The organism is Streptomyces purpurascens (assembly GCF_045040895.1).
GTDB classification, from domain to species: domain Bacteria; phylum Actinomycetota; class Actinomycetes; order Streptomycetales; family Streptomycetaceae; genus Streptomyces; species Streptomyces purpurascens.
Genome location: NZ_CP108341.1, coordinates 2,555,000 through 2,611,251 on the forward strand (window position 1 = coordinate 2,555,000; position 56,252 = coordinate 2,611,251).

Here is a 56,252-nt window from a genome sequence, read left to right on the forward strand (position 1 = left end):
ACGAAGCCGGCCCGGCCCCGGACCGGGCAGCAGGCGCGGCAGCCGCCGGGGTGCCGGACAGCGACCTGCCCCGCGATGAGGAGGACCTGGTCCACTCGGGCGGCGGGCGGCCCCGGACGCCCGCGATCATCGCCTCCGTCGCCGCCGCCGTGCTGCTGATCGGCGGGGGCGGGGCCTGGCTCGCCACCAACGTGGCCGACGGGTCGGGCGGTGGACAGACGTCCGGCGCGCCCGGCGGTGACGACACTCCCCCGCCGCTCGCGCTCGACGGGTACTCGGAATCCACGGCGGGCGGCCAGAACGGCATCGCACCCGGTGAGCCCAACCCCTACGGCGCCACCTACCGGCTCGGCGGCACGCTGCCGGACGGACCCGGCGAAGCCCCGGTGTACCGGGCGCGGGGCGAGGTCACCAAGGAGGACGTGGCCCGGCTGGCGAAGGCCCTCGGGGTCGAGGGGTCGCCGGTGGCACAGGGCGAGGCCTGGAAGGTCGGGGCCGGTCAGGACGGTTCCGGGCCGAGCCTCCAGGTGAACAAGCAGGCGCCGGGAGCCTGGACGTTCAACCGCTATGCCCCGGGCACCGACAACTGCAAGGGCACCGACACCTGCACGGCTCCGCAGTCCGGCGGCACCCCGGTGAGCGAGGCGGCGGCGGAGAAGGCCGCGGCGCCGGTGCTGAAGGCGCTGGGTCAGGACGACGCGAAGCTCGACGCGAGCCAGATCATGGGCGCCCAGCGGGTGGTGAACGCCGCTCCCGAGGTCGGCGGACTGCCGACGCACGGCTGGACCACCGGAGTGACCGTCGGCTCCGACGGCGAGGTCGTCGGCGGCAGCGGTCAGCTGAAGGCGCCGGCCAAGGGGGACACCTACCCCGTGGTCAGTGCCAAGAAGGCGCTGGAGCTGATGGAGACCCGGCCGAAGAGCGACCACCGGATGGGCATCGGCGGCTGCGCGAGCCCGGTGCCGCTGAAGGACCGGCTGGAGCAGCCCTGCGGATCGTCGGCGAGCGGCGCTCCCGAGCAGGACGCGGTCACGGTGGAGAACGCGGTGTTCGGACTGGCCTCGCACTTCGTGGACGGGCGCCAGGCGCTGGTGCCGTCCTGGCTGTTCGAGGTGACGGCGCCGGGTGCGAAGGACCCGTTCACGGTGACGTACCCGGCGGTCGACCCGAAGTACCTGACGTCCTCCACGCCGAGCGAGCCGAGTGACAAGCCGACGTCGGCGCCCGGGCCGCGCAACGTAGAGGTGGACGGCTACCGGGCCGAGGGTGACGAGCTGACCGTGACCTTCACGGGCGGGGTGTGCGCCGACTACGACGTGAAGGCGAGCGAGAAGGGCGGCGAGGTGACGGTCGAGGTGACCTCGACCGCGTGGCCGGACAAGGTCTGCATCATGATCGCGAAGCAGTTCCAGGAGACCGTGCGGCTCGACGAGCCGCTGGGCGACCGTGCGGTCGTGGGCTCGGACGGCAAGGGGGTCCCGCTGGCCAAGGAGGGCGCACGGCTGCCGGCTCCCCCGACGCGGGAGCGGTAGTACCCGGGCAGGTACCCAGCGCGAAGGCGGCGGCCCCGTCGGAGGGGGCCGCCGCCTTCGTCATGTCCGCTGCCGCCGGTGGCGGCCCGGCAGGCTCAGCTGAAGGAGTCGCCGCAGGCGCAGGAGCCGGTCGCGTTCGGGTTGTCGATCGTGAAGCCCTGCTTCTCGATGGTGTCCACGAAGTCGATCGTGGCACCGCCCAGGTACGGGGCGCTCATGCGGTCGGTGACGACCTTCACACCGCCGAAGTCCTTCTCCACGTCGCCGTCGAGGGAACGCTCGTCGAAGAAGAGCTGGTAGCGCAGACCGGAGCAGCCGCCGGGCTGGACGGCGACGCGCAGCGCGAGGTCCTCGCGGCCTTCCTGGTCGAGCAGGGTCTTGACCTTGTCCGCGGCGGCGTCGGTCAGGATGATGCCGTCGCTGACGGTGGTGGTCTCGTCCGATACGGACATCTACATCTCTCCCGGGTTGTACGGAGACTGCTTGCCGACGGGTCCAACCGGCGGGGCCGCGGATTCATTCCGGGCCGGGCGCTCGATTTACGGCTCGGTTTCATGCTCGCACACACGCCGGGAACCGGAAAACGGCTCTTTCCCGGTCTTCCCGGGAATGAACGGCGACTCACCGGGATTCACGTCACACAGACGCTATGGCCATCGTCAACGTGACGTGAAGCGGTTATGATAGATAGCGTCAAATCGACGAAAAGTCGCGGAACAGAAAGGGTGCGTGTCGTGACCACCGCCCAGCCCCAGGAGCTCGACGTACAGCCGACGCCCCTCGCCCTGCTGCTCCTCGGCCGTGAGGCCGACCCCAGGAGCGAGCGCGGCGTGGAGTGCCCCGGCGACCTGCCCTCGCCGTCCGACCCGGACCTGGTGGAGCGCGCCCGCAAGGCCAAGGAGAAGCTCGGGGACAAGGTCTTCGTGCTCGGCCACCACTACCAGCGCGACGAGGTCATCCAGTTCGCCGATGTCACCGGAGACTCCTTCAAGCTGGCCCGGGACGCCGCCGCCCGCCCGGAGGCCGAGTACATCGTGTTCTGCGGTGTGCACTTCATGGCCGAGTCCGCGGACATCCTGACCTCCGACGATCAGAAGGTCGTCCTGCCCGACCTGGCCGCCGGCTGCTCGATGGCCGACATGGCGACGGCCGAGCAGGTCGCCGAGTGCTGGGACGTGCTGACCGAGGCCGGGATAGCCGAGCAGGTCGTGCCCGTCTCGTACATGAACTCGTCCGCCGACATCAAGGCGTTCACGGGCAAGCACGGCGGCACGATCTGCACCTCCTCGAACGCCAAACGGGCCCTGGACTGGGCCTTCGAGCAGGGCGAGAAGGTCCTCTTCCTGCCGGACCAGCACCTCGGCCGCAACACCGCCGTGCGGGACATGGGCATGTCCCTGGAGGACTGCGTCCTCTACAACCCGCACAAGCCGAACGGCGGTCTGACGGCCGACGAGCTGCGCGCCGCGAAGATGATCCTGTGGCGCGGCCACTGCTCGGTCCACGGCCGCTTCAGCCTCGACTCGGTGAACGACGTGCGCGAGCGCATCCCGGGCGTGAACGTCCTGGTCCACCCCGAGTGCCGGCACGAGGTCGTGGCCGCGGCGGACTACGTCGGCTCGACGGAGTACATCATCAAGGCCCTGGAGGCCGCGCCGGCCGGCTCCAAGTGGGCCATCGGCACGGAGCTGAACCTGGTCCGCCGTCTGGCGAACCGTTTCGCACCGGAGGGCAAGGAGATCGTCTTCCTCGACAAGACGGTCTGCTTCTGTTCGACGATGAACCGCATCGACCTCCCCCACCTGGTCTGGGCCCTGGAGTCCCTGGCCGAGGGCAACCTCGTCAACCGCATCGAGGTGGACAAGGAGACGGAGGCGTTCGCGAAGCTGGCACTGGAGCGGATGCTGGCGCTGCCGTAACGGTCCTTCCGCACGACGGAGGCCCCACCCGGTGTCCGGGTGGGGCCTCCTGCGTCGTACGGGAGTGCCGTACGAGGGTCAGACCTGCGCGGGCTCCGGCTCCTCGGCCGTCTCCGTGCGCTGGGCCGGAAGGCCCTTCTTCGCTGCCCGCTTCTTCGCCCGGCGCTCCTTGCGGAGCTCGAACATCGCGTACAGCGTCGGCACGAGCAGCAGCGTCAGCAGGGTCGACGTCACCAGACCGCCGATCACGACCACGGCCAGCGGCTGGGCGATGAAGCCGCCCTCGCCGGTGATGCCGAGGGCCATCGGCAGCAGGGCGAAGATCGTCGCCAGAGCGGTCATGAGGATCGGGCGCAGCCGGTGCCGGCCGCCCTCGATCACGGCCTCGACCACGCCGTAGCCCTGCTTGCGGTACTGGTTGATCAGGTCGATCAGCACGATCGCGTTCGTCACCACGATGCCGATCAGCATCAGCATGCCGATCATCGCGGGGACGCCCATCGGGGTGCCGGTGGCGATCAGCAGGCCGATGGCGCCCGTGGCCGCGAACGGGATGGAGACGAGCAGGATCAGCGGCTGGACCAGGGACCGGAAGGTGCTGACCAGCAGCATGAAGACGATCGCGATGGCTGCCAGCATCGCCAGGCCCAGGTTGGCGAACGCCTCGTCCTGGTCCTCGGAGACGCCGCCGATCGACGCCGTGGCGCCCTCCGGGAGCTTCAGCGCGCTGATCTCGGACTGGAGCTTCGTGCTCACCGCGCCCGTGTTGTCACCGGTCGGCTTCGCGCTGATGGTGGCCGCGCGCTGGCCGTCGATCCGGGTCATGGACACCGGCCCGTCGACCTGCTTCACCGTCGCGATGTCGCCGAGCTTCACCGCGCCCAGGCGCAGGTCCTGGAGCTGCTTCAGCGTCCGCGCGGGCTCGGCCGAACGGATGACGACGTCGCGCTCGCTGTCGTCCAGGGTCGCCTTGGCCGCGTTGGTGCCGCGGATCGCCTGCGCGACGGCGGCGCCCAGGGTCTGGTCGTTGAAGCCGGCCGCGGCCGCCTTGTCGTTGGCCTTCACCGAGATGCGCGGCACGCTCTGCGCCAGGTCGCTGGTGACGTCCGTGACGTCGTCGAGCGAGGCGACCGTCTTGCGGACCTCCTCGGACGCCGTACGCAGGACGTCGGAGTCGGCGGCCTTCACCACGACGCTGAGGTCCTGGCTGCCGAAGCCGTCACCGGCGGCGATGGTGGTCGTGCCGATGCCCTTGAGACCGGCCAGGCCCTTCTCGATGTCGTCCTGGACGTCCTCGAACGGCACCGAGTCGTCCAGCATCACCTGGTACGAGGCCTGGTTGGTGTCCGTGCCGCCGCCGAAGGCGGCCATGAAGCCGGACGAACCGATCGTGACCTGGTAGTCCTTCACGCCCTTGGTGTCGGCGAGCAGCTGCTCGACCTTCTTCGCCTGGGCGTCGGTCGCCGCCAGGCTGGTGCCGGGCTTCAGCTCCTGCTTGACGCTGAGGACTTCCTGCTCGCCCTGGTCGAAGAAGTTCGTCTTCAGCAGCGGCGCCATGCCGAACGTGCCGACGAGGACGGCGATGGCGATGGCCACGCTGGTGAGGCGGCGGCGGGTCGCGAAGCGCAGGACCGGGACGTAGATGCGCTGGAGGCGGCTCTTGGCCTCCTTCTCCTCCGCGATCCGGCGCGCCTCGTCGGCGTCCTCGGGGGTGCCCTTCGGGGGACGCAGGAACCAGTACGACAGCACCGGTACGACCGTCAGGGAGACGAGCAGGGACGCCAGCAGCGCGGCGGTCACCGTCAGGCTGAACGAGCCGAACAGCTCGCCCACCATGCCGCCGACCAGGCCGATCGGCAGGAACACCGCGACCGTGGTGAGCGTCGAGGACGTCACCGCGCCCGCGACCTCACGGACGGCCTGGAGGATCGCCGAGTGGCGCTCCTCGCCGTAGCCGAGGTGCCGCTTGATGTTCTCCAGGACCACGATCGAGTCGTCGACGACCCGGCCGATGGCGATCGTCAGCGCGCCCAGCGTCAGGACGTTCAGCGACAGGTCGCGCGTCCACAGCACGATCAGGGCGAGGACCACGGACAGCGGAATGGAGACCGCGGTCACGAGGGTCGAGCGGATCGAGGCCAGGAAGACCAGGATCACCAGGACCGCGAAGAGCAGACCGAGCGCACCCTCGGTGGTCAGGCCCTTGATGGACTTCGACACCGCCGGGCCCTGGTCGCTGACGACCGTGAGGCTCGCGCCGGAACCGAGGTCCTTGCGCAGGTCCGGGAGCTTGTCCTGGACGGCCTCGGAGATCGCGACCGCGCTGCCGTCGCGGTCCATGGTGACGGCGACGGAGAGGCTGGGCTTGCCGTCCGTGCGGGTGATGGAGTCGGCCGGGGCCTCCTGCTGCTTCACCGTGGCGACATCGCCGAGGCGCACCGGCTCGCCCTTGCCGCCGGGCTCGCCCGTGACCATCAGGTCCTGGATCTGCTTCAGCGAGGTGAAGCCGCCGCCGACCTGGACCGTGCGGTTGGCGCCGTCCTCGTCGAAGGAGCCGGCCGGGACGGTGGCGCCGCCCGCCTGGAGCGCCTGCATGAGGGACTGCGGGGTGAGGCCCGCCTTCGCGAGCTTCGCGTTGTCGGGGGTGACGGCGACCTGGAGGTCCCGCACACCGTCGACGGTGACCTGGCCGACGCCGTCGATGCTCTTGAGGTCCGGTACGACGGTCTTGTCGAGCTGGTCGGCCAGGGCCTGCTGGTCCCGCTCGGAGCTGACGGCGAGGACGACGGTCGGCATGTCGTCCGTGGAACCGGCGACGATCTGCGGGTCGACGTCGTCCGGGAGCTGGACGCGGGCCCGGTTGACGGCCTGCTGGACGTCGGCGACGAGCTGCTTGGTGTCGTTGCCGTAGTCGAAGGACGCCATGATCACGGCGTTGCCCTCGCTGGCGGTGGAGGTGACGCCGCTGATGCCGTCGACGGATTCGAGGTTGTCCTCGATGGGTTCGACGACCTGCTTCTCGACCACGTCCGGTGACGCGCCCTGATACGGCGCCAGCACGGACACCATGGGCAGTTCGATGGTGGGCAGCAGCTGCTGCTTGAGCTGGGGTATCGCGATCGCCCCGAAGACGAGCGCGATGATCGACATCAGCCCTATCAGGGCCCGTTGCGCGAGGCTGAATTTCGACAGCCAGGACATGGGTGAGGGTCTCTCTTCTGTTAGCGGCAGAAGCGGCAGCGAGCGCGCAGATGAGCACCCGCCCTAACACCCTGAGCCATCGGGGACCCCGGATTCGTAGGCCCCAGGTCCATTTCCTTATGCCGCGCATACTCCGGGCGCAGTACACCCGGGTCGAGCTCACTCCACCCTTGGACGGACCAGGCCGGACTCGTACGCGGTGACCACGAGCTGGGCCCTGTCCCGGGCGCCCAGCTTGGCCATGGCCCGGTTGACGTGCGTCTTCACCGTCAGCGGGCTGACCTCGAGACGCTCGGCGATCTCGTCGTTGGAGTGCCCGCCGGCGACCTGGACGAGCACTTCGCGCTCCCGCCCGGTGAGCGAGTCGAGCCGCTCGGCGCGGGCCGGGTCGCGGTCGCCGTCGTCGGCCGGGTCCTGGGCGAGGAAGCGGGCGATGAGGCCCGTGGTGGCCGCCGGGGACAGCAGGGCCTGGCCGCCGGCCGCGGTCCGGATGGCGGTCAGCAGTTCCTCGGGCTCCGAGCCCTTGCCGAGGAAGCCGGAGGCGCCGGCGCGCAGCGACTGCACCACGTAGTCGTCGACCTCGAACGTCGTCAGGATGACCACGCGGACGTCGGCGAGCTCGGGGTCGGCGCTGATCATGCGGGTCGCGGCGAGACCGTCGGTGCCGGGCATCCGGATGTCCATGAGGACGACGTCCGCGTGCTGCTCCTTCGTCATCCGCACCGCTTCCGCGCCGTCGGACGCCTCCCCCACCACCTCCATGTCGGGCTCGGAGTCGACGAGCACCCGGAAGGCGCTGCGCAGCAGCGCCTGGTCGTCGGCGAGCAGGACACGGATGGTCATGCGGGGTCCTCCCCGGTCGGTGTGCGGTTCTTGACCGGCAGGATCGCATGGACGCGGAAGCCGCCGCCGTAGCGGGGACCGGTGGTGAGGGTGCCGCGCACGGCGGTGACGCGCTCCCGCATGCCGAGCAGGCCGTGTCCGCCGCCGCTGCCCGGGTCCGCGTCCTCGCCGCTGCCGTCGTCGAGCACGGTGATCTCGATGTTCGGTCCGACCCGTACGACGCTGACCTCGGCCTTGGCGTGCGGCCCGGCGTGTTTCTGCACGTTCGTCAGGGCCTCCTGGATGATCCGGTAGGCGGCCAGGTCGACGGCCGCGGGCAGGGCGGTGCCCTGGTCGGTGCGGGCGACCTCGATGCGTTGTCCGGCGTTGCGGAAGGTGCCGGCGAGTTCGTCGAGGCGGTCCAGGCCGGGGGCGGGTTCGGTGGGGGCCTCCGGGTCGCCGGACTGCCGGAGCAGGCCGACGGTGGCCCGCAGTTCGTTGAGGGCGGAGCGGCTGGCCTCCCGGACGTGGGCGAGGGCCTCCTTGGCCTGGTCGGGGCGCTTGTCCATGACGTGGGCTGCGACGCCGGCCTGGACGTTGACCAGGGCGATGTGGTGCGCGACGACGTCGTGCAGGTCCCGGGCGATGCGCAGGCGTTCCTCGGCGACCCGGCGGCGGGCCTCCTCCTCGCGGGTGCGTTCGGCACGTTCGGCGCGTTCCCGGATGGCCTGGATGAAGGCGCGGCGGCTGCGGACGGCGTCGCCGGCGGTGGCGCCGATGCCGGCCCAGGCCACGATGCCGAGGTTCTCCTGGGCGTACCAGGGCAGGGGGCCGGCGGCCATGGCGGCGCCGGTCAGCACGGTCGTGGTGAGCAGCCCGACCCGCCAGGTGGTGGGGCGGTCGGTGGTGGAGGCGACGGTGTACAGGGCGATGACCGCGGACATGGCGACGGGGGCGCGGGGGTCGCCGGTGACGGACTCGATGACGGAGAACGTGCCGGTGAGGGCCAGGACCGTCATGGGGGCGCGGCGGCGGAAGACCAGGGCGGCGGCGCCGAGGACCATGAGGACGAGGCTGAGCGGGTCGGGGGTGCGCAGGACCCAGTTGACGGTGTCGCGGTGCCGGGGCTCCACGAAGGAGCCGGCGACCATACAGGCCAGGACCCCTGCGGCCAGGACCGCGTCCACGGCGAGGGGGTGCGCCTTGGCCTGGACTTTGGCCCTTTGGAGGGTGCTCACGGCTGATTACGTTAGCCGGGCGGGGTGTACGCGGATATGGGGGCCGGGTGTGAGGTGCTCGGCATCGGCGCCGGCTCAGCCCGGGATCAAGCCGTCGTCGTTCAGGAAGTCCCTGACCTCTTCCAGGGTCGCGTCCGGAGACGGGAGGATCAGTTCCGATGGTTCCAGGGAGTCGTCCGGGAGGGGTTCGCCGAGGTCGCGGACCCTGGTCAGCAGGGCCTGGAGGGTGCGGCGGAAGGCCGGGCCGTCGCCGTTCTCCATTTCGGCCAGGAGCTCGTCGTCCAGCTTGTTCAGTTCGGTGAGGTGGCCGTCGGCCAGCCTCACCTGGCCCTCCCCCATGATCCGTACGATCATGTCGCCCTCCTAGGCGTGGGCCCCTACTGCTTGTCGAAGCGCGGGGTGTCCTGCGGCTGCTGCCGGTCCTGCTGCGGCGACTGGCTCGTGCCACCTTCGATGGCCTGCTGCCCGGCGGCCGGGCCCCCGGCCAGCTCCTGCTTCATCCGCTGCAGTTCCAGCTCTACATCCGTACCACCGGAGAGCCGGTCCAGCTCGGCCTGGATGTCGTCCTTGTGCATCCCGGACTGGTCGTCCAGCGCCCCGGAGGCGAGCAGCTCGTCGATCGCGCCGGCGCGCGCCTGGAGCTGTGCCGTCTTGTCCTCGGCGCGCTGGATCGCCATGCCGACGTCGCCCATCTCCTCCGAGATGCCGGAGAAGGCCTCGCCGATCCGCGTCTGCGCCTGCGCCGCCGTGTACGTCGCCTTGATCGTCTCCTTCTTCGTACGGAAGGCGTCGACCTTGGCCTGGAGCCGCTGGGCCGCGAGAGTGAGCTTCTCCTCCTCGCCCTGGAGCGTCGCGTGCTGGGTCTCCAGGTCGGTCACCTGCTGCTGCAGGGCGGCCCGGCGGGACAGCGCTTCGCGCGCCAGGTCCTCACGGCCCAGCGCGAGCGCCTTGCGGCCCTGGTCCTCCAGCGTGGAGGACTGCTTGTTCAGCTGGGCGAGCTGCAGCTCCAGGCGCTTGCGGCTGGTCGCCACGTCGGCGACTCCGCGGCGCACCTTCTGGAGCAGCTCCAGCTGCTTCTGGTACGAGTAATCGAGGGTCTCGCGCGGGTCCTCGGCCCGGTCAAGGGCCTTGTTCGCCTTCGCGCGGAAGATCATCCCCATACGCTTCATGACACCGCTCATGGGCTTCGCGCGCCCCCTTCTGACCGACTCCGGCTCCAGCTCCTGCGACAGAACCCACAGTACGGGCCCTGCATCCATTACCGCACTGTTCGGGGACGGATGCGCTCATCCCCAAGGACGACTGTGGACGACCCCGCTCCGGCGTAGGGAGTAGGTGATCCCCGGGGTTACCGGAGGCGTACATCCCGGGGAACGACCGGAGCCGTACACAACGTCCCCTCTGTCCCCATACAGACGACTGGTGTTGCCGGATCGTTCCCCACGGGACTGGGGTCCATGCCCGGAAGCCCTTACCCTTGGGTTTTGTGTTCCGTAGCCGTGCGAAGGATGAGAAGGCCCAGGCCGCCGTGAAGGCGCCGGAGACCGACTCCAGTCAGCCCCGTCACCCCGAGGCCCGCAAGGGCCGCCCCACGCCCAAGCGCAGCCAGGCCCAGTCCCAGCGCCGCAGCGTGGCCAACACGTCGACGACGCGCAAGGAGGCCGCCAAGCGACAGCGCGCGGAGCGCCGTACCGCGATGGAGCGCCAGCGCCAGGCGCTGGCCAGCGGTGACGAGCGGTATCTGCCCGCCCGCGACAAGGGACCGGTCCGCCGGTTCGCGCGCGACTTCGTCGACTCGCGGTTCAACATCGCGGAGTTCTTCCTGCCGATGGCCGTGGTCATCCTCGTACTGAGCATGGTCCGTGTGGCCTCGCTGCAGAACGTCGCGCTGCTGCTGTGGCTCGTGGTGATCGTGCTGATCGTGCTCGACTCGTTCGTCTCCGCCTTCCGTCTGAAGAAGCAGCTGGCCGAGCGGTTCGCCGGCGAGAACAGGCGTGGCGCGGTCGCCTACGCCCTGATGCGCTCCCTCCAGATGCGCCGGCTCCGGCTGCCGAAGCCGCAGGTCAAGCGCGGAGAGCGGCCCTGACCACGACGCCGTTTTCCGAGAGCGCGGCGGATGCCTGGGTGACCGGTCTTGGCGGGCTGCGCGATGTGGTCCGGCAGGAGCTGGTCGCCCGGCAACTGGACGAACAGATATCCGGGCGCTTCCCGGTGGGGAAGCGGCTGCGGGTGCTCGACGTGGGCATGGGCCAGGGCACGCAGGCGCTGCGGCTGGCCCGGGCCGGGCACCAGGTGACCGGCCTGGAGCAGGACCCGAAGATGATCGCCGTGGCCCGGGATGCCCTCGCGGGGGAACCCGAGGGCATCCGGGAGCGGATGCGGATCATCGAGGGCGACGGCCGGGACACCGGTGTGCACTTCCTGCCGGGCGCTTTCGACGTGGTGCTGTGTCATGGCGTGCTCATGTACGTGGAGGAGCCCGACCCGCTGCTGGCGGGTCTCGCCCGGATGCTCGCGCACGGCGGACTGCTGTCCCTGCTCGTGCGCAACGGGGACGCGCTCGCACTGCGGCCGGGGCTGTCCGGCGCCTGGGCTGACGCGCTGACCGCCTTCGACACGACCAGTTACCGCAACCGCTTGGGGCTCGACGTACGGGCCGACCGGCTGAAGGATCTGACCTCGACGCTCGCGGGGATCGGGGCGCCGCTGCACGCCTGGTACGGGGTGCGCGTGTTCACGGACACGGCGGCGGACGGCGCGGAGGTCCCGGGCGCCGTCGAGACGCTGCTCGCGGTGGAGGAGAGGGCCGGGCGGACGGATCCGTACCGCGGGGTGGCGGCGCTGCTGCACCTGTGCGGTGTGCGGGGCTGACGAGGGGGTGGGCGGGGGCCGTCGGCCCCCGCCCCGGGCTCACGCCTCGGCCGCGTGCAGGCTCATCGGCCCGTAGATCTCCGTGGCGTCCTCGAACAGCCGCACCTGGTCGGCACCGCCTTCCTGCAGGGCCTTCCAGTGCTCCCCGATCCAGGACTCGGCGTCCCCCTGGGTGGGGAAGTCCTCCGGCGGCACCGCGGGCTGGACCTCCGTCCCGTCGGTCTTCTCGAACCGCCACGTCCATGCCGCCATGTACGCCTCCCATGTGTGAGCACACTGCACAGCAGGAGCCGGATCTTGGTCCGGCTCCTGTCCCCGAGCGTAAGCGCTCCGCCGGGTCGGGCGTTATAGGCGTCGCGGGAGTGCGCGTTGTGGGCGCGTGCGGGTGGTATCGGGCTGGTCGCGCGGTTCCCCACGCCCCTTAGGTGCGTCTCCGTCACGCATGAGGCATGGCCACGGGTGAGAATCGGGGCGTGGAACTCACTCTGCTTGGTACCGGCGCTCCTGCGGGGCTTCCCCGCCCCGATTGTCCCTGTGCGGCTTGTGCGGCCGCTCTCGGGGCGGACGCGCGGGCGGCCACCGCGTTGCTTCTGGACGGGGCGCTGTTGCTCGATCTGACGCCCGGAGCGGCGTTCGCGGCGGCTCGGGCGGGGCGTTCGCTGACCGGCGTGCGGCAGGTGCTGTTGTCGCATCCGCACGACGGGCCCGCGGTCGAGGTGCCCGCCGGGGTGCCTCAGCCCGGACGGGTGCCGGACCGGCAAGAGTTGACGCTGCTGACGGGGCACCGGGTGCGGGCGGTGGCGATGGACGCGCCGGGCACGGGGTACGCGGTGACCGGGCCGGCGGGGCAGCGGCTGCTGTATCTGCCGCCGGGCGGGGCGCCGGCGGGGCTCGCGGAGCCGGCCGAGCCGTACGACATGGTCCTCGCGGATGTCACGGGGCGGCCGGACGCGCTGGCGAAGCTGCGGGCGGTGGGGGCGGTGGGGCCGACGACCGATGTGGTCGCGGTCCATCTGGACCACGACGTGCCGCCGGGCCCGGAGCTCGGGCGGCGGCTCGCGGCGGCCGGGGCGCGGGCGGTGCCGGACGGGGCGACGCTGTCGGTGGGGGCGTACGAGGACGTGCCGGACGTACCGCGGCGCACGCTGGTGCTGGGCGGGGCGCGGTCGGGCAAGTCGGTGGAGGCCGAGCGCCGGTTGGAGGCCTTTCCCGACGTGCTGTACGTGGCGACGGGCGGGTCGCGCAACGGGGACACCGAGTGGTCGGTGCGGGTGGCCGCGCATCGGGAGCGGCGGCCGGGGTCGTGGCAGACGGTGGAGACCTGCGATCTGGTGCCGCTGCTGGCGCAAGAGGGTCCGCCGGTGCTGGTCGACTGTCTGTCGTTGTGGCTGACGGACGCGATGGACTCCGTCGGGGCGTGGGACGACGCGGTGTGGGCGGAGCGCGGGGAGAAGGCGCTGCGGGAGCGGGTGCGGGAGTTGACGGAGGCGGTGCGCTCGAGCCGGCGGACCGTTGTCGCGGTGTCGAACGAGGTGGGGTCGGGGATCGTGCCGGCGACCGCGTCGGGGCGGCGGTACCGGGATGAACTCGGGCGGCTGAACGCGGGGTTCGCGGAGCAGTGTGAGCAGGTGCTGTTGGTGGTGGCGGGGCAGGCGGTGGTGCTGCGGGGGTGACAGGGGCTGAGGCCCGGTGGGTGCGCGGCTCGGCGCGACGAGGTGCCTCCCCCACTCTCGGCTTCGCTACTAGGGGGCTTTTTGGGCGATCAGGCGGTACGTGTTCGCCAAGCGCGTGCGGCGGGCGACCGGGGCGAGGAGGTGGTCCGCCAGCGCCGCCATCCCCACCAGCGGGAGGCCCGCTCGTAGGAGGGCCTCCCGGGCGTGGCGCTGGAAGGGGGGTGGGGGGATGGCGCGCCAGGGGGTGTCCGGGGCGGGGAGGGCGTGGGAGAGGGCCAGGGACGTCGCGCCGGAGAGGTCGTGGGGGATGTGGGTGGGGCGGTGGTCGAGGGTGAGGACCGTGCAGCCGGTCGTCTCCAGTTCGGCCCGCAGGTTGCGCGGGGGCAGCAGGTGGAGGTGGCGGGGCTGGTCGTAGGGGAGCCACCAGCGGCCCAGTAGCGCGGCGAAGACGCTGCGGGGGTCGAGGGTCTCGATGAGCAGGTGGCCGCCGGGGCGCAGGACGCGGAGGGCGGCGTGGAGTTCCGCGCGGGGGTCGGGGGCGCCCTCCAGGTGATGGAGCATGCTGACCACGTCGTAGCGGGCGCGCAGCGGGCCCGAGATCCGGGGGTCCGACAGACGGCCGAGGTGGGCCTCCTCGACGCGTTCGGCCGAGACGGCCCGGGCCACGCTCGGGGTGACGTCCAGGCCGTCGAAGGAGGTGTACGGGAAGAACTCCCGGGCCGTCGCCGGGAAGAGCGCCTGGCCCGTCCCCACGTCCAGCCAGCTCTCCGGCTCCCCGAACCCCCGCATCGCCCGCGCGGCCGACCGGTGGCGCTGCCGGCTGCCGCGCAGGGCGACGAGGGCGTCGGCCGTGGAGTCCCTCGGCGCTCCCCGCACGGTCCGGTGGTAGTGGACGAGGCCCTCGGCCGTGAGGCGGGGGTTCTGGAAGGTGTGGCCGCAGTCGCGGCAGTCGTCGACGGTGAAGTTGCCCGGCTTGTACTGGCGCAGGTCACCGGTGCGCAGGCGGTTGCGCAGCCGGCCGGAGCCGCACCAGGGGCAGTCCTCGCGGCGCGGTTCGTGCACCGGCGCGGTCGCCTGGGGGACGGAGGGGGCGGGAAGTTCGGGCATGGGCGGCTCCCGGGCGCGAGGCGTACGGCAGGGACGTACGACAATCCGCTGCAAACGGGAACGTATGGGATGCCGATCTTGGGTGCAACGACGTCGCCGTGACGGAGTCGCGATGTGGCGCCGTGCTGTTCGATCGGTGCCGGTACTGTTCGGCGAATGAGCTCGCTTAATCTCGACGACTTCACCGATCTGATCGAGCGTCCGGACGGCGGGATCCGCCGTGACGCCGAGGCACGCCGGGAGCGGCAGATCGTGCCGCCAGGATCGCTGGGCCGGCTCGACGACCTGGGTGAGTGGCTGGCGGCGGCGCAGTCCGCGGTGCCGGTGCGGCCGGTCGAACGCCCGCGGGTGGTGCTCTTCGCCGGTGACCACGGCGTCGCCGAACTGGGCGTCTCGGCCCGGCCGGCGGGCGGCGCCGGGGAGTTGGTGCGCGAGGTGCTGGAGGGCGGCCGGCCGGTCTCGGTGCTCGCCCGGCGGCTCGGCGTGCCGGTGCGGATCGTCGACATGGGCCTGGACTGCGATCCCGAGGCCCTGCCAGAGGACGTCGTACGGCATCGGGTGCGGCGCGGCAGCGGGCGGATCGACATCGAGGACGCGCTGACCCTGGAGGAGGCCGAGGCGGCGTTCCGGGCCGGGGCCGCGGTGGCCGACGAGGAGGCCGACTCCGGTACGGACCTGGTGGTGCTCGGCGATGTGAGCGTCGGCGGGACGACGGCCGCGGGCGTACTGGTCGCGGCGTTGTGCGGGGTCGACGCGTCGGTCGTCACCGGGCGTGGCGGGCTGGCCATCGACGACCTGGCGTGGATGCGCAAGTGCGCGGCGATCCGGGACGCGCTGCGCCGGGCCCGGCCGGTGCTCGGTGACCAGTTGCAGTTGCTGGCCACGGTGGGCGGGGCCGATCTCGCGGCGATGACGGGCTTCCTGCTGCAGAGCGCCGTGCGGAAGCTGCCCGTGGTGCTCGACGGGGTCGTGACGGCCGCGTGCGCGCTGGTGGCGCAGCGGATCGCGTTCCGGGCACCGGACTGGTGGCTGGCCGCGCACGACAGCGGCGAGCCCGGGCAGGCGAAGGCGCTGGACCGGATGGCCCTGGAGCCGCTGCTGACCCACGGCGTGACCGTCGGCGAGGGCGCGGGCGGCCTGCTGGCGCTCCCCTTGGTGCAGGCCGCCGCGGCGCTGGCGGCGGAGCTGCCCGAGAAGCCGAAGGAGTCCGAGCGGCCGGAGAAGCCGGAGGTCACGGAGGACTCCGAGGTTCCCGCAGAGGAGTAACACCCCGGGAGATCCAGGTCACGCACACCTGGCTCAACTTCGTCCCGTTCCGGTCGGTCTTCGCGTGTGGTGTCGGTTTGACTGAGCCACAGACACCGCGCACACCCGCTGCCGCACCGGCCCACGGACGAGGACGACCCGATGACCACGCTCGCCCGCTGGGCCCGCGCCGAATGGGGGCGGCTGTACACCGCGGTGCGCGGGCCGCTGCGGGAGCGGCGCCTGCGTGCGGTGCCGATGGCGGCCGGGGCCGTGTGCCTGACGTCGGTGCTGCACTTCGTGCACAACCAGTCGTGGGGATACGGCTTCGTCCAGGACATCGGTGCCGTACGGGCCGAGGACCCGCTGTGGCTCGCGCTGCTGCGGACGCCGCTGTCGCTGTTCGTGCCCGCGCTTGATCTGCCGGTGTGGGGCGCGCTGGCGCAGATCCTGCTGGTGTTCGGCATCGCGGAGATCTGCCTGGGCTGGCGGCGGGCCCTGCTCATCGCCTACCTCGCGACGCTCGCGGGCACCCTCTACGCCCGCCTGGGCATCTGGCTGGGCCCGGACTCCCCGCTGGGCCTGCCCGCCTCGGACGCGCGGGTCGTGGACACCGGGCCGTCGGCGGCGGTGGTGGGCCTGGCCGTCTACCTGGGCCTGCGCTGTCGCGCGTATGTCACGGCGGCGGTGGTGATCGTGGCCATGGTGGTCGAGGTCGTCCTGAAGGAGAACCTCGCGGGCAAGGAGCACCTGGCGGCGATCACGGCCGTGCTGGTGCTGTGCGCGACCGGTGCGCTGCGTCAGCGGTGTTCGAGGGACCGGACGGGTTCGGAATCGGGCGCGCCGCCGATCCAGTCCTGAAACCTGCGCCGGGGGCCCACCCAGCGGCGGTCGTGGTGGTAGGCCCGCAGGCCGGATTTCGCACGGGCGCGGGGGCGGTTCCGGTAGAACCGCTTGGCCCACGGGGAGGCGGGGCGGGCCAGCCGTACGGCGGCGATCAGGGCGACGAGGGGGATGACCACCCCCAGGACCGCGAGACGGACCTTGCCCTTGAACAGGGCGATGAGGGCGAACCCGAAGTTCACGACGACGTTCCCGAGGACGACGGCGCGGTTCTGCTGCTGGTCCTCGGAGAGGTCGTTGACGCCCAGCGGCGAGAAGCCGATCAGGAGCAGGCCGACGAGGGACGCGGTGAGGACGACCATCTCGACGCTCTTGCGGCCGTCCGGGGTCCAGTAGACGTCGGCGAGGTGCAGGACCAGGGCGAACTCGTCCAGGACGAGTCCCGCGCCGATGCCGAAGATCACCGCGGCCAGCGCCGAGCCGAAGCCGTACTGGCCGCCGGCGACCGCGCCGAAGCCGCCGATGATCGTCAGGATGACGCCGGGGACCACGTGGTGGACGTGGACACCGCCGCTGCCGCTGATGTTGCGGAAGGGGCCCTTGCCCGCCCGGATGAGACGGGTGATGCCCCGGGTGATCACGAAGGTCAGCACGAAGGAGACGAGAGCGAGAAGCAGCGGCAGTTTGCCGGGTTCCATGATGTTCCGCTCGAACCATCCCATATGTGAACTTTATCCTCGGCCACCGTGCCCGCTCTCCTGACCGGCCGGTAGCCTGCGCCGGTGCCCAGAACCTCACCCCTCGACGGCCTCCGCTTCGCCTTCGGCACCCTCACGGTGTTCCCGGTCCGGGTGACCCGGTGGGACCGGGAGGCCGCGCGTGGCGGCATGCTGTGCGCTCCCCTGGCCGGACTGACGGTCGGTGCCGCGGCCGCCGCCGTCGGGCTGGTGCTGCTGTTCCTGGGGGCGGGCGGGCTGCTCGCCGCCGTGGCCACCGCCGCCGTGCCGGCCGTCCTCACCCGGGGGCTGCATCTCGACGGGCTCGCGGACACCGCCGACGGGCTGGGCAGCGGGAAGCCCGCCGAGGACGCGCTGCGGATCATGAAGCAGTCGGACATCGGGCCGTTCGGGGTCATCACCCTCGTCTTCGTCCTGCTCGCGCAGGTCACCGCGCTCGCCCAGGCCTACGACACCTCCTGGGCCCGGGGCGCGTGCGCCGCGGTCGTCTCCGCGACGGTCGCCCGGCTGGCCCTGACCCTGGCGGCACGCTCCGGGGTGCCGGCCGCCCGGCCGGAGGGGCTGGGGGCGGCGGTCGCGGGCGTGGTGCCTCTGCGCGCGGCGCTGCTCACCGCCGTCGCCGTCACGGGGGCGGCGGCAGCGGGGAATGCCTTCCAGGGGCCGTACGACGTGGTCCGGACCGTGTGCGCGGTCGTCCTCTCCCTGGTCGCCGCCGAAGCGCTGCTGCGGCACTGCACGCGCCGCTTCGGCGGGGTCACCGGCGATGTGTTCGGCGGCCTCGCCGAGACGGCGGCGACGACGGCGCTGGTCGTTCTGTCACTGGGCTGAAACGATCTCCTCGTCCCCCTCCTGCCCCGGCCGCCCGGCCGCTAGCTTCATCCCCCGAACACACAAGTGATCGGGGGATGTTCATGCCGAAGCTGCGCCGTGCCGTGGCCTGGTCCGTCGACTTCGCACTGGTGGTGGCGCTGGCCTCGGCGCTCGCCGTGCTCACCTTCCACCGGATCTCCGCGCTCGTCACCGACGTGCCCGAACTCGCCACCCGCGGCGGCCTGGACCTGCTGACCTCGCGCGGCGACGTGCTCGACGCCTCCGAGGACCTGGGGCTCTCGCTGTGGAACAAGTCGGTGCTCTACGTCGAGCAGGCCTTCGGGCTGCTGGTGCTGGCGGTGTTCCTCTACCAGTGGGTGTGCCTGGCGCTGGCCGGGCGCACGGTCGGCAAGGCCCTGGCCGGGCTGAAGGTCACCCCGAGCCTCCCGTGCCGGGCCGCTCGGCGGGCCGCCGTCACCACCGCCGCGGACGTCGCCGTGTACGCGGTGGCCTGCGTGCTGCTGGTCGAGGGCCAGGTCGTGCTGTCGGTGCTGGTGTGGGCGGTCGCGGTGGTGCTGTTCCTGCTGAACGCGCTGCCGGTCCTCTCCCCCGGCCGGCGCTCCCTCGCCGACCGGGTGGCGGGCACGGCGGTCTCCGGTGTCGGGCTCAGCAGGCCTGTCGCCACACCCCTAGTTCGTACTTCTTGAGCAGCGAACTCAGCTTCAGGCGGCGGGACTCGGCGCAGAAGCGGCGGGTGGGCACCTCGTACTCGACGTGGAAGACGGCCTTGCCCGCGTCGACGAACGGTTTCAGGGCCGCGCACTCGCCGTACTGCGCACACTGTTCGTTGACCGCGAAGTCGAAGTCCCCGACCAGTTCGGGGATCTGGTCCAGGTCGTTCTTCAGGCCGACGGCCAGGCCCCGGTCATGGGCCAGGCGGGCGATGAGGCGGTTGTAGCGGAGCTGGTCGGCGGCCTTCAGCGGGAAGCCCGTGTCGTTGCGGTAGCCGTCCATGTTGTCGGGCTCCACCGCGTCGAAGCCCTTGTCGCGGCACATGTCGATCCGGGCCGCCATGAGGGGCTCCAGGACGTCGGTGCGGCGGATGTCCAGCCAGCGCTCGCCCTTCCAGCCGTTGCCACGCCCGAGGACGGCCTTCGGGAACTTCTCGGCGTCCGGGCGGAACTCCTCCCAGGCGCCGGTGGACAGATAGCAGATGACCTTGCGGCCCGCGCGGTGCAGACGCGTGACGGTGGCCTCGGAGTGGTCGAAGCCGTCGATGTCGTAGACCGGCACGTCGACGGAGGTGTCCAGCTTCCCGCTGAGCTGCCACTGCCAGGCGGTGCCCGGCCGGGGTTGCCAGCGAGGGCCCCGTTTGTCGTCGGCGGCCTTCTGGGTGCAGCCGGCGAGCAGCAGGACGAGCAGGGCGACGAGCAAGGACGTGCGTCTCACGGGGTGTTCTCCGGCTTGTGCAGGGTGTACGGCAGGGTGCCCCAAGGATGATCGCCGGTGCCGGGCACCGCACAATGCACCGCCGCGCCCCGCGCCCTGGCCAGGCCCTCCGGGTCGGCGTCGGGCGGCACGCCGTACACCAGGTGGCACAGCCGGACGTCGCCGCCGCCGGGCCACGGCTTGGGGCGCAGCGCGCGGTACGACGCCCAGGTGCCCTCGAAGGTGACGAGGACGTCGGCGATGCGGGCGTAGCAGGGGTGCGGTGGAGTGCCGTGGTTGAGGGCGAGGGTGCCGCAGCCGACGCCCCAGGCGGCCACCGCCAGTCGCTGGTAGTACTCGAACTGCTCGGGCCCGGACGGGACCTGGTCGAGGAAGGCGCCGTCGGTGCCGTACCAGTCGCGGTGCCGGGTGAGGTCGCGGACGACGTCGGTGGTGGCGCGGCGGCCGTATTCGGTGTCGGCGTATCCGAGGACACGGACTCCCGCGGCCCGCAGTCGGGCGGCGATCTCGGCGAAGGCCGCGTCGGGGCGGTCGCCGGGCCCGCTGGCAGGGTTGAGGACCACCCCGTAGAGGCGGGGCGCGGCGGCCAGGATCGCCTCCCATTCGGCGGGACGGACGGACGGGTGCTCGTAGTACGGAACCAGGAGAGTGCTCATCGGTGGGCTGTTGCCCTCCCCAGCAGGGCGCACACCAGGGCGCCCTGGACGACGGCCGCCGTGCCGTACACGGCCGGGCCCGCCAGGTGCGGGTCCCCGGTGCGCGTGACGAGGAGCAGGGTCTGGGCGAGGGCCGCGGCGCAGCACACCGCCGTCGCGCCGGTCACCGCGCCGAACGACTGGAGCAGCAGGCCCGTCCACAGCACCACGCCCAGCAGGAGCAGCCCGGCCAGCCGGACGCCGCCGGGTACCGGGGAGTGCGGCCACAGGGCGGAGGCGGCGAGGCTCAGTAAGAGCAGGGTGGCGAGGTATGTGGCCAGGCATGCGACGACGGTGAGGACGGTGGTGCGCCGGAAGGCCCCGGCGGTGCCGCTGGAGCGCAGTGCGGCGAGGCTGTCACTGCGGAATCGATACAGCAGCCACTCGGCGGGGCCCATGCTGAGGGTGAGCGCCACGGCGGCAGGGGCGGCGACCGCGCTGCCGGTCTCACCGGCGAGGACGTCGCCGAGAGCCGCGTACAGCACGAGAACGCCGGTGGCGAGCCCGAACAGGGCGTACGGCAGGGAGCCCGTGAGCCGGGGCCCGGCGGGGCGCCGGGGCGCGGGGGCGGTGCCGGCCGCGCCGAAGGGCAGCAGGGCGGCGAGGCCCGCGGTCCAGCCGCCCTCGCCCGGTTCCTTGAGGGCGGGTGCCACTTCGCGCACGGCGAGGGCCGCGACCGCCGCGAGTGAGCCCAGCAGCAGGACCGGGCTCACGGCCTCGGGCAGCGGACCGGCCAGGGACAGGACCGCGCCCGTCGCCATCGGCGCGAGGGCGGCCAGCAGGAGCCGTTCGCGGCCCATCACCAGCAGGACGGTCGCCGCCGCCAGATAGCAGGACTGCCCGGCGGCGAAGGCGACCGTGGCCGGGGCGGCACCGGCCGCACAGGCCAGGGCGACCACGGAGCCGAGCAGCGCGCCCGCCGGGGCGCCGAGCAGCAGGGCGCGCCGGGCGGCCGTCCGGTCGCCCAGCCCCAGCCATGCGTACGCCCGGTGGGCGAGGCCCTGGTTCCACGTCCAGCCGCACAGGGCGCCGGCCAGGAGCGGGACCGTGCCCGCGGGGAGGCCGAAGTCGTCGTCGCCGGCGAACAGGGGTGCGCCGAGGACGTAGGCGAGGCCGGGCAGGGCGAAGACGACACCGCGCAGCAGACAGCCGAGCAGGCCGGTCCGCCAGGGGTCGGGCGCCGGGCCGGCGGGCTCGGGGTAGCGGCGTTCGACGCGTTCGTAGAGGGTCTCGGCGAGCGCGAAGGAGTTCTTGACGCCGTACCGCTCGCGTATCTGGTCGTCGGAGAGGCCGTCGGACTCCAGCAGGGCGGCGATCTCGTCCGGGTGGACGGCCGCGGCGATGAAGTCCTCCAGCCGGGCGGCGAGTTCGTCGACCGGGTCGGGCCGGGCCCAGCTCGGCGTGGCGCGCTGCCGGGGGATGTAGGGCAGGGTGTCCGGGCGGGAGCCCGGGGGGAGCCAGACGCTTCCGCTCACCGGCCGGCCCCTCCCACAGACTCCGTCCGGGGGGACCCCGATACCGCGGTGGACGCGTACCAGGGGTCGCGCAGTTCCAGGGTCCAGTCGGCGACCGTCTCCAGGGTGGGCTCGTACACCTCGTCCTCGCCCGCGAGTTCCTTGTAGACGGTGCGGAAGGCGTCCACCGAGCGGCGCAGCGTGAAGCGGTCGATGACGCGCCGGCGCGACAACTCGCCCAGTTCGAGACGCCGTCGGTCGTCCTTGAGCAGGGTCAGGGCGGCGGCGGCCATCTTCTCCGGCTCGCGCGGGGGCACGACCAGGCCCGTGTCGCCGACGGCCTCGCGCACCCCGCCGACGTCCGTCGACACCGTCGTACGGCCGCAGGACATGGCCTCGATGATGGAGAACGGGAAGCCCTCGGAGATCGACGACAGCATGACCAGGTGCCCGGCCGCGTAGGCCCGCCGGACCTCGGTGATACGGCCCTCGAAGGTCAGGCCGTCCGTGACGCCCAGTTCGGCGGCGAGCTTCTCCAGCCGGGTCAGGTACGCCTCGCCGCCGGGCGGGACCGGGCCGAAGAGCCTGAGCCGGGTCGCGGGCATCTCGGCGCGCACCATCGCGTAGGCGCGGATCAGGGTCTCCAGGTCCTTGATGGGGTCGATCCGGCCGCACCAGGAGAGGGTGGGGACCTCGGGCTCGGGGCCGGCGTGCGGGAAGGCGGCCGGGTCGACGCCGTTGTAGACCGTGCGGATCTTGCCGGCGTCGGCGCCGCCGCGTTCCTCCCAGCGGCGGTTGTACTGGTTGCACGGGGTGATCAGATCGGCGGCGCGGTAGCCGTAGGAGTTCAGCTCGCGGTAGAAGCCGAGCATGAACGCCTTCACGGGCCAGCGCTGGGCGTCGCGGCGGTAGCCGAGGTAGCGCTCGCGCAGATAGATGCCGTGCTCGGTGAGCAGAAACGGTACGCCGTCCAGGTGGCGGGCGGCGAGCGCGGGCAGGGTCGCGAGGCCGCTGCTGACGGCGTGGGCGACGGAGTCCTCCGGGATGCGGACGCCGAGCGGGCGCAGGGCGTGTTCCAGCAGGTCGGTCGCGGTCAGCGCGTCGTGCACGGTGGGCCGTGCGGCGGCGGTCGGCAGATGCGGCATCGTCCAGATCCACATCAGCGACCGCAGCGCCGACTCGGTGCGCAACGCGGCCGACAGGCGTCCGTCCCGGGCGAGTTCGGCCAGTTCGTTCAGGGACGTGCCGAAGTCGGTGGGCGAGCCGGGGTCGAGGAAGGAGAGCAGGAAGCGCTCGTAGGTGTCGGTGAAGCGGCGGCGGGCCTTGCCGTAGGGGGGCCTGCTGCGGCCGGGGCGCGGGCCCCAGGTGGGGACCGAGGTGTGGGCGTAGACGTTGGGCGGCAGATCCCAGGTGACGGGTTCGCGGCCGCTGCCGGTGAGGGAGACGATGTGGAAGTCGACCTCCGGCATGCCCTTGACGAGTTGGTCGCACCAGGTGCTGACGCCGCCGTGGACGTGTGGGTAGGTGCCTTCCGTGAGCATGGTGACGTGGCGGCCTGTTCGCCTCATGCGGTGTTTCCCCCTGTGGTGCGGATGATGTGCGGGGAGCTGCTGCCCGGATGCCGAGTGCGGCTTGTGGTGGGCTGGTCGCGCCCCGCGGCGGAGCCGCATGTCAGATACAGCCCCGCGCCCCTTTACGGGAGCCTCAGCGTGAGCGCCGATTGGAGTGTCGCCGGGGTCGTCCACGCCGAACGGGATCCCGCGTACGGGGTGCCGAAGGCGGTGGTGCCCAGCAGGAGTTGCTTCTTGGTTCCCTCCGGGGCGGTCACCGGGATCTGGGTGCCGGACGGCGCGGTGACGGTGACGGTGGTGCCGATGCGGTACGCCGTCACCCGTCCGTTCGCCAGGGCGGTCTGCCAGGCGGCGCGGCGCTGCACCTCGGTGCCGATGGCGCTGTGCCGGGGGTTCTCCAGCGGGGTGCTGTCCGCGAACAGCGCCCGGTAGTCGGCGAGCACCTTCTCCATGACCGGGTAGAGCAGCCGGTCCTCGGCCAGGTTGGACTGGTGCGCGTAGTGCGGCCGGGGGTCGCCCGCGAGGGCGTGTCCGAGGGCGGTGCGCGCCTCCTGCGGGACGATGTGCTCGGCGTAGCCGGTGGCGGTGTCGAGCGGCTCGTCCAGACAGGTCGAGGTGGGGTTGTCCTCGCAGACGCCGCTGCCGCCGTCGCCGCGCGAGGTGTAGATCCAGTTGTACTCGTCGGCCATCTCGGCCGCCGTGCCCACGTTGTAGTACACGTTCATCGGGTGGCGCGGAACGGTCAGCGCGTTGCCGATCGCCCGCTGCTCGGGCTCGCGGGAGTTGTCCGAGGCGATCCACTTGACGCCGGTGTCGGCGAGCGCGCCCGACAGGTTGGGGTTGTCGTTCGGCTGCTGGGGCAGCGTCTTCAGGCCCGAGTGCTCACCGGTGACCAGCTCGGAGCGGTCGACGGGGAGGCCCTTGCCCACCGCCCAGTTGTGGTTGTCGCGGATCTGCGCGGCGATCTCGGCGCGGCCCGTGTACTGCGTCGAGCCGTCCGCGTTCTTCGCGCAGTTCCACGGCACGCTCGAGGTGTCCTGGACGCAGCCGAGGAACGGGTGCGTGTAGGTGTGGTTGACCCAGCGGTACTGCGCCTTGTCGGCGACCAGCCGGTCGGCGAGGGCGTCGGTGCCGCCGTGTTCGGTCTTCCACTCCTCGCCGGAGCCGGCGTTGTAGACCATGTCCATGGTGAAGCCGTGTTCGCGCTGCCACTGGGCGGCGTAGGCGGCGTCGTCCGCGGTCATGCGGATCGGCGTGGTGCCCTCGCCGTCGCCGCCCTCGCAGTCGAAGTCGCCCGGGGTGCAGTCGCGTTCGGTGTCCCAGCGGCTGTCCGGGGCGAACACGTCGTCGACGTGCACCGCGAAGGAATTACGGGTCTGCCCCAGGTGCACGCCCTGGGTGAGCCACTCGACGATGCCCCGGGCCAGCAGCCGGAACTGCTGCTGATCGCTGTTGTACGCGAAGGTCACGACGAGTTCGCGGCGGCCGTCGTGGGCGTACTCGCCGACGAGGCTGCCGCGGCCGGTGCCGCCGGGCACGGGGAGGTCGACGTAGCTGGTGAAGCCGGCGCGGGGCCGGGCCGCGTAGCCGTAACTCTCCTGCACGCCCGGCGCGTTGTCCTCGAACCGGAACGCGCCCTCGAGGTAGCCGAACCGGCCCGCCTTCCCGGCCGCCGTGACGGATGCCTCGCGCCCGTCAAGAGTGCCTGCCCAGCCACCCTCGCTGGTGTAGTCGAGGCCGACCTCCGGGTGGGCCCAGGTGTAGGCGTCGACCTGCGGGATGCCGTACGTCCGTTCGTACGTCTCCAGGGCGGTCTGCTCGGCGGAGCCCGCGCCGAACGGGGCCTCGTTCGGCAGGACGACGCCCTGGTACTTGGCGCGCGGCCTGCCGTTGACCGTGTCGCTCAGGAACGACTCGGTGATCTTCGGGCGGCCGGAGTCGTTCAGGTCGACGGTGGTGTACGGGACGCCCGTGCTTCTGAGCTGGGCGGTGACGGCCTTCACGGGGCTGTCGCCGTTGTCCACCACGAGCACCTTGAGATCGATGCGCGGTTCCTCCGCGGCCGCCGCCCCGGGCGCCACCGCCCCGGCCGTGATCATGCCTGCCGCCGTCATCGCCGCGGCCGTGTTTCTCCACCTGCGCGCACGCTGCGCCATGGTTCCTCCCCCAGAAGATCCCAGAGCTCCCCTTGCGGTCGAACAGAGGCCGAACAGAGGAGGATCAGTGAAAATCATGCAAAGCGGCGAGCGGGACTCTCACCGGATCCGAGCGAGTGTGACCGAGTTCACCGCCGTGAAGGATCAAGAAATGGCTACTACGCGACCGACAGGTGAACACCCGCAGTAATGAGCGAACGCGACCACGCGCGTAGTCTCGTCGTCGAGTGTTCGCCGTACCGGGGAAGGCCCCGTGATCGCCAGACCCTGAGTCGGAATAGGGTCGGCTCGGGCCCGGTCGACCCACACCGTTCGACCATCGCAACTTCACATCGGAAGCGAGATTTCACCACCGTGACTGCTCTCACTCTCAGCACCGCCGCGGCGCCCGGTCTGCGGGCCGACGCGATCGTGATCGGTGTCGCCAAGGGTGCCAAGGGGCCGGTCGTCGCACCGGGCGCCGAGGCCGTGGACAAGGCGTACGACGGCAAGCTCGCCGGCGTCCTGGAGACTCTCGGCGCCTCCGGTGCCGAGGGCGAGATGACGAAGCTGCCGGCACCGTCCGGCTTCAAGGCACCGCTCGTACTGGCGGTGGGCCTGGGTGCGGTGCCCGAGAAGGACGCCGACTACGACACCGAGGCCCTGCGCAAGGCCGCCGGCGTCGCCGCGCGCGCCCTGGCCGGGACCAGGAAGGCCGCGTTCGCGCTGCCCCTGACGGACGCCGCCGACGCCGGCGCGATCGGCGAGGGCGCGCTGCTCGGCGCGTACTCCTTCGACGCCTACAAGGGCAACGGCAAGGACGCCAAGGCGAAGAACGGCAAGGCCCCCCTCGCCGAGGTCGCCCTGCTCGGCGGCAAGCCCCGCGACAAGGCGTACAAGGCGGCGATCGAGCGTGCCGCCGCGGTGTCCGAGGAGCTCAACCGCGCCCGCGACCTGATCAACACCCCGCCGAACGACCTGAACCCCGAGGCGTTCGCCGCCGTCGCGCAGGCCGCGGCCAAGGAGCACGGCATCAAGGTGCAGGTGCTCGACGTGAAGGCCCTGGAGAAGGGCGGCTACGGCGGCATCCTCGGCGTCGGGGCCGGCTCGGCGGCGGGACCGCGCCTGGTGAAGCTGTCGTACACCTCCTCGAAGGCGAAGAAGCACCTCGCCTTCGTCGGTAAGGGCATCACCTACGACTCGGGCGGCATCTCGCTGAAGCCGGCCGGTCACAACGAGACGATGAAGTGCGACATGAGCGGCGCGGCCACCGTGTTCGCCGCGGTCGTCGCCGCCGCCCGGCTGGGCCTGGAGGTCAATGTCACCGGCTGGCTCGCCCTGGCCGAGAACATGCCCTCCGGTTCCGCGACCCGTCCGGGTGACGTGCTGCGGATGTACAGCGGCAGGACGGTGGAGGTGCTCAACACCGACGCCGAGGGCCGGCTGGTGCTGGCCGACGCCCTGTGGGCGGCCTCCCAGGAGAAGCCGGACGCGATCGTCGACGTCGCGACGCTCACCGGGGCGATGGTGCTGGCGCTGGGCAACCGGACGTTCGGGATCATGGGCAACGACGACGCGTTCCGCTCCGCGGTGCACGAGGCCGCCGAGGAGGTCGGGGAGCCGGCGTGGCCGATGCCGCTGCCGGAGCACCTGCGCAAGGGGATGGACTCTCCCACGGCCGACATCGCGAACATGGGCGAGCGGATGGGCGGCGGGCTGGTCGCCGGTCTGTTCCTGCGCGAGTTCGTGGGCGAGGGGATCACCTGGGCGCACCTCGACATCGCGGGGCCGGCGTTCAATGAGGGCGGGCCCTTCGGGTACACGCCGAAGGGTGGCACGGGGACGGCTGTGCGGACGCTGGTGCGGCTGGCGGAGCTGACGGCCGCCGGGGATCTGGGCTGACCTTCGCCTGAGAGCTCGGTCTCGTCCGTTGTGTGGCGAGTGCGGGGGCGTGGGGGCTGGTCGCGCAGTTCCCCGCGCCCCTGGGTACAACGTGGGGCGTCTCACACAGCAGCCCGGCGTCTCTTTGTGTGTCGACAAGTGCGAAGATGGGGCTCGGCAGGACAGGGCCCCACCGAAGGGCCGAAGAACGAGCGGCCGGACACCAGCCGCCTGCCGGTCAGTGAAGACCGGCGTACGGCGCACATGCATGGAGGACGTGACGTGGCGAACGACGCCAGCACCGTTTTCGACCTAGTGATCCTCGGCGGTGGCAGCGGTGGTTACGCCGCGGCCCTGCGCGGAGCGCAGCTGGGCCTGGACGTCGCCCTGATCGAGAAGGACAAGGTCGGCGGCACCTGCCTGCACCGGGGATGCATCCCCACCAAGGCCCTGCTGCACGCGGGCGAGATCGCCGACCAGGCCCGCGAGAGCGAGCAGTTCGGTGTGAAGGCCAGCTTCGAGGGCATCGACATCGCCGGCGTCCACAAGTACAAGGACGGCGTGATCTCCGGCCTGTACAAGGGTCTGCAGGGCCTCGTCGCCTCCCGCAAGGTGACGTACATCGAGGGCGAGGGCAAGCTGTCCTCCCCCACCTCCGTCGATGTGAACGGCCAGCGCGTCCAGGGCCGCCACATCCTCCTCGCGACCGGCTCCGTGCCGAAGTCGCTGCCCGGCCTGGAGATCGACGGCAACCGCATCATCTCCTCCGACCACGCCCTCGTCCTGGACCGTGTGCCGAAGTCGGCCATCGTCCTCGGCGGCGGTGTCATCGGCGTCGAGTTCGCCTCCGCCTGGAAGTCCTTCGGTACGGACGTCACCGTGATCGAGGGCCTGAAGCACCTCGTCCCGGTCGAGGACGAGAACTCCTCCAAGCTGCTGGAGCGCGCCTTCCGCAAGCGCGGCATCAAGTTCAACCTGGGCACGTTCTTCGAGAAGACCGAGTACACCCAGGACGGTGTCAAGGTCACCCTCGCCGACGGCAAGGAGTTCGAGGCCGAGGTCCTGCTGGTCGCCGTCGGCCGCGGCCCGGTCTCCGCCGGCCTCGGCTACGAGGAGCAGGGCGTCGCCATGGACCGCGGCTACGTGCTGGTCGACGAGTACATGCGCACCAACGTCCCGACCATCTCCGCCGTCGGTGACCTGGTCCCGACCCTCCAGCTCGCGCACGTCGGCTTCGCCGAGGGCATCCTGGTGGCGGAGCGTCTGGCCGGTCTGAAGACCGTTCCGATCGACTACGACGGTGTCCCGCGGGTGACCTACTGCCACCCGGAGGTCGCCTCCGTCGGTATCACCGAGGCCAAGGCCAAGGAGATCTACGGCGCGGACAAGGTCGTCGCTCTGAAGTACAACCTCGCGGGCAACGGCAAGAGCAAGATCCTGAACACCACGGGCGAGATCAAGCTCGTCCAGGTCAAGGACGGTGCCGTGGTCGGCGTCCACATGGTCGGCGACCGCATGGGCGAGCAGGTCGGCGAAGCCCAGCTGATCTACAACTGGGAGGCGCTGCCCGCCGAGGTCGCGCAGCTCGTCCACGCCCACCCGACGCAGAACGAGGCGCTCGGCGAGGCCCACCTGGCCCTGGCCGGCAAGCCCCTCCACTCGCACGACTGACCCCCTCGGTCGAGAAGCGACGACACAGACTTCCGCACTTTCCGTAAGGAGCAACCGAAACCATGGCGGTTTCCGTAACCCTTCCGGCGCTCGGCGAGAGCGTCACCGAGGGCACTGTCACCCGCTGGCTGAAGGCCGAGGGCGAGCGCGTCGAGGCCGACGAGCCGCTGCTCGAGGTCTCGACCGACAAGGTCGACACCGAGATCCCCTCCCCCGCAGCCGGCGTCCTGGCCTCCATCAAGGTCGCTGAGGACGAGACGGTCGAGGTCGGCGCCGAGCTGGCCCTCATCGACGACGGCAGCGGTGCGCCCGCTGCCGCCCCGGCCCCGGCCGCCGAGCAGGCCGCCGAGCCCGCTCCGGAGCCGGCTCCGGCCGCCCCGTCCACCGAGCAGGCCGCTCCGGCGCCCGCTCCCACCGCCGACGCCGCCGCCGGCGGCGGCTCCGCCGAGGGCACGGACGTGGTCCTGCCCGCGCTCGGCGAGTCCGTCACCGAGGGCACCGTCACCCGCTGGCTGAAGTCGGTCGGTGACAGCGTCGAGGCCGACGAGCCGCTGCTCGAGGTCTCCACCGACAAGGTCGACACCGAGATCCCGGCGCCCACCGCGGGCACGCTGCTGGAGATCGTGGTCGGCGAGGACGAGACCGCCGAGGTCGGCGCCAAGCTCGCCGTCATCGGCGTCGCGGGTGCGGCTCCGGCCGCTGCCCCGGCTCCCGCCGCCCCGGCCCCGGCTGCCGAGGCCCCCGCCCCGGCCGCCCCCGCGGCTCCGGCTCCGGCCGCTCCTGCTCCGGCCGCTCCGGCGCCCGCCCCGCAGGCGCCCTCGGCTCCGGCCCCGCAGCAGCAGACCACCCCGGCTCCCGAGCCGGCCCCGTCCGCTCCGGCGCCCGCCCCGGCCCAGGCTCCCGCGCCCGCCGCCGGCTCCGGTGACGACGGCGCCTACGTCACCCCGCTGGTGCGCAAGCTCGCCGCCGAGAACGGCGTCGACCTGTCCACCGTCAAGGGCACCGGCGTCGGCGGCCGTATCCGCAAGCAGGACGTCATCGCCGCCGCCGAGGCCGCGAAGGCCGCCGCCGCTGCCCCGGCTCCGGCCGCGGCCGCCGCGCCGGCTGCCAAGAAGGCCCCGGTGCTGGAGACCTCGCCGCTGCGCGGCCAGACCATCAAGATGCCGCGGATCCGCAAGGTCATCGGCGACAACATGGTCAAGGCCCTGCAGGAGCAGGCCCAGCTGTCCTCGGTCGTCGAGGTCGACGTCACGCGTCTGATGAAGCTGCGCGCCCGGGCCAAGGACTCCTTCGCCGCCCGTGAGGGCGTGAAGCTGTCCCCGATGCCGTTCTTCGTCAAGGCCGCGGCCCAGGCGCTGAAGGCGCACGCGCCGATCAACGCCAAGATCAACGAGGCCGAGGGGACCATCACCTACTTCGACACCGAGAACGTCGGTATCGCGGTGGACTCCGAGAAGGGCCTGATGACCCCGGTCATCAAGAACGCCGGTGACCTCAACCTCGCCGGTATCGCCAAGGCCACGGCGGAGCTCGCGGGCAAGGTCCGCGCCAACAAGATCACCCCGGACGAGCTGTCCGGCGCGACCTTCACCATCAGCAACACCGGTTCGCGCGGCGCGCTCTTCGACACGATCATCGTGCCGCCGGGCCAGGTCGCCATCCTCGGCATCGGCGCCACGGTCAAGCGCCCCGCCGTCATCGAGACGGAGGAGGGCACGGTCATCGGCGTCCGCGACATGACGTACCTGACCCTGTCCTACGACCACCGCCTGGTGGACGGCGCCGACGCGGCCCGCTACCTGACGGCGGTCAAGGCCATCCTGGAGGCGGGCGAGTTCGAGGTCGAGCTCGGCCTCTGACGCCTGTCGCAGCACCACGGTGCCCCCGTCCGGACAACTCCGGGCGGGGGCATCGGCCTTTGTCCTTCAGGGGCGCGGGGAACTGCGCGACCAGCCACGACGGCGCCGCAGCCGAGGACAGCTCACACCCCCCGTGTAAGTCTCGTCTCACCTGCACCAAGACACCCCCGCCCACCCCGCCCACGGAGCGACCCGGCCTTATTGTCTAAACGTCAAACCCCTTTAAGGAGCTCACATGACCGCGCCCGTCATCCACTCGCTGCGCGAGCAGATCCGCGAGCACATCCTGGAGGGGATCATCAGCGGACGCTGGCAGCCGGGCGAGCGGATCGTCGAGCGCCGGATCGCCACGGAGCTGGAGGTCAGCCAGACCCCGGTCCGCGAGGCCCTGCGCGAGCTGGAATCCCTGCGCCTGATCGAGTCCGCTCCCAACAAGGGCGTCCGCGTACGGAACCTGACCGCCGCCGACCTGGAGGAGAGCTACCCGGTCCGGGCCGGCCTGGAGGCCATCGCGGCGGAGCTGGCGGCCCAGGGCCTGGCGGAGGACTGCTCGGCGCTGGAACCGCATGTCAACGCCCTGTACGAGGCCGACCGCAGGTCGGACGGCACGGCCCAGGTCCGCCACACCGTCGCCTTCCACCGCGAACTGGTCCGCGCGGCGGGCAACTCCGTCCTGCTGCACACCTGGGAAGGCCTCGGCATCGAGGTGTTCACGGCCCTGTCGATCCGCTGGCTGGGCACCCAGCAGCAGTCGTACGCGGAGGAGCACGAGGAGCTGGTCGCCGCCTTCAAGCGCCGCGACCCCCGGATCGCCGAACTGGTGAAGGCCCACGTTCTGGGCTGCGCGCCCAGGGCGTGACACCCGAGCACATCCCCGCTCATACGCCTCCCACCTGCGAAAACCCCCACAAATCCCGTCACCGCGTGCCACTGCCGGAGGCACCGCGTGCCTACTTTCTCGTGATCAAGAGGTTTTACGCCTCAACCCTTTGATCGATCATCGATCAGAGAGTTACAGTCGCCGACGGGCTTCCACCCAAGCCCCCGCCCTGTCCTGCCAAAGACAAAGGGCACCCCCGAACCCTTACCGATGAGGGAACCCCCTTCGACTGAGGAAGGCGGCGACATGACCGACCCCAAAGCCATCCAGCCGAGCGAGCTCGACCAGCTCCCGGACCGGGACCCGGAGGAGACCGCCGAATGGCGGGCCTCCCTGGACGCGGTGACCGAGGCGGCCGGACCGCACCGCGCCGCATACCTCATGCGGCGCACGCTGGAGCGCGCCGAGGGCGCCGGCCTCGCGCTGCCGAAGCTCCTCGAGACCGACTACGTCAACTCCATCCCCACCCCCGCCGAGCCGGGCGTGCCCGGTGACGAGGCGATGGAGCAGCGGATCACCGCGTGGAACCGCTGGAACGCGGCCGCGATGGTGACCCGGGGCAGCAAGTACGGCGTCGGCGGCCACATCGCCACCTTCGCCTCCGCCGCCTGGCTCTACGAGACCGGCTTCAACCACTTCTTCAAGGGCAAAGAGGCCGACGGCTCCGGCGACCAGCTCTACATCCAGGGCCACGCCTCCCCCGGCATCTACGCCCGCGCCTTCCTCGACGGCCGGCTGAACGAGAGCCAGCTCGACAACTTCCGCCGGGAGGCGGGCGGCGACGGCCTGCCGTCCTACCCGCACCCGCGCCGCCTGCCCTGGCTGTGGGAGTTCCCGACGGTCTCCATGGGCCTCGGCCCCCTGTCGGCCATCTACCAGGCGCGCTTCAACCGCTACCTCGCCAACCGCGGCATCAAGGACACCGCCGGTTCGCACGTGTGGGCGTTCCTCGGCGACGGCGAGATGGACGAGCCCGAGTCGACGGCGGCCCTCGCGCTCGCCGCCCGTGAGGAGCTGGACAACCTCACGTTCGTCATCAACTGCAACCTGCAGCGCCTCGACGGCCCGGTCCGCGCCAACTTCAAGATCGTGCAGGAGCTGGAGGCCCAGTTCCGCGGCGCCGGCTGGAACGTCGTCAAGACGCTGTGGGGCACGGCCTGGGACGAGCTGTTCCAGCTCGACACCACCGGCGCGCTCGTACGCCGCCTGCGCCAGGTACCGGACGCGCAGATCCAGACGTACCAGACGCGCGACGCCGCCTACATCCGCCAGGACTTCTTCGGCGCCGACCCGGCGCTCGTGGAGCTGGCGAAGCTGCTGAGCGACGACAAGATCCTCGAGTGTTTCCACCTCTCGCGCGGTGGTCACGAGGCGCGCAAGGTGTACGCCGCCTACCGTGCGGCCGTCGAGCACAAGGGCGCGCCGACCGTGATCCTGGCCCAGACGGTCAAGGGCCACACCCTCGGCGAGGGCTTCGCGTCGAAGAACGCCAACCACCAGATGAAGAAGCTGACGGTGGACGAGTTCAAGAACATGCGCGATCTGCTCGAGCTGCCGATCAAGGACAGCGACTTCACCGACGGCGTGGTGCCCTACGGCCACCCGGGCGCCGACTCCCCCGAGGTCCGCTACCTCCAGGAGCGCCGTGCCGCCCTCGGCGGTCCGGCCCCGGCCCGTCGCGTGCACCCGGTCGCGCCGCTGCCCGCCCCGGCGGAGAAGGCGTTCGCGTCCTTCGACAAGGGCTCCGGCTCGCAGAACGTGGCCACCACGATGGCGTTCGTCCGCCTGGTCAAGGACCTGGTCCGCGACAAGGAGACGGGCAAGCGCTGGGTGCCGATCGTCCCGGACGAGGCCCGCACCTTCGGTATGGAGTCGCTGTTCCCGTCGCTCGGCATCTACTCGCCCAAGGGCCAGACGTACGAGCCGGTCGACCGCGACCAGCTGATGTACTACAAGGAGGCCAAGAACGGCCAGATCCTCAACGAGGGGATCACCGAGGCCGGTTCGATGGCCGACTTCATCGCCGCTTCGACGTCGTACGCGACGCACGGCGAGGCGATGATCCCGTTCTACATCTTCTATTCGATGTTCGGCTGGCAGCGCACGGCCGACCAGATGTGGCAGCTCGGCGACCAGCTCGGCCGCGGCTTCCTCGTCGGCGCCACGGCCGGCCGCACCACCCTGACCGGTGAGGGCCTCCAGCACGCCGACGGCCACTCCCCCGTCATCGCGGCGACCAACCCGGCGGCCCTGTCGTACGACCCGGCGTTCGCCTACGAGGTCGCGGCCATCGTCAAGGACGGTCTGCGCCGCATGTACGGCGAGGCGGCCCCGGGCGAGGACCAGAACGTCTTCTACTACCTGACCGTCTACAACGAGCCGATGCCGCAGCCCGCGAAGCCGTCCGTGGACGGGGTCGACGAGGGCATCGTCAAGGGCCTGTACCGCTTCAACACGGCGGAGTCGGCGGGCATCACGCCCCCGGCCAACGCCCCGCGGATCCAGCTGCTCGGCTCCGGTACGGCGATCCACTGGGCGCTCAAGGCGCAGCAGCTGCTCGCCGAGGAGTGGGGCGTGGCGGCCGACGTGTGGTCGGCGACGTCCTGGGGCGAGCTGCGCCGGGACGCGCTGGAGGCGGACGAGGCGCTGCTGCGCGGCGAGGAGCGGGTGCCGTTCGTCCGGCAGGCGCTCCAGGGCGCCGAGGGCCCGGTGCTGGCGGTCTCCGACTACATGCGCCAGGTCCCGGACCAGATCGCGCAGTGGGTCGAGCAGGACTGGTCCTCGCTGGGCGCCGACGGCTTCGGCCTCTCGGACACCCGTGAGGCGGCCCGCCGCCACTTCGGCGTGGACGCCGAGTCCATCGTCGTCGCGGCCCTGGCCCAGCTCGCCAAGCGCGGCGAGGTCAAGGCGACGGCCGTGAAGGAAGCGCGCGAGAAGTACGGTCTGTGAGCACGGACCGGTGATCAGCAGGCCCCCGCCACGGCGGGGGCCTGCTGCATGATGTGCCCATGCGTGCTGCCCGGCTCATCAAGATGGTGCTGCTCCTGCAGTCCCGGCCCGCCATGACGGCCGCCGAACTCGCCCGTGAGCTGGAGGTGTCGGAGCGGACGGTGACACGGGACGCCCAGGCGCTGTCGGAGGCGGGCGTTCCGGTGTACGCGGACCGGGGCCGGGCCGGCGGGTACCGGCTGGTCGGCGGGTACCGTACGCGGCTGACCGGGCTGCACCGCGGCGAGGCGGAGGCGCTGTTCCTGTCCGGGGTGCCGGGGGCGCTGCGCGAGATGGGCCTGGAGGACGCCGCCTCGGCCGCTCAGCTGAAGGTGTCGGCGGCTCTGCTGCCGTCCCTGCGGGACGCCTCGAAGACGGCGGCGCAGCGGTTCCATCTGGACGCGCCGAACTGGTTCAAGGAGCCGAGGACACCCGCGCTGCTGCCTGCCGTCGCCGACGCGGTGTGGGACGACCGGCGGGTCGTCGCCCGGTACCGGCGCGGGGAGGACGAGGTCGTCCGGGAGCTGGAGCCGTACGGGCTCGTGCTGAAGGCGGGCGTCTGGTACCTGTGCGCGCGGGTGGCCGGGGGCGGGTCCTTCCGGGTGTACCGGATCGACCGGTTCACGGCGGTGGACCCGGGCGAGGAGCGCTTCGAGCGGGAGCCGGAGTTCGAGCTGCCCGCCTTCTGGGAGGAGCGGGCGGAGCAGTTCGCCCGGTCGATCCTGCGGGCGCGGGTGGTGGTGCGGCTGTCCCCCGACGGGGTGCGTCGACTGCCGTACGCCCTCGACTCGCTGTCCGCGCGGGAGGCCCTGGCGGACGCGGACGGTCCGGACGCCGACGGATGGGTGACGGTGGCTCTGCCGGTGGAGTCCGAGGAGGTCGCCCACACCCAGCTGACGGCGCTCGGCGCGGAGGTGGAGGTGCTGGCGCCCGAGGGCCTGCGCGAGCGGTTCGCGGGGGACGCGCTGCGGCTGGCCGGGCTGTACCACCCCGAGAGCGGCGCATAACGATCCCGCGCACTCCGGGTGCGCCGGTGTGCCCCAGGGCCGATGCTTGACCCGTGATGGACGAGACGGAGTTCTGGGAGCTGGTGGACGACTCTCGCGAGGCCGCCGAAGGCGACCCGGAGGAACAGGCCGACCTGCTCGTGGAGCGGCTCTCGCAGCTGGACCCGGACTCGGTCCTGGACTTCGCCCGTCACTTCGAGTCCCGCTACAACCGCGCCTACCGGTGGGACCTGTGGGGCGCCGCCTGGGTGCTGCTCGACGGGGCGAGCGACGACGCCTTCGACTTCTTCCGCTGCTGGCTGATCGGCCAGGGCCGCCATGTCTTCGAGGGCGCCGTGCACGACCCGGACTCGCTCGCCGAGCTGCTGGGCGAGTTCGACGAGGAGATCGACGGCGACGGCGAGGAGCTCGGCTACGCGGCGGACGAGGCCTACGAGCAGCTCACCGGCGTGGTCGCCCCGGATCTGGAGGTCCCGCCCGCGCCCCCGGAACCGGAGGGCACGTCGCTCGACTTCGAGAACGAGCGGCTCCTCGCCGAGCGGTATCCCCGGCTGTGGGAGCGCTTCAGGGGCTGACCGCCAGGGTCCGGGCGTCGCTCTTCACCGCGTGGTATAGCGGGGCCGCGTTGGCCTGGTCGAGAGCGGACGCGGTGGCCGCCGCCGGGCCCAGGACGACGGTCGCGGCCGCGCAGAGCACCGCCCAGGGGCCGCGCGTGGCCGTGATCCAGGTGTGCGGGTTCTTCGTACGGCCGTCGTTCATGGTCCCCACCTCCGGTCGGCTGCCTGTGTGGGTGACCGTAGGGGGCCGTGATCTGAGGACACTGCGCGCCGGCTGTGGCCTTGCTGTGGGTCTTTCGGCCGGTGCTGCAGTCGGGCCGCCAGCTCTCTGATCTCCGGCAGGCGGGCGTGCAGGGCGGCGCCGGGGCAGCTGGTCATGTAGCCGTCGTTGTGGCCCGCGAGGGCGGGGAGTTTCGCGGTGGTGCCGGCCGCGTACCGGCTCAGGCCGTTGCTGGAGACCAGGCGGACGCTGGCCCGCGGGTCGGTGCCGGACAGGCCCAGTTTCCAGGCGGACAGCGCGGCGATGGCGTGGATCATGGCCCGCGGCACGGGCATGCCGTCGGTGAAGGTGCCGAGGGCGGCGATGCCCGTGGTGCCGTGGTTGAAGCCCTGGGTGTGGGCGCCGGTGACGGCACGCTCGACGCCGCCGGCACGGCCCTCGTAGATGGTGCCGCAGCGGTCGACGACGAAGTTGTAGCCGATGTCGTCCCAGTCGCGGGTGCCGGTCTGGCCGGTGTACACGTCCCGGATGATGCGGGGCGCGTCGGCGCAGTCGTAGCCGTTGGGCGTGTCGGTGTGGTGGACGAACACGGCGCCGACCCGGTCGTCGTAGCGGGGGCGCGGCTGCTCGCGGGCGGCGTCGCCCAGCCAGTGCGCTCGGGGCACGATGTGCGGCCGGGGGGCGGTGTAGGGCTTGGCGGTGGGCCGGGCCGCGGCCGGCTCGGGGGCGCTGTCGGCGGCGTTCTCGACGCCGTAGGCGCACAGCACCAGCGCCACGGCGGCGGAGAGGCCCGGCAGGCAGCCGAGGCCCACCCGGGCGGCGCGCGGCAGGCCGGTTATGCCGGGTGTCCTGGCGGCGCGGTGCCTGCGCGCACCCTGCCGTCTTCGGAAGACACGCATGTGCTCACTGTCGACCCGATCCGGTCCGTCCGCGATGTGTGATGTGCCACCCGGTGGAACCATCGTCACGGTCCGCGACGTTTTTCCTGGTGCACGGACGCGTGGCCGGTTCTGATCATCCACGCGCGTGTGACTGATCACCGGGCCCTCCCCCCACGTACTAAGGGGTTCCGAATGAAAGGCGGCGTGCGTGGACCTGCTCGACATCCTGCTGTTGCTGGTCGTCCTGGCCTATGCGGCGTCCGGATACCGGCGCGGGCTGGTGGCCGGCTGTGTGTCACTGGCGGGCTTCGTGGGCGGCGCGGTCATCGGCGTGTGGGTCCTGCCGTGGGTGATGGACCTGGTGACGCCGGGGACGACGGGGGCGACGCTGACAGCGGTGTTCACGGTGCTGCTCCCGGCGGTGGTGGGGCACGAGCTGGCGGGGCGCCTCGCGCTGCGGCTGCGGCGGGAGCTGGACAGAGGGCCGCTCAGAGTGGCGGACGGGATCGGCGGGGCCGTGGCCAACTCCGTCGCCGTGCTGATCGTGGCCTGGGTGGCCGCTAGCGTCCTGGGCGTGTCCTCGTCGCCGCTGGTCACCTCGGCGATCCGGGATTCGCGGCTGCTCGACGCCGTGCAGCGGACGATGCCGGACACCACGCCGGCCTGGTTCTCGGGGGCCACGTCCGCACTGACCCAGGCGGGCTTCCCGCAGGTCTTCAACCCGTTCGAGAACGAGTCGACCGCCGAGGTGGCCGCACCCTCCGGTGACAGCGTCACGGCGGCCGCCACCGACGCCGCCAAGCGGAGCACGGTGAAGGTGGAGGGCGTCGCCGGCACCCAGGGCCGCGAGGGCAGCGGGTTCGTGTACTCCCGGGAGCACGTGATGACCAACGCCCACGTGGTGGCCGGCATCGACGAGCCGACCGTGCAGATCGGCGGGGTCGGGCGGACGTACGAGGCGCGGGTGGTGCTCTTCGACTCGCAGAAGGACGTGGCCGTGCTGTACGTGCCGGGTCTGAAGGCCCCGGTGCTGCGGTTCGACGACGCGGCGCGGCGCGGCGACTCGGCGGTCGTCGCGGGCTATCCGCAGGACGGCGACCTGAACCTCCAGGGGGCGACGGTCGCGAACCGCGTGCGGGCGACGGGCCAGAACATCTACAACGACGGGACGGTCACCCGCGAGATCTACTCGATCCGCTCCACCGTCCGCCCCGGCAACTCCGGCGGCCCCCTCCTCACCACCGACGGCCGGGTCTACGGCGTGGTCTTCGCCCGCTCCACCTCGGACGCCGAGACCGGCTACGTCCTGACGGCGGCCGAGGTCGCCGCGGACGCGCGACAGGCGGCGGACGCGACGACTCCGGTGGACACGGGGGAGCTCGCCGCGTCATGACACCCGGTCAGGCGGCCGGCAGGGAGCGCCCCATGAAGACGTCGTCGACATACGCCCCGTCGAGGAAGAACTCCTCCGGCAGGACCCCCTCCACCACGAACCCCTCGGACTCGTAGAGCTTGCGGGCCGCCGTGTTGTGGGCGAGGACGCGCAGGGTGATGCGCCGCGCCCCCTGCCGTCGCGCCTCCTCCCCCGCCGCCCGCAGCAGCGCCCGGGCGACGCCGTGACCGCGCGCCTCCTCCGCGACGGCGAGCCCCCGGATCATCCGCACATGGGCGTTGCAGGCGAGTGACGTCGCGGTCCCCAGCCGGAGATAGCCGGCCAGGACCCCGTCGAACTCGGCGACAAGACAGTCCTGCGCCGGGACCCGCTCGGAGAAGAAGGGCTCGTACGGCGGCTCGGGGCGGGGCTGGACGGCGTGCAGATGCGACCAGACGGCGCGGTCGAGCAGCCCGAGCGCCTCCTCGTCGTCGAGCCGTGCGGGTCGTATGTGCGGAGTCGGCATGGCGGTCACGTTACGTCGGCGACGGCGGTTGCCGACGGGGCTTTTATGTACGCGACCGGCAAGATTGAGCCATGCGACGCATCGCGGTGACCGGCGCTTCCGGTCTCATCGGCAGCGCTCTGGTGCGGTCCCTGACCGCCGACGGGCACGAGGTGGTGCGCCTGGTGCGCCATGAGCCCCGGGCGGCGGACGAGGTCCGCTGGGACCCGGAGGGCGGGCGTGTGGACGCGGCCGGGCTCGCCGGGTGCCACGGGGTGGTGAACCTGGCGGGGGCCGGGGTCGGCGACCGCCGCTGGACGGACGCCTACAAGCAGCGGATCCGCGACAGCCGGGTCAACGGCACGGCCGCGCTCGCCGAGGCCGTCGCCTCGCTGGACGAGAAGGACCGGCCGCGGGTCTTCGTGAACGGCAGCGCGATGGGCTACTACGGCGAGACCGGGGACCGGACCGTCGACGAGAGCGCGCCGGCGGGTGAGGGCTTCCTGCCCTCGCTGTGCGTGGACTGGGAGGGCGCCACGGCACCCGCCCAGGAAGCCGGTGTGCGCACGGTGTTCACGCGGACCGGACTGGTCGTGTCCCGCGAGGGCGGTGCGTGGGGGCGGCTGTTCCCGCTGTTCCAGGCGGGGCTCGGCGGGCGGATGGGCGACGGGCGGCAGTACTGGTCGTTCATCGCGCTGCACGACGAGGTCGCCGCGATCCGGCATCTCATCGAGACGGACGGTCTGTCCGGGCCGTTCAACCTCACCGCCCCGAATCCCCTGACGAACCGTGAGATCGTCGCGGCGATGGGACGCGTGCTGCGCCGCCCCACGCTGTTCGCCGTGCCCGCGCCCGTCCTGCGGAGCGTGCTCGGCGAGATGGCCGGGGACGTGCTCGGCAGCGCCCGGGTGCTGCCGACGCGGCTGCTGGAGTCGGGCTTCCGGTTCGCCTTCCCGGAGATCGAGGGGGCGATCCGGGCGGCGCTGTGACGGGTCCCGTACGGGCCCCTCACGGGTCCCGGCCCTTCCGCGACAGCTCTTCGAGTCGCCCACAAGCAGTCTGCGACCACTCCATGCCCACAAGGCATCCGTATGCGACCGCCGTGCGACCGTGCCCTGTTGATGCGCGACCCCATTTGACCGATCACAGCCCTACCCTCGACCAGAACTCGCGTATCCCTGCGGCCTGTTGAGGGCATGACGTCTCCAGCGCCCGCGCAACCTCGAGGAGGGGCACGTGCTTGAGCCCGCGTACCAGGCGGACGTGGTCGTCGTGGGGGCCGGGGTCGCCGGACTCTCGGCCGCGAACCGGCTCACCCGCGCAGGAGTGACGACCATGGTCCTGGAGGCCGCCCACGGCGTCGGCGGCCGCATGGCGACGGAGAAGGTCGACGGCTTCCGGCTCGACCGAATCGGCCAGTTGCTGTCCACGGCGTATCCGGAACTGCAACGGACACCCGGCCTGGGCGGGCTGGTGCTGCGTCCCTTCGCGCCCGGTGTCCTGCTGCACGGCGACGGACGCCACCATCGCGCGGGGGTCCAGGCGGGCGCAGGGGGCGCACGGGGCGCACTCCACGCTGTGCGCGCCCTGGCGAGCGCCCCCCGGTCGCCGGTCGCGCCCAGGCCGCCCAGGAGGCCGGTGGCCGTACCGGGCCGGCAGGTCTCCGTGCCCCGGAGCCGGTCCGGCGCCCCGCTCGGCACGGCCGTCGACCAGGCCCGTCTGGGTGCCGCACTCACCCGGCTGGCGAGCACCCCGGCCGAACGGTTGCTGGCCCGCCCGGAGCGGCCCATCGGTGAGGCCCTGGCGGCGCGCGGGCTGCCCGCCCGTACGATCGACGGCTTCCTGCGTCCGCTGCTCGCCGCCCTGCTGTGCGACCCGGACCTGACCACGTCCAGCCGGTGCGCGGACCTGGCGCTGCGGGCCTTCGCGAGCGGCCGGCTCTGCGTGCCGGAAGGCGGCGCCGAGGCCCTGCCGGAGCTGCTGGCCCGCACGCTGCCGCCGGGCACCGTGCACACCGGCGTGCGCGTCACCTCCGTCTCCACGACCTCGGTGACCACCGCCGAGCACGGCGAGATCCGCTGCCGGGCGGTTCTGGTGGCCACGGACGCCCGGGCCGCCGCCGAGCTGCTGCCCGGGCTGCGGGTGCCGGATTTCCACCCGGTGACGGTGGTGCACCACACGACCGACGAGCCGCCGGAGACGGGGGCGTCGCTGTTGCTCGACGCGGATCTCGGCGGGCCGGTCGCGCACACGTCGGTGGTGAGCCGTGTCGATCCGTCCCGGGCGCCGGCCGGGCGGGCGCTGGTGTCTTCGACGGTTCTGGGGCGGCCGCCGGGGGATGTCGACACGGCGGTGCGGATGCACTTGGCGCGGTTGTACGGGATGCCGACGGCTCGGTGGGAGACGCTGGCTGTGCACCGGACGCTGGAGGCGGTGCCCGCGATGCGGCCGCCGCATGATCTGCGGCGGCCGGTGCGGTTGATCGCCGGACTGTATGTGTGTGGGGATCACCGCGATACCAGTACTGTCCAGGGCGCTTTGCACTCTGGGCATCGGGCTTCGGCGGCGATCTTGGCGGACTTGGGGGCGGGGCGGTCGATGCATGTCGCCGATCCGCTGCCGACTGTGCCGCGGGCCGCGTAGTGATTCGTCGGCCGCGGGTGCGTGGGGGTTGTTCGCGCAGTTCCCCGCGCCCCCAGGGCATCTATCCCAAGGCCGATACCTTGTCGCGGTAAGTCCGCACGGGTGCCGCGTCCTTGTAAGGCTCCAAACGGCGCTCGAAGTCCCTCACGTACTCCACCGCCCGCACCGAACGCATCTCCGCGGCCTGGCCGGCGGCCTCCGCTCCGAGTTGGCAGGCCTGGTCGAGTTCGCCCAGGCCCAGGCGGGCGGTGGCCAGGACCACGCGGCAGAAGAGGCGGCTGCGGGCGTAGGAGGGGGCGCGTAGTTGCAGGGAGCGTTCCGCGTGCTGGGCGGCGGCGCGGAACTGCTGCAGGTCGCGGTGGCAGTGGCCGAACTCGTCGGCGAGCTGTGCCTCGTCGAAGAACTTCGCCCAGTGCGGTACGTCGTCCCCGGGCCGGGCCGTCTCCAGGGCGCGCTCGGCGCGGACCAGGGCCGCGGTGCAGGCCCGGACCTCGCCGAGCACCCCGTGCCCGCGCGCCTCGGAGGCGTGGAGCAGCGTCTGCACGACGGGCGGGGCCGAGGTGCCGACGCCCTGCTGTGCCACGCGGGCGAGCTGCACGGCCTCCCGCCCGTGCCCGAGGTAGACGGCCTGCCGGCTCATGGTGACCAGCACATACGCCCCGTACGTCCGGTCCCCGGCCGCCTGGGCGAGCCGGAGCGCCTGCACGAAGTAGCGCTGGGCGAGTCCGTGCGCGGCGATGTCGTACGACGTCCAGCCCGCGAGCCGGGTCAGGTCGGCGGCGGCCGCGAACAGCCGGCGGCCGGTCTGCTCGCCGTAGGTGCCGCGCAGCATCGGCTCGCACTCGTGCTCCAGATAGCGCACCAGCGCCTGGCGCGCGTGACCGCCGCCGTAGGCGTCGTCGAGGGTGCGGAAGAGCTCGCCGACCGAGCGCAGGGCGGCGATGTCGCCGCCGGTGACCTTCTGGCCGGGTCCGCGCTCGGCCTGGCCGCGCTGGCGGGGCAGGGACGGTACGCCGCCCGGCTCGCCCGCGGCCGGGAGACGGACGGGGACGCGGCCCTGCGCCGGGATGCGGGCGGCGGGCGGCTCGCCCCGGGCGACCTTCTCGTCGGCCCGGCCGATCAGCCAGTCCCGGCTCGGCACGACGAGCCCGGCCGGGGTGAAGGCGATCTTGCGCAGCTCGGCGTGGCTGCCGGAGTCCTTGCGCCACAGCCCGCTGACGATGTCGACGGCCTCCTCGGGGGCGGCCGCGAACTCCAGCCCCGCGTAGACCGGGGCGCAGGCGTCCAGGCCGAGATCCTGGGCGGTGAGGCGGCGGCCCAGGCGCCGGGTGAAGACCTCGGCGATGAGCGCGGGGGTGGTGCCTCGGGGCTGCTGGCCGCGCAGCCACCGGGTGACGGAGGTCTTGTCGTATCTCAAGTCGAGCCCGTGTTCGAGACCGAGCTGGTCCACGCGACGGGCGAGTCCCGCGTTGGAGAACCCCGCTTCTGAGATGAGCGCGGCGAGCTGTCGGTTGGGGGTGCGCTGCGCGGGTCGTTCCGTCATGGTGCGGTGCGGTCTCCTGCCTTCCGGTGTTGGTGATGTGCCGGATTGCGTGTGAGCAGGCCTTTTGGCTTGCTGGACGGCGCGAATGTAGCGGAGAGTAAGCACCCCATCACACATTTTCGGGGACATTCATCCGATCGTGTGAGGATTGGCCCCGGGACTGACGTGTGCGGGCCGGACGTACAGTGGCTTGGGCGCGATACGTGTCTGACACACCTGTCCGAGGGAGGCGCTTGCCGTGAGTGGGTTGCGGTTCGTCCGCATGGGGTTCGGTGACGAGGCCGTCGAGTACCGGGAGGCCTGGGACGAGCAGCGCCGGGTCCACGCGGCGCGGTTCGCCGACGAGATCTCCGACACGGTCCTGCTCCTGGAGCACCCCCCGGTCTACACGGCGGGACGGCGCACGGCGGACAACGAGCGGCCCCTGGACGGCACGCCGGTCGTCGACGTGGACCGCGGCGGCAAGATCACCTGGCACGGCCCCGGCCAGCTGGTGGGCTACCCGATCCAGAAGCTTCCCCGCCCGGTGGACGTCGTGGCGCACGTACGCCGCCTCGAGGAGGCCCTGATCCTCACCTGCGCGGAGTTCGGCCTGGAGACCACCCGGGTCGAGGGCCGCAGCGGCGTGTGGGTACTGGGCGACCCGGTCGAGCAGCGCGCCGCGCTCGGAGGGCTGGCCCTGGACTTCGACCCGCGGCTGCACGACGAGGAGTTCGACCCGCGCCTGAACGGCCCGGAGTACGCCCCGTCCAACGCGGGCCAGCGCCGTGAGGACCGCAAGATCGCCGCGATCGGCATCCGCGTGGCCAAGGGCGTCACCATGCACGGCTTCGCCCTCAACGTGAACCCCGACAACAAGTGGTTCGACCGGATCATCCCCTGCGGAATCCGGGACGCGGGCGTCGCCTCCCTGGCGAACGAACTCGGCCGCGACGTGACGATCGCCGAGGTGCTGCCGGTCGTCGAGCGCCACCTGAAGGACGTACTGGAGAACGCGGAGCTGAAGCCGCGAGTGATCGAGAAAACGCCGGCAGCCGTCAGCCCGTCCGGCGTTTGAGGACGAGGCCGTTCAGGCCGGAGCGGGGGCCTGGGGGCGGCAGCCCCCAGTGGGGGAGAACACCCACGCCGGGTTTCAAATCAACGGGCGTACCCTAGAGGGCGCCGAAGAATCAATCGCTAGGGAGCCGGTCGTGTCCGCAGTCGCACCCGACGGACGCAAGATGCTGCGCCTGGAGGTCCGCAACAGCCAGACCCCCATCGAGCGCAAGCCTGAGTGGATCAAGACCCGGGCGAAAATGGGTCCCGAGTACACCAAGATGCAGAACCTCGTGAAGAGCGAGGGCCTGCACACGGTCTGCCAGGAAGCCGGCTGCCCCAACATCTACGAGTGCTGGGAGGACCGCGAGGCGACCTTCCTCATCGGCGGCGACCAGTGCACCCGGCGCTGCGACTTCTGCCAGATCGACACCGGCAAGCCCGAGGCGCTCGACCGCGACGAGCCGCGCCGGGTCGGCGAGTCCGTGGTCACGATGGACCTGAACTACGCCACGATCACCGGCGTCGCCCGCGACGACCTGGAGGACGGCGGTGCCTGGCTGTACGCCGAGACGGTCCGCCAGATCCACCAGCAGACGGCGGACCGCGAGGAAGGCCGGACGAAGGTCGAGCTGCTCGCGCCCGACTTCAACGCCGTCCCCGAGCAGCTGGCGGAGGTCTTCTCCTCCCGCCCCGAGGTCTTCGCGCACAACGTCGAGACGGTCCCGCGGATCTTCAAGCGCATCCGCCCCGGCTTCCGCTACGAGCGCTCCCTGAAGGTCATCACCGAGGCCCGCGACTACGGCCTCGTCACCAAGTCGAACCTGATCCTCGGCATGGGCGAGACCCGCGAGGAGGTCAGCGACGCGCTCAAGCAGCTGCACGACGCGGGCTGCGAGCTGGTCACCATCACGCAGTACCTGCGACCCTCCGTGCGCCACCACCCCGTGGAGCGCTGGGTGAAGCCGCATGAGTTCGTGGAGCTGCAGCAGGAGGCCGAGCAGATCGGCTTCTCCGGTGTGATGTCCGGCCCGCTGGTGCGCTCCTCGTACCGCGCGGGTCGCCTCTACCGGATGGCCATGGAGCAGCGGGACGCGCGCATCGCGGCCCAGGCCGTCTGACGCATCGTCACCACCCCCGCCCACCCCAGGGCGAGACAAGCGTGTGAATTCCCGCACAAGACGCTACCCGCCAGTAGCGGCCGATTCGACGCGGTCCTGACCGTCCTCGCAGATGAGGGCACATGTCAGGACCGCGTCGGCGTTTCACCACTCCCCGCCGGGGCTTCATGGGTGTTTGACCGGCCGGTCACGCCCTGGTAACACCAATCAGTGACGCTGAACTCACAGCACGTACACCCGTACCGAGGGGGGACCTCACCCATGCAGGCCGCGCCCGTCCGCGCCACCGCGATTCCGTCCTTCACCACCGCACTGCGTGCCGTCGAGTCGCTGCTGATGAGCAGCGGTCAGCGCACCGCCCGCCGCAACGCGTGGACCTCCGTGCTGGAGGACCGCCGTCGCGCCAAGGACCGGGTCGAGACGCAGCGCGTCCTCGACCAGTCGGTTTCCCGGTCCGCCTCCGTCCGTCCCTGACTCCGGGCCCCTCCCCCACGGGCCCCCGCGGGCACTGCCGTCGTCGGCGCTTGTGGGGCCACGTAGACTTCGTGCCATGGCGAGGAAGGAACCTGCAGCGGACGCTGCGAACCCCGGGCGACTGAAGCAGATCGCTCTGACCTACAAGATGACCCGCAGGGCCGACAAGAAGATCGGCCTTGTACTCGCGGCAGTCGGAATCGTCACCTTCGGTGTCTTCCTCGCGATCGGTTTCTTGATCGGTCACCCCATCTATCTCGGCATCCTGGGCCTCCTGCTCGCCTTCCTCGCGTCGGCGATCGTGTTCGGGCGCCGGGCCGAGCGGGCCGCCTTCGGGCAGATGGAGGGACAGCCCGGCGCCGCGGCGGCGGTGCTCGACAACGTCGGCCGAGGCTGGACGACGACCCCCGCGGTGGCGATGAACCGCAACCAGGACGTGGTGCACCGCGCCGTCGGCAAGGCCGGCATCGTCCTGGTGGCCGAGGGCAACCCGAACCGGGTGAAGTCCCTCCTCGCCGCCGAGAAGAAGAAGATGAACCGCATCGTCGCGGACGTGCCCGTGCACGACCTGGTCGTGGGCACGGGCGAGGGCCAGGTCGACCTGAAGAAGCTGCGCACGACCATGCTGAAGCTGCCGCGCGTGCTGACCGGCCCGCAGGTCACGGCGACGAACGACCGGCTGCGCGCCCTCGGCGACCTGATGAGCAACATGCCGCTGCCGAAGGGGCCCATGCCGAAGGGCATGAAGCTGCCGAAGGGCGGGCCGAAGGCCCGCTGACACCCCGCACAAGCTGACGACGAAGGGGCGCCCGGATCACCGGGCGCCCCTTCGTCGTCAGCTTGCTTTCATCGGGAACGCTAGATGCGGACCTCGACCGTGCCCGCCAGCCGGTCGTGCAGACCGCGGCCGTCGCGGTCCCAGATCAGGGCGGGGATCGCGAGGAAGAGCAGGACCGTGCGCAGGAGCGTGCGCCAGGGGCTGACGCGGCCGGTGTCCAGGGCCAGCACCCGCAGACCGAGGAGCCGCTTGCCCGGGGTGAAGCCGACCGTACCGACCGTGAGCACCATGAGGGCGAACAGGATGAGCGGCGCCCAGATCTGGGCCGCTTCGTTGTAGCTCTGCGTGATAAGACCGTATGCGATCAGGAGACTCAGGCCCCAGTCCACGGCGAGGGCGCCGAGCCGGCGCCCCGGACGGGCGATCGAGCCGGGCCCCTCCTCGGGCAGACCGAGCTGCTCGCCCCGGTATCCGAAGTCGACACCGGCCTCTTCCGCGGCCGCGCGGGGCCCGGAAAGCCACGATCCGAGTGCTTGCCTGTTGTCCACCCGTCCACGGTACTGCGCCCGTAAATGACCAGGGCACGGCGGGGTGTGGTCGGGCTACGGTGGAGGGTGAGCCGGTTAACTTGTGCGAAACAAATGAGTCACGCCAGAGAAATCACCCGTCCCTAGGGTCTACGTCAGCGTGTGCCACCCGCACTGGCAGCACGAACGAACTACCACCCCGGCGGGACGGTCGGGAGTAGGAGGAGCTGGATGTTCCAGAACGCCGACGAGGCCAAGAAGTTCATCGCGGACGAGGACGTCAAGTTCATCGACGTCCGCTTCTGCGACCTGCCGGGTGTGATGCAGCACTTCACGATCCCCGCATCGGCCTTCGACCCGGCCGAGGAGCTCGCCTTCGACGGCTCCTCCATCCGCGGCTTCCAGGCCATTCACGAGTCCGACATGGCGCTCCGCGCCGACCTGTCCACCGCGCGCGTCGACCCGTTCCGCCGCGACAAGACGGTCAACATCAACTTCTTCATCCACGACCCGATCACGGGTGAGCAGTACTCCCGTGACCCGCGCAACGTGGCGAAGAAGGCCGAGGCCTACCTCGCCTCCACCGGGATCGCCGACACGGCGTACTTCGGCCCGGAGGCCGAGTTCTACGTCTTCGACAGCGTCCGCTTCGCGACCAGCGCGAACGAGTCCTTCTACCACATCGACTCCGAGGCCGGCGCCTGGAACACCGGTGCCCTCGAGAACAACCGTGGTTACAAGGTCCGCTACAAGGGCGGCTACTTCCCGGTCCCGCCGGTCGACCACTTCGCCGACCTGCGTGCCCAGATCTCCCTGGAGCTGGACCGGGCCGGCCTGCAGGTCGAGCGCCAGCACCACGAGGTGGGCACCGCCGGCCAGGCCGAGATCAACTACAAGTTCAACACGCTGCTCGCCGCGGCCGACGACCTGCAGCTCTTCAAGTACATCGTGAAGAACGTGGCGTGGCAGAACGGCAAGACGGCGACCTTCATGCCCAAGCCGATCTTCGGTGACAACGGCTCGGGCATGCACGTCCACCAGTCGCTGTGGACGGGCGGCCAGCCGCTCTTCTACGACGAGGCCGGTTACGCGGGCCTGTCGGACACCGCCCGCTACTACATCGGCGGCATCCTCAAGCACGCCCCGTCGCTGCTGGCCTTCACCAACCCCACGGTGAACTCGTACCACCGCCTGGTGCCGGGCTTCGAGGCCCCGGTCAACCTCGTCTACTCGCAGCGCAACCGCTCCGCGGCCATGCGTATCCCGATCACGGGCTCGAACCCGAAGGCCAAGCGCGTCGAGTTCCGCGCGCCCGACTCCTCCGGCAACCCGTACCTGGCGTTCTCGGCGCTGCTGCTCGCGGGCCTGGACGGCATCAAGAACAAGATCGAGCCGGCCGAGCCGATCGACAAGGACCTCTACGAGCTCGCCCCCGAGGAGCACGCGGGCGTCCCGCAGGTCCCGACCTCCCTCCCGGCCGTCCTCGACCGCCTGGAGGCCGACCACGAGTTCCTGCTCGCGGGCGACGTCTTCACGCCGGACCTGATCGAGACGTGGATCGACTACAAGCGCGCGAACGAGATCGCGCCGCTGCAGCTGCGTCCGCACCCGCACGAGTTCGAGCTGTACTTCGACGTGTGATCGACGCCTGATCGAGGCATCACGACCGCGCCCCCGCCGCCGTACCGGCAGCGGGGGCGCGGTCGTATGTTCTATTCTGCTGACAGGACCACACGGGGGTGGAGTGGGAATGTCCGAGCACGAACAAGACGGCCAGGAGCGCGAGTTCGACCTCAGATGGGCGGACGACGCCGAGCACAAGGAGCCCTCGGCCCGGGCCCGCATGCTCGCCGCGCGCTGGAAGCACAACCCTCCCGGCCCCGTGCCGTTCCGCCCCGATCCCGACCACCGGTCGTCCGGCCGCCGCTCACCCGGCCGCCGCTCCCGCTCGTCATGGATCTCCACGGCCGTGGTGTTCGGCTGTGTGGCGGCGGTGATCGTGCTGCTCGGGTACATCAACTTCCGGGCGCCTTAGCGGGGCGTGCGCCGAGAGGACCGACCAGGGCGGCTGCTAGCGTCCCGGCGCGTGGACGACGGTGTGTATGTGGGCAACGCGGGTGCGGACGCGGCGTTGGACCAGGGGTGGTTGCTCGGGCATTTCAAGGGGGGCGGCGATCCGCGTCACAGTGAGGCTGTGGAGGTCAAATGGGGTGTCCACGCCGCTGGTGAGGAACGTGCGCGGTGGGTGCGGGGTGAGGAGCGGACCGCGTTGCTGGTGCTGATCAGCGGGCGCTTCCGGGTGGAGCTTCCCGGGCGCAGTGTGCTGCTGGAGCGGCAGGGCGACTATGTCGTGTGGGGGCGCGGGGTGGATCACTCCTGGGTCGCGGAGGAGGAGTCGGTGGTGCTGACCGTTCGGTGGCCGTCCGTGCCCGGGTACGCGGTGGGCGCGGGCGGCTGACGCCTTTGCCTGTCCTGGGGTCGATCACGACCCGTTCATGGGCGGGGCCGGGTGCACACTGGCAGTGGGACGAGTGCCTGACTGCGGGGTGATGCAGATGCACAGTCGCTTCCGGAGTGACCGGCGGTTGACCACCCGTATGGGGATCACGCTGTTCCTGCTCGGGCTGTTGTACGTGGGGTTCGTGGCGGCGCTGATCGTGCTGCTGAAGTCCTGGGTGCTGGTCGTGGTGGTCGCGGCCGGGCTGTTGGGGGCTCAGTACTGGTTCTCGGACCGGATCGCGCTGTACGCCATGCGCGGGCGGGTCGTGGAGCGGGAGGAGTTTCCCGAGCTGCACGGGGTCGTGGACCGGCTGTGTGCCATCGCGGACATGCCCAAGCCGGTGGTGGCCGTGTCCGAAATGGACATGCCGAACGCGTTCGCGACCGGGCGGAACCCCGACCACGCCGTGGTCTGTGTGACGACCGGGCTGCTGCGGCGGCTGGAGCCGGCCGAGCTGGAGGGCGTCCTCGCGCACGAGCTGTCGCATGTGGCGCACAAGGACGTCGCCGTGATCACGGTCGCGTCCTTTCTGGGGGTGATCGCGGGGCTGATCGTGCGGTTCGCCTTCTACTCGCAGGTGTTCGGCGGGGCCAGGAGGGACCAGAACACGGCCGCGGTATTCGCCGCGGTGATGGGGGTGGCCGCCGCCGTGTACGCGATCAGCTTCCTGCTGATCCGGGCCCTGTCCCGGTACCGGGAGCTGGCCGCCGACCGGGCGGCCGCGCTGCTCACCGGCCGGCCCTCGGCGCTGGCCTCCGCGCTCACCAAGGTATCCGGCGACATCGCCCGCATCCCGACGAAGGACCTGCGCACGGCCCAGGCCTTCAACGCCTTCTACTTCACCCCGGCGCTGGGCCGCGAGCCCGGTGTCGCGCGGCTCTTCTCGACCCACCCGAGCCTGGAGCAGCGCCTCGACCAACTGGGCCGGATCTCCGCCGAGCTGGGCGAGGCGGCGGCACCCGGAGGGGTGTGACATGGGGCTGCTGGACATCCTGCTCGGCCGGACCAAGCCGGTCGTGGCGGATCTCGACCGGCTCTTCGCCCTGCCGTCGGCGGCCGTGACCCTCGAGGCCGCTGCGGGCTTCACCCCGACGGGGCAGGGCGCGGTGTGCTTCGCCACGGTCGAGGGCGCGGCCTTCGAGCAGACCCACCGCGAGGTGCAGGCCCTGCTGGACGCCGACACCGACCGCGACGGTCCACCGGTGGAACTGCGGCAGGACGGCTACGGCTACTCCTGGCTGGTCTCGCACCGCGCCCCCGACCAGCTGCACGCGCTCGTGAACGACCTGCACGCCGTGAACAGCCAGATGGAGGTCAACGGCTTCGGCCCGCAACTGCTGTGCTCTCTGGCCGGGTTCCGGGACCGGGCCGGCCGGCGGCTCGCGCTGGTCTACCTCTACAAACGCGGCACCTTCTACCCGTTCGCGCCCCTGCCCGGAGAGGCGGAACGGCGCGACAACGCGCTGGAACTCCAGGTGCGCGCGGCGCTCGCCGACGATCTGCGGATCGAACAGGACCTGAGCCGCTGGTTCCCGGTGTGGGGAGCGCCCGGCCTCTGATCGCCCCTCATTGATCACCCCCTCCCGGATCACCCCTCACGGGCCTGCGCCGCGTGAGTGAATGACCGTATGAGTGAGCTGATCCCTTTCACGCACACCGTCGACTCCACGCACACCCTCGGCGGTGAACGACTCAGCGGGCTGTACGCCGGTGCCGGTGCGTCGGCGAGAGCGATGGCCGTCGTCCTGCACGGCGCGGGCAACGGCAGCAAGGAGCGGCTGGTGCCGCTGCTGTCGGAGTTCGCCGCACACGGCTGCCACGCCCTCGCCTTCGACTTCTCGGGTCATGGGGAGAGCACCGGCTCGCTGCGGGAGCTGAGCCTGCGCCGCCGCTTCGAGCAGGCCGTGTCCGTGATCGACGCGCACGCGCGCGAGGACGGGCCTCTGATCCTGGTCGGGTTCAGCATGAGCGGTCAGACGGTGGCCGATCTCGCCCGGCACTACGGGGACCGGGTGGTGGCCCTGGGGCTCTGCGCGCCCGCGGTGTACGCGGCCGAGGCGTGGGACGTGCCGTTCGGGGAGGGTGACGGGCGGTTCAGCGAGATCATCCGCCGGCCCTGCAGTTGGCGTGCGTCGACCGCGCTCGACGTGCTGCGGGCGTACGAGGGACGGGCGGTGCTCGCGGTGCCTGGCACGGACCAGGTCATCCCGCCCGCCGTGACGGAGGCCGTCTCGGAGGCGCTGGCCCGGCGCGCCCAGTTCACCCACTGGGAACTTCCGGAGGCGGAGCACCGGTTGGGCCCCTGGTTCCGCGACCGCCCCGACGACCGGCGGGCGTTCGTCACCGCCGTGCTGACCGGGCTCGGCGAGCAGGGCTGGACGGCGACCCGCGCGTGGGTGGCCAAGCAGCTCCCGGAGGGCCGCACGGTCGACAAGTCGTCTTTCCTGAAGGGTGGTTGGAGCGCCCAGATGCGGCGGCTCGCCCTCGACGACGGCACCGCCCTCGCCCTGCGGACCTTCGTGAAGCCCTTCTTCCGGCGGCACGCCCCCGAGCTGCTGGCCCGCGAGGCGGACGTGCTCACGCTGCTGGCCGGGCAGGAGGGCGTGCCGGCCCCCGAGCTGATCGGCGTGGACGCGACCGCCGAGCACTGTGACCATCCGTCCCTGCTGATGTCCGTACTGCCGGGGCGGGTCCGGGTCGACGAGGAGGACCTCGACGCTCGCGTGGAGCTGCTGGCGGCTCAACTGGCCGGGATCCACCGGGTCATCCCCGAGGAGCGTCCGCGTGCGTACCAGGCGTGGACATCGCCGACGGGCGTCCCCCCGGGGTGGGAGCGGGCCGTGGACGTCATCCGCCGCGATCCCCCGCCGTACGAGGGCTGTTTCCTGCACCGGGACTTCCACCCCGGGAACGTGCTGTTCACGGGCTCGGGGACCGACCTGCGGATCGGCGGTGTCGTCGACTGGGTGGAGACCTCGTGGGGCCCCGCCGACCTGGACGTCGCCCACTGCTCGACGGCGCTCGCGCTGCTGCACGGCCCGGAGTACGGCCTCGGCTTCCGCGAGCGCTACGAGGCACACGGCGGCCGGCACCTGGCCGACGGCCCGGACCATCTGTACTGGCGGCTGCTCGACGCTCTGGCCTACGTCCCCGACGCGGCGAAGCTGGCGGTTCCTTGGCGGGAGCTGGGGCGGACCGACCTGACGCCGGAGGTGCTGGGCGGGCGTCTGGAGGCGTATGTGACGGGGCTGATGGAACGGTACGCCTGAGGCACGCAGGCCGGGCGCGGGCGCTCCCGGGGCAGGCGGGTCTTCGCGGCCTCAGGCCCGTACGTACACGCCCGCGCGGGCCGCGGTCGCCGCGGCCTCCGCGGCCCGGTCGGCCATGGCCCCGTCGAGCCGGCCGCCGCTGATCAGCAGGTGGTAGTAGAGCGGGGCGGAGACGGCGCGGACCACTTCATGCGTGTCGGTGCCCTCGGGCACCTCGCCCCGGTCGACGGCCTGCCGCACGCACGGAGCCCATTCCCTGACGCGGATGTCGTAGAAGCGCCGCAGCGCCGCGGCCGTCTTGGGGTCACAGGTGGCGGCGGCGATCAGCGCCTTGAACAACGCCCCCTGCCGGGGGTCCGTCAGGGTGCGCTGCACGAGCCGGGCGTTGGCCGTCAGGTCGCCGAGGAGCGAGCCGGTCTCGGTGCGGGGCGCGGACTGCTCGGCCATGTCCAGCAGGAGGTCGGCCACCAGGCCGGTGACCGTCGCCCAGCGGCGGTAGACGGTCGTCTTGCCGACTCCGGCGCGGCGGGCGATGTCGGCCAGGTCCAGGCCGGTGAAGCCCTGTTCGGTCAGGGCGTCCTCGGCCGCCCGCAGCACCGCTTCCCGCACCCGCGCCGTGCGCCCTCCCGGCCGTAGGGTCCCCGGCTCGCCTCCGTCAGCCATAACGGCACTCCCGTTCCATTAAGCGCTTCACCCTGCTACCTTAATAACCACTAACGGAACCATAGACCCGTTAGTAGAGGCCACTCGTTGGTGAGGGTCGCTCTTGAAAGGGGCCGAGATGGAATACAGGCGACTGGGCGCGTCCGGACTCACGGTCCCCGCGCTGAGCTTCGGAGCCGGCACCTTCGGCGGGCGGGGCCCGCTGTTCGGCGCGTGGGGCACGACCGACGCGCAGGAGGCACGCCGCCTCGTGGACATCTGCCTGGACGCCGGGATCACGATGTTCGACACCGCCGACGTCTACTCCGCCGGCGCCTCCGAGGAGGTTCTGGGACAGGCGATCAAGGGCCGCCGGGACCAGGTGATCGTCTCCACCAAGACCGGTCTGCCGATGGGGGACGGACCGGGCGACGCGGGTTCCTCCCGCTCCCGCCTGATCACCGCCTGCGAGGACGCGCTGCGCAGGCTGGGCACCGACCACATCGACCTGTTCCAGCTCCACGCCTTCGACGCCGGGACGCCGGTCGACGAGGTCCTGGCCGCGCTCGACACGCTCGTCCAGGCGGGCAAGGTGCGCTACACCGGCATCTCCAACTTCTCCGGCTGGCAGGTGATGAAATCCCTCGCGGCCGCCGAGAAGTACGGCCGTCCGCGCCATGTGGCCCACCAGGTGTACTACTCCCTCGTCGGCCGCGACTACGAGTGGGAACTCATGCCGCTCGCCCTCGACCAGGGCCTCGGCGCGATCGTCTGGAGCCCGCTCGGCTGGGGGCGCCTCACCGGCAAGGTCCGCCGCGGAGCACCGCTCCCGGCCGGCAGCCGGCTGCACCGCACCGCCGAGCACGGCCCGCCCGTCACCGACCAGCACCTCTACGCCGTGGTCGACGCGCTGGACGAGATCGCGCAGGAGACGGGCAAGGCCGTGCCGCAGATCGCCCTCAACTGGCTGCTCCAGCGGCCGACCGTGTCCTCCGTCCTCATCGGCGCCCGCGACGAGCGGCAACTGCGCCAGAACCTCGGCGCCGTCGGCTGGAGCCTGACCCCCGAGCAGCTGGCGAGGCTCGACACGGCGAGCCACCGCCCGGCGCCCTACCCCTACTTCCCCTACGAACGCCAGGAGGGCTTCGCCCGGCTGAACCCACCGGTGTTCCCCGCGCCGGGAACACCGGTGGGACGGCTTCAGCGCGCGTAGCGCATGAACGCCCGCACCATGTGACACGTCGTGTCCGACGGCGGGTGGACGCCGATCTGTTCCGCCGCGCCGCGGATCGTCTCGTTGCGGGCCTGGTTCGGCATGTAGACGCCGGAGTCGAGCAGGGCGATGGCGAGTCGCATCGCCTTGAGGCGACGGTTGTGCGTGACGTACCACTCGCGCGGCCGGCCCGGCGGCAGCGGCCGCTTCTCCACGGGCGCGTACGGCAGGTCGAGCAGGACGGGACGCTTCGCGGTGGACTGGGTGGGCAACGGCTTCGACTTCAGAGCGGCAGCGGGCACAGGCATCCTCCTGTCGCGATGGGCGCTCACCGGAGTCCTCTGCGACCCCGGCGCCACCCTCGAACACTGCTTACAGTTTACCGCCGGGCACTGACAACGGGGAGTCCTCCCAGCCCGGCAAATGCCCAGGTGGGGAAGGAAATTGGCGTCTTGTCACGGCAGGTCCGCGAGGGGCGCCTGAGTCGGCTGAAAATCGAACAGCGGCGGCAGCGCGTACCGTGGGCGCATGGAGATCTGGATCAATCCGGCCTGTTCGAAGTGCCGTAGCGCCGTGACGCTGCTCGACGCCGAGGGGGCCGACTACACCGTCCGCCGCTACCTGGAGGACGTGCCGAGCGAGGACGAGATCCGTGGTGTTCTCGCGCGCCTCGGTCTCGAGCCGTGGGACATCACCCGCACCCAGGAGGCGGCCGCCAAGGAGCTCGGGCTCAAGGAGTGGCCGCGGGACGCCGGTTCGCGCGACCGGTGGGTCAAGGCGCTCGCCGAGCACCCGAAGCTGATCCAGCGCCCGATCATCACCGCGGACGACGGCACGGCCGTGGTGGGCCGGACGGACGAGGCCGTGCGGGACGCACTGTCGCGCTGACCACCCCTCTTTTCACATGTGGCACAGGTCACTTCGTTGACTCCTGTAACCGCTGAGTAACTTCGTTCGGTATCTCGTACATAGCGGCGTACGCTCCCCTACCTCTTCAGGAGGCGCGCATGTCGCGTAGGAGAACTCTCGGCCCAACGAAGAAGATCGCGCTGCTGGTGAGCGCGGCGGCGGTGGCGGGAGGCGGGGCCTTCGTCATGGCGAGCACGTCGAACGCCTCGCCGCCGACCACCAGGTCGGCGGCGGAGTCGACGGCCTGCCTGGGACTCGCCACCGCCCTCGGCAACAACGAGAAGTTCATCGCCGACCAGCAGGCCAATCCCGACGCGCAGTCGGAAGCCCGGATCGCCAACCGCGAGGCGGTCATCGAGGAGATCAAGCGGAAGCAGGAGGCGTCGGGGTGCGCGGTTGGGGAGTCGGCTCAGGACTCCCAGGCCGCGCAGCCGTCGCAGCCCGCCGAGTCGGCCGCGCCGTCCGATCCCGCTCA

The 56,252-nt window shown here is 71.7% G+C and carries 53 protein-coding genes (2 of these 53 running past the window's edge); 32 read left to right on the forward strand and 21 right to left on the reverse strand.

Annotated elements, in window-relative coordinates; all coding sequences use genetic code 11:
- Positions 1–1,532, forward strand: the 3' portion of a protein-coding gene (locus tag OHU35_RS11700) for a hypothetical protein (RefSeq protein ID WP_233878785.1). 448 nt of this gene lie to the left of the window's left edge; only the last 1,532 of its 1,980 coding nucleotides appear in the window; its start codon lies beyond the left edge, outside the window; its stop codon occupies positions 1,530–1,532.
- 95 nt (positions 1,533–1,627) lie between these two features.
- Here the strand turns inward: OHU35_RS11700 and OHU35_RS11705 are convergent, their stop codons facing one another.
- Positions 1,628–1,984: an iron-sulfur cluster assembly accessory protein gene (locus OHU35_RS11705; RefSeq protein ID WP_189724605.1), complete on the reverse strand. Its 357-nt coding sequence runs from the start codon at positions 1,982–1,984 to the stop codon at positions 1,628–1,630.
- A 282-nt stretch (positions 1,985–2,266) separates the two neighbouring features.
- Between OHU35_RS11705 and nadA the strand changes: the two genes are divergently transcribed.
- Positions 2,267–3,451 (forward strand): quinolinate synthase NadA, encoded by a 1,185-nt coding sequence (nadA, locus tag OHU35_RS11710; RefSeq protein WP_189724606.1) that lies wholly within the window; start codon positions 2,267–2,269, stop codon positions 3,449–3,451.
- Between the two features lie 78 nt (positions 3,452–3,529).
- Here nadA and OHU35_RS11715 read toward each other — a convergent pair whose 3' ends face one another.
- From OHU35_RS11715 to OHU35_RS11735, 5 genes are all read right to left on the reverse strand, one after another.
- The gene (locus OHU35_RS11715; protein WP_189724607.1) at positions 3,530–6,652 is read right to left on the reverse strand and encodes an efflux RND transporter permease subunit; all 3,123 of its coding nucleotides are present in this window, start codon (positions 6,650–6,652) and stop codon (positions 3,530–3,532) included.
- Positions 6,653–6,811: 159 nt separating this feature from the next.
- Positions 6,812–7,495: a response regulator transcription factor gene (locus OHU35_RS11720; RefSeq protein WP_189724608.1), complete on the reverse strand. Its 684-nt coding sequence runs from the start codon at positions 7,493–7,495 to the stop codon at positions 6,812–6,814.
- Entirely contained in the window at positions 7,492–8,712 is a 1,221-nt protein-coding gene (locus OHU35_RS11725) for a sensor histidine kinase (protein ID WP_189724609.1), read from the reverse strand. Before OHU35_RS11725 ends, OHU35_RS11720 begins: the two co-directional genes overlap by 4 nt.
- 75 nt (positions 8,713–8,787) lie before the next feature.
- A complete protein-coding gene (locus OHU35_RS11730) occupies positions 8,788–9,066 on the reverse strand; it encodes a PspA-associated protein PspAA (protein WP_189724610.1) in 279 nt (92 codons plus the stop codon).
- 23 nt (positions 9,067–9,089) lie between these two features.
- A complete protein-coding gene (locus OHU35_RS11735) occupies positions 9,090–9,893 on the reverse strand; it encodes a PspA/IM30 family protein (protein ID WP_189724611.1) in 804 nt (267 codons plus the stop codon).
- A 305-nt stretch (positions 9,894–10,198) separates the two neighbouring features.
- Here OHU35_RS11735 and OHU35_RS11740 point away from each other — a divergent pair, with 305 nt between their 5' ends.
- Positions 10,199–10,798 (forward strand): DUF3043 domain-containing protein, encoded by a 600-nt coding sequence (locus OHU35_RS11740; protein WP_189724612.1) that lies wholly within the window; start codon positions 10,199–10,201, stop codon positions 10,796–10,798.
- An 80-nt stretch (positions 10,799–10,878) separates the two neighbouring features.
- Complete coding sequence (locus tag OHU35_RS11745; RefSeq protein WP_189725037.1) at positions 10,879–11,583, forward strand: bifunctional 2-polyprenyl-6-hydroxyphenol methylase/3-demethylubiquinol 3-O-methyltransferase UbiG; 705 nt, start codon at positions 10,879–10,881, stop codon at positions 11,581–11,583.
- Between the two features lie 39 nt (positions 11,584–11,622).
- On the opposite strand, the gene OHU35_RS11750 is transcribed toward OHU35_RS11745, so the two are convergent.
- Positions 11,623–11,835 carry a hypothetical protein gene (locus tag OHU35_RS11750; RefSeq protein ID WP_189724613.1) on the reverse strand — a complete coding sequence of 71 codons (213 nt, stop codon included), beginning with the start codon at positions 11,833–11,835 and terminating at the stop codon, positions 11,623–11,625.
- Positions 11,836–12,056: 221 nt separating this feature from the next.
- Between OHU35_RS11750 and OHU35_RS11755 the strand changes: the two genes are divergently transcribed.
- The gene (locus OHU35_RS11755; protein WP_189724614.1) at positions 12,057–13,256 is read left to right on the forward strand and encodes a bifunctional adenosylcobinamide kinase/adenosylcobinamide-phosphate guanylyltransferase; all 1,200 of its coding nucleotides are present in this window, start codon (positions 12,057–12,059) and stop codon (positions 13,254–13,256) included.
- A 69-nt stretch (positions 13,257–13,325) separates the two neighbouring features.
- On the opposite strand, the gene OHU35_RS11760 is transcribed toward OHU35_RS11755, so the two are convergent.
- Positions 13,326–14,363 (reverse strand): class I SAM-dependent methyltransferase, encoded by a 1,038-nt coding sequence (locus OHU35_RS11760; protein ID WP_189724615.1) that lies wholly within the window; start codon positions 14,361–14,363, stop codon positions 13,326–13,328.
- Positions 14,364–14,519: 156 nt separating this feature from the next.
- Between OHU35_RS11760 and cobT the strand changes: the two genes are divergently transcribed.
- Both cobT and OHU35_RS11770 read left to right on the forward strand, forming a co-directional pair.
- Positions 14,520–15,629 (forward strand): nicotinate-nucleotide--dimethylbenzimidazole phosphoribosyltransferase, encoded by a 1,110-nt coding sequence (cobT, locus tag OHU35_RS11765; RefSeq protein ID WP_189724616.1) that lies wholly within the window; start codon positions 14,520–14,522, stop codon positions 15,627–15,629.
- Between the two features lie 141 nt (positions 15,630–15,770).
- Positions 15,771–16,469, forward strand: coding sequence for a hypothetical protein (locus OHU35_RS11770; RefSeq protein ID WP_189724617.1), 699 nt, complete (start codon positions 15,771–15,773; stop codon positions 16,467–16,469).
- Here OHU35_RS11770 and OHU35_RS11775 read toward each other — a convergent pair.
- Positions 16,409–17,173, reverse strand: a complete 765-nt coding sequence (locus tag OHU35_RS11775) for a hypothetical protein (RefSeq protein WP_189724618.1) — start codon at positions 17,171–17,173, stop codon at positions 16,409–16,411. The two genes, OHU35_RS11770 and OHU35_RS11775, sit on opposite strands and share 61 nt — an antisense overlap.
- A gap of 60 nt (positions 17,174–17,233) precedes the next feature.
- Between OHU35_RS11775 and OHU35_RS11780 the strand changes: the two genes are divergently transcribed.
- Both OHU35_RS11780 and OHU35_RS11785 read left to right on the forward strand, forming a co-directional pair.
- Complete coding sequence (locus OHU35_RS11780) at positions 17,234–18,016, forward strand: adenosylcobinamide-GDP ribazoletransferase (RefSeq protein ID WP_189724619.1); 783 nt, start codon at positions 17,234–17,236, stop codon at positions 18,014–18,016.
- Between the two features lie 83 nt (positions 18,017–18,099).
- Complete coding sequence (locus OHU35_RS11785) at positions 18,100–18,705, forward strand: RDD family protein (RefSeq protein WP_189724620.1); 606 nt, start codon at positions 18,100–18,102, stop codon at positions 18,703–18,705.
- On the opposite strand, the gene OHU35_RS11790 is transcribed toward OHU35_RS11785, so the two are convergent.
- The 5 genes from OHU35_RS11790 to OHU35_RS11810 all read right to left on the reverse strand — a co-directional run bounded on the left by OHU35_RS11790 (position 18,665) and on the right by OHU35_RS11810 (position 25,323).
- Positions 18,665–19,447, reverse strand: a complete 783-nt coding sequence (locus OHU35_RS11790) for an endo alpha-1,4 polygalactosaminidase (protein WP_189724621.1) — start codon at positions 19,445–19,447, stop codon at positions 18,665–18,667. The genes OHU35_RS11785 and OHU35_RS11790 overlap by 41 nt on opposite strands.
- Positions 19,444–20,103 carry a spherulation-specific family 4 protein gene (locus OHU35_RS11795; RefSeq protein WP_189724622.1) on the reverse strand — a complete coding sequence of 220 codons (660 nt, stop codon included), beginning with the start codon at positions 20,101–20,103 and terminating at the stop codon, positions 19,444–19,446. Before OHU35_RS11795 ends, OHU35_RS11790 begins: the two co-directional genes overlap by 4 nt.
- Positions 20,100–21,617 (reverse strand): hypothetical protein, encoded by a 1,518-nt coding sequence (locus OHU35_RS11800; RefSeq protein ID WP_189724623.1) that lies wholly within the window; start codon positions 21,615–21,617, stop codon positions 20,100–20,102. Before OHU35_RS11800 ends, OHU35_RS11795 begins: the two co-directional genes overlap by 4 nt.
- Positions 21,614–23,164, reverse strand: a complete 1,551-nt coding sequence (pelF, locus tag OHU35_RS11805; protein ID WP_189724624.1) for a GT4 family glycosyltransferase PelF — start codon at positions 23,162–23,164, stop codon at positions 21,614–21,616. The genes OHU35_RS11800 and pelF overlap by 4 nt, the downstream gene beginning before the upstream one ends.
- A gap of 125 nt (positions 23,165–23,289) precedes the next feature.
- The gene (locus tag OHU35_RS11810) at positions 23,290–25,323 is read right to left on the reverse strand and encodes a hypothetical protein (RefSeq protein ID WP_229872966.1); all 2,034 of its coding nucleotides are present in this window, start codon (positions 25,321–25,323) and stop codon (positions 23,290–23,292) included.
- 354 nt (positions 25,324–25,677) lie between these two features.
- Here OHU35_RS11810 and OHU35_RS11815 point away from each other — a divergent pair, with 354 nt between their 5' ends.
- The 7 genes from OHU35_RS11815 to OHU35_RS11845 all read left to right on the forward strand — a co-directional run bounded on the left by OHU35_RS11815 (position 25,678) and on the right by OHU35_RS11845 (position 36,163).
- Positions 25,678–27,204 (forward strand): leucyl aminopeptidase, encoded by a 1,527-nt coding sequence (locus tag OHU35_RS11815; protein WP_359895483.1) that lies wholly within the window; start codon positions 25,678–25,680, stop codon positions 27,202–27,204.
- 261 nt (positions 27,205–27,465) lie between these two features.
- The gene (gene lpdA / locus OHU35_RS11820; protein ID WP_189724626.1) at positions 27,466–28,854 is read left to right on the forward strand and encodes a dihydrolipoyl dehydrogenase; all 1,389 of its coding nucleotides are present in this window, start codon (positions 27,466–27,468) and stop codon (positions 28,852–28,854) included.
- Positions 28,855–28,916: 62 nt separating this feature from the next.
- On the forward strand, positions 28,917–30,713 hold the full coding sequence (gene sucB / locus OHU35_RS11825) for a 2-oxoglutarate dehydrogenase, E2 component, dihydrolipoamide succinyltransferase (protein WP_359895484.1): 1,797 nt from the start codon (positions 28,917–28,919) through the stop codon (positions 30,711–30,713).
- 235 nt (positions 30,714–30,948) lie between these two features.
- The gene (locus OHU35_RS11830; RefSeq protein ID WP_184596340.1) at positions 30,949–31,572 is read left to right on the forward strand and encodes a GntR family transcriptional regulator; all 624 of its coding nucleotides are present in this window, start codon (positions 30,949–30,951) and stop codon (positions 31,570–31,572) included.
- Positions 31,573–31,839: 267 nt separating this feature from the next.
- On the forward strand, positions 31,840–34,542 hold the full coding sequence (gene aceE / locus OHU35_RS11835; RefSeq protein ID WP_189724628.1) for a pyruvate dehydrogenase (acetyl-transferring), homodimeric type: 2,703 nt from the start codon (positions 31,840–31,842) through the stop codon (positions 34,540–34,542).
- 59 nt (positions 34,543–34,601) lie between these two features.
- Positions 34,602–35,588, forward strand: coding sequence for a helix-turn-helix transcriptional regulator (locus OHU35_RS11840; RefSeq protein WP_405505267.1), 987 nt, complete (start codon positions 34,602–34,604; stop codon positions 35,586–35,588).
- A 53-nt stretch (positions 35,589–35,641) separates the two neighbouring features.
- Positions 35,642–36,163, forward strand: a complete 522-nt coding sequence (locus OHU35_RS11845) for a DUF4240 domain-containing protein (RefSeq protein WP_189724630.1) — start codon at positions 35,642–35,644, stop codon at positions 36,161–36,163.
- On the opposite strand, the gene OHU35_RS11850 is transcribed toward OHU35_RS11845, so the two are convergent.
- Both OHU35_RS11850 and OHU35_RS11855 read right to left on the reverse strand, forming a co-directional pair.
- Positions 36,153–36,347: a hypothetical protein gene (locus OHU35_RS11850; protein WP_405505268.1), complete on the reverse strand. Its 195-nt coding sequence runs from the start codon at positions 36,345–36,347 to the stop codon at positions 36,153–36,155. The two genes, OHU35_RS11845 and OHU35_RS11850, sit on opposite strands and share 11 nt — an antisense overlap.
- On the reverse strand, positions 36,344–37,264 hold the full coding sequence (locus OHU35_RS11855) for a peptidoglycan recognition protein (RefSeq protein WP_229872967.1): 921 nt from the start codon (positions 37,262–37,264) through the stop codon (positions 36,344–36,346). Before OHU35_RS11855 ends, OHU35_RS11850 begins: the two co-directional genes overlap by 4 nt.
- 190 nt (positions 37,265–37,454) lie before the next feature.
- Here OHU35_RS11855 and OHU35_RS11860 point away from each other — a divergent pair, with 190 nt between their 5' ends.
- Positions 37,455–38,639: a MarP family serine protease gene (locus OHU35_RS11860; RefSeq protein WP_189724632.1), complete on the forward strand. Its 1,185-nt coding sequence runs from the start codon at positions 37,455–37,457 to the stop codon at positions 38,637–38,639.
- 7 nt (positions 38,640–38,646) lie between these two features.
- Here the strand turns inward: OHU35_RS11860 and OHU35_RS11865 are convergent, their stop codons facing one another.
- Positions 38,647–39,144, reverse strand: coding sequence for a GNAT family N-acetyltransferase (locus OHU35_RS11865; RefSeq protein ID WP_359895486.1), 498 nt, complete (start codon positions 39,142–39,144; stop codon positions 38,647–38,649).
- A 71-nt stretch (positions 39,145–39,215) separates the two neighbouring features.
- On the opposite strand from OHU35_RS11865, the gene OHU35_RS11870 reads away from it, so the two are divergent.
- Positions 39,216–40,112 carry a TIGR01777 family oxidoreductase gene (locus tag OHU35_RS11870; protein ID WP_189724634.1) on the forward strand — a complete coding sequence of 299 codons (897 nt, stop codon included), beginning with the start codon at positions 39,216–39,218 and terminating at the stop codon, positions 40,110–40,112.
- 247 nt (positions 40,113–40,359) lie between these two features.
- Entirely contained in the window at positions 40,360–41,766 is a 1,407-nt protein-coding gene (locus tag OHU35_RS11875; RefSeq protein WP_189724635.1) for an NAD(P)/FAD-dependent oxidoreductase, read from the forward strand.
- 61 nt (positions 41,767–41,827) lie between these two features.
- Here the strand turns inward: OHU35_RS11875 and OHU35_RS11880 are convergent, their stop codons facing one another.
- Positions 41,828–43,309, reverse strand: a complete 1,482-nt coding sequence (locus OHU35_RS11880) for a regulator (RefSeq protein WP_189724636.1) — start codon at positions 43,307–43,309, stop codon at positions 41,828–41,830.
- Positions 43,310–43,547: 238 nt separating this feature from the next.
- Between OHU35_RS11880 and lipB the strand changes: the two genes are divergently transcribed.
- The 4 genes from lipB (at position 43,548) to OHU35_RS11900 (ending at position 46,717) form a co-directional block, all read left to right on the forward strand.
- The gene (gene lipB, locus OHU35_RS11885; protein WP_189724637.1) at positions 43,548–44,366 is read left to right on the forward strand and encodes a lipoyl(octanoyl) transferase LipB; all 819 of its coding nucleotides are present in this window, start codon (positions 43,548–43,550) and stop codon (positions 44,364–44,366) included.
- Between the two features lie 133 nt (positions 44,367–44,499).
- Entirely contained in the window at positions 44,500–45,465 is a 966-nt protein-coding gene (gene lipA, locus OHU35_RS11890) for a lipoyl synthase (protein WP_189724638.1), read from the forward strand.
- A gap of 261 nt (positions 45,466–45,726) precedes the next feature.
- On the forward strand, positions 45,727–45,939 hold the full coding sequence (locus OHU35_RS11895) for a hypothetical protein (RefSeq protein ID WP_189724639.1): 213 nt from the start codon (positions 45,727–45,729) through the stop codon (positions 45,937–45,939).
- A gap of 76 nt (positions 45,940–46,015) precedes the next feature.
- Positions 46,016–46,717: a DUF4191 domain-containing protein gene (locus OHU35_RS11900; protein WP_189724640.1), complete on the forward strand. Its 702-nt coding sequence runs from the start codon at positions 46,016–46,018 to the stop codon at positions 46,715–46,717.
- An 80-nt stretch (positions 46,718–46,797) separates the two neighbouring features.
- Here OHU35_RS11900 and OHU35_RS11905 read toward each other — a convergent pair whose 3' ends face one another.
- Positions 46,798–47,265, reverse strand: a complete 468-nt coding sequence (locus OHU35_RS11905; RefSeq protein ID WP_184596315.1) for an RDD family protein — start codon at positions 47,263–47,265, stop codon at positions 46,798–46,800.
- A gap of 210 nt (positions 47,266–47,475) precedes the next feature.
- Here OHU35_RS11905 and glnA point away from each other — a divergent pair, with 210 nt between their 5' ends.
- The 6 genes from glnA to OHU35_RS11935 all read left to right on the forward strand — a co-directional run bounded on the left by glnA (position 47,476) and on the right by OHU35_RS11935 (position 53,013).
- Complete coding sequence (glnA, locus tag OHU35_RS11910; RefSeq protein ID WP_189724641.1) at positions 47,476–48,885, forward strand: type I glutamate--ammonia ligase; 1,410 nt, start codon at positions 47,476–47,478, stop codon at positions 48,883–48,885.
- Positions 48,886–48,994: 109 nt separating this feature from the next.
- Positions 48,995–49,279, forward strand: coding sequence for a hypothetical protein (locus OHU35_RS11915; protein WP_189724642.1), 285 nt, complete (start codon positions 48,995–48,997; stop codon positions 49,277–49,279).
- 51 nt (positions 49,280–49,330) lie between these two features.
- On the forward strand, positions 49,331–49,702 hold the full coding sequence (locus OHU35_RS11920) for a signal peptidase I (RefSeq protein WP_359895488.1): 372 nt from the start codon (positions 49,331–49,333) through the stop codon (positions 49,700–49,702).
- A 97-nt stretch (positions 49,703–49,799) separates the two neighbouring features.
- The gene (htpX, locus tag OHU35_RS11925; protein WP_189724643.1) at positions 49,800–50,717 is read left to right on the forward strand and encodes a zinc metalloprotease HtpX; all 918 of its coding nucleotides are present in this window, start codon (positions 49,800–49,802) and stop codon (positions 50,715–50,717) included.
- Between the two features lies 1 nt (position 50,718).
- Positions 50,719–51,303, forward strand: coding sequence for a PspA-associated protein PspAB (locus OHU35_RS11930; protein ID WP_359895489.1), 585 nt, complete (start codon positions 50,719–50,721; stop codon positions 51,301–51,303).
- A 69-nt stretch (positions 51,304–51,372) separates the two neighbouring features.
- A complete protein-coding gene (locus tag OHU35_RS11935; RefSeq protein ID WP_405505269.1) occupies positions 51,373–53,013 on the forward strand; it encodes an alpha/beta fold hydrolase in 1,641 nt (546 codons plus the stop codon).
- Between the two features lie 51 nt (positions 53,014–53,064).
- Here the strand turns inward: OHU35_RS11935 and OHU35_RS11940 are convergent, their stop codons facing one another.
- Entirely contained in the window at positions 53,065–53,676 is a 612-nt protein-coding gene (locus OHU35_RS11940; protein ID WP_189724646.1) for a TetR/AcrR family transcriptional regulator, read from the reverse strand.
- A 118-nt stretch (positions 53,677–53,794) separates the two neighbouring features.
- Here OHU35_RS11940 and OHU35_RS11945 point away from each other — a divergent pair, with 118 nt between their 5' ends.
- The gene (locus tag OHU35_RS11945; protein WP_405505270.1) at positions 53,795–54,868 is read left to right on the forward strand and encodes an aldo/keto reductase; all 1,074 of its coding nucleotides are present in this window, start codon (positions 53,795–53,797) and stop codon (positions 54,866–54,868) included.
- On the opposite strand, the gene OHU35_RS11950 is transcribed toward OHU35_RS11945, so the two are convergent.
- Complete coding sequence (locus OHU35_RS11950; protein ID WP_189724648.1) at positions 54,856–55,170, reverse strand: hypothetical protein; 315 nt, start codon at positions 55,168–55,170, stop codon at positions 54,856–54,858. The two genes, OHU35_RS11945 and OHU35_RS11950, sit on opposite strands and share 13 nt — an antisense overlap.
- Before the next feature lie 226 nt (positions 55,171–55,396).
- On the opposite strand from OHU35_RS11950, the gene OHU35_RS11955 reads away from it, so the two are divergent.
- Both OHU35_RS11955 and OHU35_RS11960 read left to right on the forward strand, forming a co-directional pair.
- Complete coding sequence (locus OHU35_RS11955; RefSeq protein ID WP_189724649.1) at positions 55,397–55,756, forward strand: arsenate reductase family protein; 360 nt, start codon at positions 55,397–55,399, stop codon at positions 55,754–55,756.
- Positions 55,757–55,875: 119 nt separating this feature from the next.
- Positions 55,876–56,252, forward strand: the 5' portion of a protein-coding gene (locus OHU35_RS11960; protein WP_189724650.1) for a hypothetical protein. 319 nt of this gene lie beyond the right edge of the window; only the first 377 of its 696 coding nucleotides appear in the window; its start codon is at positions 55,876–55,878; its stop codon lies beyond the right edge, outside the window.

Bases quoted from the DNA above. Each gene is read 5' to 3' on its own strand.
- OHU35_RS11705 (WP_189724605.1), bottom strand. From the start codon at position 1,984: ATGTCCGTATCGGACGAGACCACCACCGTCAGCGACGGCATCATCCTG.
- OHU35_RS11715 (WP_189724607.1), bottom strand. From the start codon at position 6,652: ATGTCCTGGCTGTCGAAATTCAGCCTCGCGCAACGGGCCCTGATAGGG.
- OHU35_RS11720 (WP_189724608.1), bottom strand. From the start codon at position 7,495: ATGACCATCCGTGTCCTGCTCGCCGACGACCAGGCGCTGCTGCGCAGC.
- OHU35_RS11730 (WP_189724610.1), bottom strand. From the start codon at position 9,066: ATGATCGTACGGATCATGGGGGAGGGCCAGGTGAGGCTGGCCGACGGC.
- OHU35_RS11735 (WP_189724611.1), bottom strand. From the start codon at position 9,893: ATGAGCGGTGTCATGAAGCGTATGGGGATGATCTTCCGCGCGAAGGCG.
- OHU35_RS11750 (WP_189724613.1), bottom strand. From the start codon at position 11,835: ATGGCGGCATGGACGTGGCGGTTCGAGAAGACCGACGGGACGGAGGTC.
- OHU35_RS11760 (WP_189724615.1), bottom strand. From the start codon at position 14,363: ATGCCCGAACTTCCCGCCCCCTCCGTCCCCCAGGCGACCGCGCCGGTG.
- cobT (WP_189724616.1), top strand. From the start codon at position 14,520: ATGAGCTCGCTTAATCTCGACGACTTCACCGATCTGATCGAGCGTCCG.
- OHU35_RS11770 (WP_189724617.1), top strand. From the start codon at position 15,771: ATGACCACGCTCGCCCGCTGGGCCCGCGCCGAATGGGGGCGGCTGTAC.
- OHU35_RS11775 (WP_189724618.1), bottom strand. From the start codon at position 17,173: ATGGGATGGTTCGAGCGGAACATCATGGAACCCGGCAAACTGCCGCTG.
- OHU35_RS11785 (WP_189724620.1), top strand. From the start codon at position 18,100: ATGCCGAAGCTGCGCCGTGCCGTGGCCTGGTCCGTCGACTTCGCACTG.
- OHU35_RS11795 (WP_189724622.1), bottom strand. From the start codon at position 20,103: ATGAGCACTCTCCTGGTTCCGTACTACGAGCACCCGTCCGTCCGTCCC.
- pelF (WP_189724624.1), bottom strand. From the start codon at position 23,164: ATGAGGCGAACAGGCCGCCACGTCACCATGCTCACGGAAGGCACCTAC.
- OHU35_RS11810 (WP_229872966.1), bottom strand. From the start codon at position 25,323: ATGGCGCAGCGTGCGCGCAGGTGGAGAAACACGGCCGCGGCGATGACG.
- sucB (WP_359895484.1), top strand. From the start codon at position 28,917: ATGGCGGTTTCCGTAACCCTTCCGGCGCTCGGCGAGAGCGTCACCGAG.
- OHU35_RS11830 (WP_184596340.1), top strand. From the start codon at position 30,949: ATGACCGCGCCCGTCATCCACTCGCTGCGCGAGCAGATCCGCGAGCAC.
- aceE (WP_189724628.1), top strand. From the start codon at position 31,840: ATGACCGACCCCAAAGCCATCCAGCCGAGCGAGCTCGACCAGCTCCCG.
- OHU35_RS11840 (WP_405505267.1), top strand. From the start codon at position 34,602: ATGCGTGCTGCCCGGCTCATCAAGATGGTGCTGCTCCTGCAGTCCCGG.
- OHU35_RS11850 (WP_405505268.1), bottom strand. From the start codon at position 36,347: ATGAACGACGGCCGTACGAAGAACCCGCACACCTGGATCACGGCCACG.
- OHU35_RS11855 (WP_229872967.1), bottom strand. From the start codon at position 37,264: ATGCGTGTCTTCCGAAGACGGCAGGGTGCGCGCAGGCACCGCGCCGCC.
- OHU35_RS11865 (WP_359895486.1), bottom strand. From the start codon at position 39,144: ATGCCGACTCCGCACATACGACCCGCACGGCTCGACGACGAGGAGGCG.
- OHU35_RS11870 (WP_189724634.1), top strand. From the start codon at position 39,216: ATGCGACGCATCGCGGTGACCGGCGCTTCCGGTCTCATCGGCAGCGCT.
- OHU35_RS11880 (WP_189724636.1), bottom strand. From the start codon at position 43,309: ATGACGGAACGACCCGCGCAGCGCACCCCCAACCGACAGCTCGCCGCG.
- OHU35_RS11895 (WP_189724639.1), top strand. From the start codon at position 45,727: ATGCAGGCCGCGCCCGTCCGCGCCACCGCGATTCCGTCCTTCACCACC.
- OHU35_RS11900 (WP_189724640.1), top strand. From the start codon at position 46,016: ATGGCGAGGAAGGAACCTGCAGCGGACGCTGCGAACCCCGGGCGACTG.
- glnA (WP_189724641.1), top strand. From the start codon at position 47,476: ATGTTCCAGAACGCCGACGAGGCCAAGAAGTTCATCGCGGACGAGGAC.
- OHU35_RS11915 (WP_189724642.1), top strand. From the start codon at position 48,995: ATGTCCGAGCACGAACAAGACGGCCAGGAGCGCGAGTTCGACCTCAGA.
- htpX (WP_189724643.1), top strand. From the start codon at position 49,800: ATGCACAGTCGCTTCCGGAGTGACCGGCGGTTGACCACCCGTATGGGG.
- OHU35_RS11930 (WP_359895489.1), top strand. From the start codon at position 50,719: ATGGGGCTGCTGGACATCCTGCTCGGCCGGACCAAGCCGGTCGTGGCG.
- OHU35_RS11935 (WP_405505269.1), top strand. From the start codon at position 51,373: ATGAGTGAGCTGATCCCTTTCACGCACACCGTCGACTCCACGCACACC.
- OHU35_RS11940 (WP_189724646.1), bottom strand. From the start codon at position 53,676: ATGGCTGACGGAGGCGAGCCGGGGACCCTACGGCCGGGAGGGCGCACG.
- OHU35_RS11945 (WP_405505270.1), top strand. From the start codon at position 53,795: ATGGAATACAGGCGACTGGGCGCGTCCGGACTCACGGTCCCCGCGCTG.
- OHU35_RS11955 (WP_189724649.1), top strand. From the start codon at position 55,397: ATGGAGATCTGGATCAATCCGGCCTGTTCGAAGTGCCGTAGCGCCGTG.